The sequence below is a fragment of the Streptomyces sp. NPDC046931 genome, assembly GCF_040644655.1.
GTDB lineage: Bacteria > Actinomycetota > Actinomycetes > Streptomycetales > Streptomycetaceae > Streptomyces.
In genome coordinates this window covers 55,877-112,493 of record NZ_JBEYWX010000019.1, presented here as the reverse complement: position 1 = coordinate 112,493, position 56,617 = coordinate 55,877, and the positions used below count along the sequence as shown (strand labels likewise).

The 56,617-nt window shown below is 68.9% G+C and carries 50 protein-coding genes and 7 pseudogenes (1 of these 57 only partly in view); 29 read left to right on the top strand and 28 right to left on the bottom strand.

Going from position 1 to position 56,617, the window contains the following annotated elements:
* Positions 1-346 precede the first annotated feature (346 nt).
* The 4 genes from ABZ876_RS28210 to ABZ876_RS28195 form a co-directional block, all read right to left on the bottom strand.
* Complete coding sequence (locus tag ABZ876_RS28210; RefSeq protein ID WP_361786983.1) at positions 347-505, bottom strand: DUF6760 family protein; 159 nt, start codon at positions 503-505, stop codon at positions 347-349.
* Positions 502-1,005, bottom strand: a complete 504-nt coding sequence (locus tag ABZ876_RS28205; RefSeq protein WP_361786980.1) for a hypothetical protein — start codon at positions 1,003-1,005, stop codon at positions 502-504. The genes ABZ876_RS28210 and ABZ876_RS28205 overlap by 4 nt, the downstream gene beginning before the upstream one ends.
* Positions 1,005-1,448: a phage tail protein gene (locus ABZ876_RS28200; RefSeq protein ID WP_361786977.1), complete on the bottom strand. Its 444-nt coding sequence runs from the start codon at positions 1,446-1,448 to the stop codon at positions 1,005-1,007. Before ABZ876_RS28200 ends, ABZ876_RS28205 begins: the two co-directional genes overlap by 1 nt.
* Positions 1,449-1,538: 90 nt before the next feature.
* Positions 1,539-3,119, bottom strand: a complete 1,581-nt coding sequence (locus ABZ876_RS28195) for a phage tail sheath subtilisin-like domain-containing protein (RefSeq protein ID WP_361786974.1) — start codon at positions 3,117-3,119, stop codon at positions 1,539-1,541.
* Positions 3,120-3,640: 521 nt separating this feature from the next.
* Here ABZ876_RS28195 and ABZ876_RS28190 point away from each other — a divergent pair.
* Together ABZ876_RS28190 and ABZ876_RS28185 are read left to right on the top strand one after the other, a co-directional pair.
* The gene (locus ABZ876_RS28190) at positions 3,641-3,844 is read left to right on the top strand and encodes a hypothetical protein (protein ID WP_361786971.1); all 204 of its coding nucleotides are present in this window, start codon (positions 3,641-3,643) and stop codon (positions 3,842-3,844) included.
* Between the two features lie 102 nt (positions 3,845-3,946).
* Positions 3,947-5,368, top strand: a complete 1,422-nt coding sequence (locus tag ABZ876_RS28185) for an RICIN domain-containing protein (protein ID WP_361786968.1) — start codon at positions 3,947-3,949, stop codon at positions 5,366-5,368.
* Between the two features lie 21 nt (positions 5,369-5,389).
* On the opposite strand, the gene ABZ876_RS28180 is transcribed toward ABZ876_RS28185, so the two are convergent.
* The 3 genes from ABZ876_RS28180 to ABZ876_RS28170 form a co-directional block, all read right to left on the bottom strand.
* A complete protein-coding gene (locus tag ABZ876_RS28180) occupies positions 5,390-7,414 on the bottom strand; it encodes an ATP-binding protein (RefSeq protein ID WP_361786965.1) in 2,025 nt (674 codons plus the stop codon).
* Positions 7,411-8,094, bottom strand: a complete 684-nt coding sequence (locus ABZ876_RS28175; protein ID WP_361787084.1) for a DUF4255 domain-containing protein — start codon at positions 8,092-8,094, stop codon at positions 7,411-7,413. Before ABZ876_RS28175 ends, ABZ876_RS28180 begins: the two co-directional genes overlap by 4 nt.
* A 154-nt stretch (positions 8,095-8,248) precedes the next feature.
* Positions 8,249-8,878 (bottom strand): response regulator transcription factor, encoded by a 630-nt coding sequence (locus ABZ876_RS28170; RefSeq protein WP_361786962.1) that lies wholly within the window; start codon positions 8,876-8,878, stop codon positions 8,249-8,251.
* A 260-nt stretch (positions 8,879-9,138) separates the two neighbouring features.
* Between ABZ876_RS28170 and ABZ876_RS28165 the strand changes: the two genes are divergently transcribed.
* The 3 genes from ABZ876_RS28165 (at position 9,139) to ABZ876_RS28155 (ending at position 15,173) form a co-directional block, all read left to right on the top strand.
* Positions 9,139-11,943 carry an AAA family ATPase gene (locus ABZ876_RS28165; protein ID WP_361787081.1) on the top strand — a complete coding sequence of 935 codons (2,805 nt, stop codon included), beginning with the start codon at positions 9,139-9,141 and terminating at the stop codon, positions 11,941-11,943.
* 552 nt (positions 11,944-12,495) lie between these two features.
* The gene (locus tag ABZ876_RS28160) at positions 12,496-13,449 is read left to right on the top strand and encodes an alpha/beta fold hydrolase (protein WP_361786959.1); all 954 of its coding nucleotides are present in this window, start codon (positions 12,496-12,498) and stop codon (positions 13,447-13,449) included.
* 167 nt (positions 13,450-13,616) lie between these two features.
* Positions 13,617-15,173, top strand: a complete 1,557-nt coding sequence (locus tag ABZ876_RS28155; protein ID WP_361786956.1) for a GMC family oxidoreductase N-terminal domain-containing protein — start codon at positions 13,617-13,619, stop codon at positions 15,171-15,173.
* Positions 15,174-15,571: 398 nt separating this feature from the next.
* On the opposite strand, the gene ABZ876_RS28150 is transcribed toward ABZ876_RS28155, so the two are convergent.
* The 7 genes and pseudogenes from ABZ876_RS28150 to ABZ876_RS28120 form a co-directional block, all read right to left on the bottom strand.
* On the bottom strand, positions 15,572-16,690 hold the full coding sequence (locus tag ABZ876_RS28150) for a Ca2+-dependent phosphoinositide-specific phospholipase C (protein ID WP_361786953.1): 1,119 nt from the start codon (positions 16,688-16,690) through the stop codon (positions 15,572-15,574).
* A gap of 770 nt (positions 16,691-17,460) precedes the next feature.
* Positions 17,461-18,180 (bottom strand): class I SAM-dependent methyltransferase, encoded by a 720-nt coding sequence (locus ABZ876_RS28145; protein WP_361786950.1) that lies wholly within the window; start codon positions 18,178-18,180, stop codon positions 17,461-17,463.
* A 175-nt stretch (positions 18,181-18,355) separates the two neighbouring features.
* Positions 18,356-19,282 (bottom strand): hypothetical protein, encoded by a 927-nt coding sequence (locus ABZ876_RS28140; RefSeq protein ID WP_361786947.1) that lies wholly within the window; start codon positions 19,280-19,282, stop codon positions 18,356-18,358.
* A 354-nt stretch (positions 19,283-19,636) separates the two neighbouring features.
* On the bottom strand, positions 19,637-20,140 hold the full coding sequence (locus ABZ876_RS28135; protein ID WP_361786944.1) for a DUF4396 domain-containing protein: 504 nt from the start codon (positions 20,138-20,140) through the stop codon (positions 19,637-19,639).
* A gap of 165 nt (positions 20,141-20,305) precedes the next feature.
* Complete coding sequence (locus tag ABZ876_RS28130) at positions 20,306-21,004, bottom strand: DUF305 domain-containing protein (protein WP_361786941.1); 699 nt, start codon at positions 21,002-21,004, stop codon at positions 20,306-20,308.
* A gap of 103 nt (positions 21,005-21,107) precedes the next feature.
* On the bottom strand, positions 21,108-21,482 hold the full coding sequence (locus ABZ876_RS28125) for a DUF6153 family protein (protein ID WP_361787078.1): 375 nt from the start codon (positions 21,480-21,482) through the stop codon (positions 21,108-21,110).
* Between the two features lie 800 nt (positions 21,483-22,282).
* A pseudogene (locus ABZ876_RS28120) lies at positions 22,283-22,519 on the bottom strand (prolyl oligopeptidase family serine peptidase); the annotation flags it as partial.
* Positions 22,520-22,870: 351 nt separating this feature from the next.
* Here ABZ876_RS28120 and ABZ876_RS28115 point away from each other — a divergent pair.
* The 6 genes and pseudogenes from ABZ876_RS28115 to ABZ876_RS28090 all read left to right on the top strand — a co-directional run bounded on the left by ABZ876_RS28115 (position 22,871) and on the right by ABZ876_RS28090 (position 28,179).
* A complete protein-coding gene (locus tag ABZ876_RS28115) occupies positions 22,871-23,626 on the top strand; it encodes a helix-turn-helix domain-containing protein (RefSeq protein WP_361787075.1) in 756 nt (251 codons plus the stop codon).
* 429 nt (positions 23,627-24,055) lie between these two features.
* A complete protein-coding gene (locus tag ABZ876_RS28110) occupies positions 24,056-24,607 on the top strand; it encodes a DUF664 domain-containing protein (protein ID WP_361786938.1) in 552 nt (183 codons plus the stop codon).
* A 258-nt stretch (positions 24,608-24,865) separates the two neighbouring features.
* A complete protein-coding gene (locus tag ABZ876_RS28105; RefSeq protein WP_361786936.1) occupies positions 24,866-25,519 on the top strand; it encodes a hypothetical protein in 654 nt (217 codons plus the stop codon).
* Positions 25,520-25,656: 137 nt separating this feature from the next.
* Positions 25,657-26,349: a lysophospholipid acyltransferase family protein gene (locus ABZ876_RS28100; protein ID WP_361786934.1), complete on the top strand. Its 693-nt coding sequence runs from the start codon at positions 25,657-25,659 to the stop codon at positions 26,347-26,349.
* 306 nt (positions 26,350-26,655) lie between these two features.
* Entirely contained in the window at positions 26,656-27,015 is a 360-nt protein-coding gene (locus ABZ876_RS28095) for a low affinity iron permease family protein (protein ID WP_361786931.1), read from the top strand.
* A 231-nt stretch (positions 27,016-27,246) separates the two neighbouring features.
* Positions 27,247-28,179, top strand: a pseudogene (locus ABZ876_RS28090) (IS5 family transposase).
* A 14-nt stretch (positions 28,180-28,193) separates the two neighbouring features.
* On the opposite strand, the gene ABZ876_RS28085 reads toward ABZ876_RS28090, so the two are convergent.
* Both ABZ876_RS28085 and ABZ876_RS28080 read right to left on the bottom strand, forming a co-directional pair.
* A complete protein-coding gene (locus ABZ876_RS28085) occupies positions 28,194-28,487 on the bottom strand; it encodes a YciI family protein (RefSeq protein WP_361786928.1) in 294 nt (97 codons plus the stop codon).
* A gap of 64 nt (positions 28,488-28,551) precedes the next feature.
* On the bottom strand, positions 28,552-29,760 hold the full coding sequence (locus ABZ876_RS28080) for an erythromycin esterase family protein (protein WP_361786925.1): 1,209 nt from the start codon (positions 29,758-29,760) through the stop codon (positions 28,552-28,554).
* 58 nt (positions 29,761-29,818) lie between these two features.
* Between ABZ876_RS28080 and ABZ876_RS28075 the strand changes: the two genes are divergently transcribed.
* The 8 genes from ABZ876_RS28075 (at position 29,819) to ABZ876_RS28040 (ending at position 38,729) form a co-directional block, all read left to right on the top strand.
* A complete protein-coding gene (locus tag ABZ876_RS28075) occupies positions 29,819-30,568 on the top strand; it encodes a TioE family transcriptional regulator (RefSeq protein ID WP_361786921.1) in 750 nt (249 codons plus the stop codon).
* 70 nt (positions 30,569-30,638) lie between these two features.
* Positions 30,639-31,073 (top strand): MarR family transcriptional regulator, encoded by a 435-nt coding sequence (locus ABZ876_RS28070; RefSeq protein WP_361786918.1) that lies wholly within the window; start codon positions 30,639-30,641, stop codon positions 31,071-31,073.
* A complete protein-coding gene (locus ABZ876_RS28065; protein WP_361786915.1) occupies positions 31,073-31,504 on the top strand; it encodes a hypothetical protein in 432 nt (143 codons plus the stop codon). Before ABZ876_RS28070 ends, ABZ876_RS28065 begins: the two co-directional genes overlap by 1 nt.
* 482 nt (positions 31,505-31,986) lie before the next feature.
* Entirely contained in the window at positions 31,987-32,928 is a 942-nt protein-coding gene (locus ABZ876_RS28060; RefSeq protein WP_361786912.1) for an ABC transporter ATP-binding protein, read from the top strand.
* The gene (locus ABZ876_RS28055) at positions 32,925-34,280 is read left to right on the top strand and encodes an ABC transporter permease (RefSeq protein ID WP_361786909.1); all 1,356 of its coding nucleotides are present in this window, start codon (positions 32,925-32,927) and stop codon (positions 34,278-34,280) included. Before ABZ876_RS28060 ends, ABZ876_RS28055 begins: the two co-directional genes overlap by 4 nt.
* A gap of 4 nt (positions 34,281-34,284) precedes the next feature.
* Complete coding sequence (locus ABZ876_RS28050) at positions 34,285-37,032, top strand: alkaline phosphatase family protein (protein WP_361786906.1); 2,748 nt, start codon at positions 34,285-34,287, stop codon at positions 37,030-37,032.
* A 424-nt stretch (positions 37,033-37,456) separates the two neighbouring features.
* Positions 37,457-38,188: an NAD(P)H-binding protein gene (locus ABZ876_RS28045; protein ID WP_361786903.1), complete on the top strand. Its 732-nt coding sequence runs from the start codon at positions 37,457-37,459 to the stop codon at positions 38,186-38,188.
* Between the two features lie 100 nt (positions 38,189-38,288).
* On the top strand, positions 38,289-38,729 hold the full coding sequence (locus ABZ876_RS28040) for a cupin domain-containing protein (protein WP_361786900.1): 441 nt from the start codon (positions 38,289-38,291) through the stop codon (positions 38,727-38,729).
* 1,002 nt (positions 38,730-39,731) lie between these two features.
* Here the strand turns inward: ABZ876_RS28040 and ABZ876_RS28035 are convergent.
* A complete protein-coding gene (locus tag ABZ876_RS28035; RefSeq protein WP_361786897.1) occupies positions 39,732-40,556 on the bottom strand; it encodes a helix-turn-helix transcriptional regulator in 825 nt (274 codons plus the stop codon).
* A 218-nt stretch (positions 40,557-40,774) separates the two neighbouring features.
* On the opposite strand from ABZ876_RS28035, the gene ABZ876_RS28030 reads away from it, so the two are divergent.
* The 4 genes and pseudogenes from ABZ876_RS28030 to ABZ876_RS28015 all read left to right on the top strand — a co-directional run bounded on the left by ABZ876_RS28030 (position 40,775) and on the right by ABZ876_RS28015 (position 43,686).
* Positions 40,775-41,512: an SDR family oxidoreductase gene (locus ABZ876_RS28030; RefSeq protein WP_361786894.1), complete on the top strand. Its 738-nt coding sequence runs from the start codon at positions 40,775-40,777 to the stop codon at positions 41,510-41,512.
* Positions 41,513-41,537: 25 nt separating this feature from the next.
* Positions 41,538-41,917: pseudogene (locus tag ABZ876_RS28025) on the top strand (transposase); the annotation flags it as partial.
* 84 nt (positions 41,918-42,001) lie between these two features.
* Positions 42,002-42,251 (top strand): annotated as a pseudogene (locus tag ABZ876_RS28020) (ISAs1 family transposase); the annotation flags it as partial.
* A gap of 280 nt (positions 42,252-42,531) precedes the next feature.
* Positions 42,532-43,686 carry an NAD(P)-binding domain-containing protein gene (locus ABZ876_RS28015; protein WP_361786891.1) on the top strand — a complete coding sequence of 385 codons (1,155 nt, stop codon included), beginning with the start codon at positions 42,532-42,534 and terminating at the stop codon, positions 43,684-43,686.
* Positions 43,687-44,131: 445 nt separating this feature from the next.
* Here the strand turns inward: ABZ876_RS28015 and ABZ876_RS28010 are convergent, their stop codons facing one another.
* Positions 44,132-44,446, bottom strand: coding sequence for a DUF1877 family protein (locus ABZ876_RS28010; protein ID WP_361786888.1), 315 nt, complete (start codon positions 44,444-44,446; stop codon positions 44,132-44,134).
* A 207-nt stretch (positions 44,447-44,653) separates the two neighbouring features.
* Here ABZ876_RS28010 and ABZ876_RS28005 point away from each other — a divergent pair, with 207 nt between their 5' ends.
* Positions 44,654-44,803 carry a hypothetical protein gene (locus ABZ876_RS28005; protein WP_361786885.1) on the top strand — a complete coding sequence of 50 codons (150 nt, stop codon included), beginning with the start codon at positions 44,654-44,656 and terminating at the stop codon, positions 44,801-44,803.
* 206 nt (positions 44,804-45,009) lie between these two features.
* On the opposite strand, the gene ABZ876_RS28000 is transcribed toward ABZ876_RS28005, so the two are convergent.
* Genes ABZ876_RS28000 through ABZ876_RS27990 form a run of 3 tightly spaced genes read right to left on the bottom strand, consistent with a single transcriptional unit; the run spans position 45,010 to position 46,400 of the window.
* Positions 45,010-45,264, bottom strand: a complete 255-nt coding sequence (locus tag ABZ876_RS28000) for a hypothetical protein (protein WP_361787093.1) — start codon at positions 45,262-45,264, stop codon at positions 45,010-45,012.
* A 33-nt stretch (positions 45,265-45,297) separates the two neighbouring features.
* Positions 45,298-45,540, bottom strand: a complete 243-nt coding sequence (locus ABZ876_RS27995; protein WP_361786882.1) for a hypothetical protein — start codon at positions 45,538-45,540, stop codon at positions 45,298-45,300.
* 44 nt (positions 45,541-45,584) lie between these two features.
* Entirely contained in the window at positions 45,585-46,400 is an 816-nt protein-coding gene (locus ABZ876_RS27990; RefSeq protein ID WP_361787072.1) for a class I SAM-dependent methyltransferase, read from the bottom strand.
* A gap of 831 nt (positions 46,401-47,231) precedes the next feature.
* On the opposite strand from ABZ876_RS27990, the gene ABZ876_RS27985 reads away from it, so the two are divergent.
* Complete coding sequence (locus ABZ876_RS27985) at positions 47,232-47,684, top strand: hypothetical protein (RefSeq protein WP_361786879.1); 453 nt, start codon at positions 47,232-47,234, stop codon at positions 47,682-47,684.
* Positions 47,685-48,245: 561 nt separating this feature from the next.
* On the opposite strand, the gene ABZ876_RS27980 is transcribed toward ABZ876_RS27985, so the two are convergent.
* Positions 48,246-48,386, bottom strand: a complete 141-nt coding sequence (locus ABZ876_RS27980; RefSeq protein ID WP_361786876.1) for a hypothetical protein — start codon at positions 48,384-48,386, stop codon at positions 48,246-48,248.
* A 66-nt stretch (positions 48,387-48,452) separates the two neighbouring features.
* Positions 48,453-48,681 (bottom strand): annotated as a pseudogene (locus tag ABZ876_RS27975) (IS5/IS1182 family transposase); the annotation flags it as partial.
* A gap of 371 nt (positions 48,682-49,052) precedes the next feature.
* Here ABZ876_RS27975 and ABZ876_RS27970 point away from each other — a divergent pair.
* Positions 49,053-49,652 carry a 2'-5' RNA ligase family protein gene (locus tag ABZ876_RS27970; protein ID WP_361786874.1) on the top strand — a complete coding sequence of 200 codons (600 nt, stop codon included), beginning with the start codon at positions 49,053-49,055 and terminating at the stop codon, positions 49,650-49,652.
* Between the two features lie 757 nt (positions 49,653-50,409).
* On the opposite strand, the gene ABZ876_RS27965 is transcribed toward ABZ876_RS27970, so the two are convergent.
* Both ABZ876_RS27965 and ABZ876_RS27960 read right to left on the bottom strand, forming a co-directional pair.
* Complete coding sequence (locus ABZ876_RS27965) at positions 50,410-50,685, bottom strand: hypothetical protein (RefSeq protein ID WP_361786871.1); 276 nt, start codon at positions 50,683-50,685, stop codon at positions 50,410-50,412.
* A gap of 619 nt (positions 50,686-51,304) precedes the next feature.
* Positions 51,305-51,997, bottom strand: a complete 693-nt coding sequence (locus ABZ876_RS27960) for a hypothetical protein (protein ID WP_361786868.1) — start codon at positions 51,995-51,997, stop codon at positions 51,305-51,307.
* Positions 51,998-52,226: 229 nt separating this feature from the next.
* On the opposite strand from ABZ876_RS27960, the pseudogene ABZ876_RS27955 reads away from it, so the two are divergent.
* The 3 genes and pseudogenes from ABZ876_RS27955 to ABZ876_RS27945 all read left to right on the top strand — a co-directional run.
* Positions 52,227-52,492, top strand: a pseudogene (locus ABZ876_RS27955) (transposase); the annotation flags it as partial.
* A gap of 512 nt (positions 52,493-53,004) precedes the next feature.
* Positions 53,005-54,171 (top strand): 3-hydroxy-9,10-secoandrosta-1,3,5(10)-triene-9,17-dione monooxygenase oxygenase subunit, encoded by a 1,167-nt coding sequence (gene hsaA / locus ABZ876_RS27950; protein ID WP_361786865.1) that lies wholly within the window; start codon positions 53,005-53,007, stop codon positions 54,169-54,171.
* A 117-nt stretch (positions 54,172-54,288) separates the two neighbouring features.
* Positions 54,289-54,769 (top strand): annotated as a pseudogene (locus ABZ876_RS27945) (ATP-binding protein); the annotation flags it as partial.
* Positions 54,770-54,840: 71 nt separating this feature from the next.
* Here the strand turns inward: ABZ876_RS27945 and ABZ876_RS27940 are convergent.
* The 3 genes from ABZ876_RS27940 to ABZ876_RS27930 all read right to left on the bottom strand — a co-directional run.
* Positions 54,841-55,380 carry a GNAT family N-acetyltransferase gene (locus ABZ876_RS27940; protein WP_361786862.1) on the bottom strand — a complete coding sequence of 180 codons (540 nt, stop codon included), beginning with the start codon at positions 55,378-55,380 and terminating at the stop codon, positions 54,841-54,843.
* 279 nt (positions 55,381-55,659) lie between these two features.
* A complete protein-coding gene (locus tag ABZ876_RS27935; protein ID WP_361786859.1) occupies positions 55,660-56,592 on the bottom strand; it encodes a helix-turn-helix domain-containing protein in 933 nt (310 codons plus the stop codon).
* A protein-coding gene (locus tag ABZ876_RS27930; RefSeq protein ID WP_361786856.1) for a peptidoglycan-binding protein crosses the window boundary here: on the bottom strand, positions 56,589-56,617 show its 3' portion. 823 nt of this gene lie beyond the right edge of the window; only the last 29 of its 852 coding nucleotides appear in the window; its start codon lies off the right edge, out of view; it ends in the stop codon at positions 56,589-56,591. The genes ABZ876_RS27935 and ABZ876_RS27930 overlap by 4 nt, the downstream gene beginning before the upstream one ends.

The following is a 56,617-nucleotide window of genomic DNA, read 5'->3' as shown; positions in this document are numbered from 1 at the left end:
CGGATACGGGTCGTGCCGATGACGAGCGGGACGTGTCGCCGAGCACGGCGCTCGAGCGTCCGTCCAGCACCGCATGGGACGCCGTGCCCATGAACGACGGGTTCTGCCACGTCGGCAGCCGCCCGCCGAACCGGGCGTCGGCGACCCCGGCGGGGCCAGGGGACATGGCCCGCTGGATCGGGGCCAGACCCGGCCAGGACGCGGCCACCACCGGCCGCCCGCCCGTGCGCACGTCACCGCTCACGGACTCCGGGCCCACCGGGGCGTCGGCGACCACCCCGGCGTCGGCGACCACCCCGGCGTCGGCGGACAGCCGCTTGCGGAACCGGTTCAGGAAACCCACCGCTCAGCCCTCCGCGCCGGCCCGCGTCACCAGGGACGCGATCTGGTCCGTGTAACGGCGGCGGTCGTGGTGTTCCAGGTCCAGGATCTCCTCCAGGGTCCAGTGGAAGTGGTAGGCGACGTACGCGATCTCCTCGTGCAGCCGGTCGGTCGCGTACGTCACGATTCCCCCAGGCGGCTCCCGCCGAGTTCCACTTCGAACGGTTCCGTGCAGTGCGGGCACCGCACGGCGGCGCGGGTGTGGCCCTCCGCGTTGATCTGGCGGTAGAAGTCCTGCAGAAAAGCCAGGTCGGAGGCGAACATGTTCTCCACGATCCCGTCGTGGACCATGGGCAGGGTGCCGAGCCGGGTGATGACCCGGCCCAGCAGCACCACAGACAGGAACGCCGGGTTCTCCTGCACCCGTACATCGCGCAGCGGGACCAGTTCGTCCCGCGCCGTCGACAGGCGCATCATGCCGTCCCGGTGGACGGTGCCCGACTCGTCGACGTACCCGCGCGGCAAATGGAAGGGGAACTCGGTGCGCAGTGACTCCTGTTGCTGAGCGGGGACGGGTGCAGGTGCCGGCTCCGGCTCCGGCACCTCCCCGTCCGGCTCCGCACCCGGCGCCTGCGCGCCGGAGTGGGAGACGGTTCCGCCCGCCCTGGCAGCCGTGCGCCGCATTACTCGATGACCAGTTCTTCGAACGAGATGGTCACGGTCTCGGTGAGGGCGGACGCCTCGCCCGCCTTCACCGTGCTCGCGTCGATCTTGTTGCACCAGGCGTTGCGCAGGTGGTAGCGCTTCACCGGATTGTTCTGGAAGTCCATCATGATGATCGAGGCGTTCTTGCGAGCCGTGGTCATCTGGCCGGTGATGGAGTCGTTGATCCACTGGGTGAACGAGGCCGACTGGGTCATGCCGCGGACGACCGTGCAGGTGCCGTTCTTCTTCACGCCAGGCAGGTTCTTGACCACGTTCTGGCCGTTGGGGGTGTTCTGCTGGTAGGTGATGACGTCCTGTTCGATGCTCAGGCCGCTGACCTCGGCCAGGTACTCGACCATCACGCCGTCGATCTGCAGGCCGAAATTGTGTGAGGTGAGGGCGTCACCGGGCTGGAGACTCATGTGTTCGCTGTCCTTCTGGATCCTTCTGGGCCCTTCCCGGGCCTGCTGGGGTGGTGCGGACGGGGGCGGGGGAGCGGACGGCGGCGCGGCCTACTCCTCCAGCTCCCCGCTTCCGCTGGAGAACTGGGCCAGCCGGAAGATCACGAACTCGGCGGGCTTGACCGGCGCGATGCCGATCTCGCAGACGACCCGGCCGACGTCGACCGACTCCGGCGGGTTGGTCTCCTCGTCGCACTTGACGTAGTACGCCTCCTCGGGCCGCTGGCCGAAGAGGGCGCCGCTGCGCCACTCGTTGACCAGGAACGCCGAGATGTTGCGGCGGATACGGGCCCACAGGGCGTGGTCGTTCGGCTCGAACACGACCCACTGGGTGCCGATCAGGATCGACTCCTCCAGGTAGTTGAAGTACCGGCGGATGTTGAGGTAGCGCCAGGCCGGGTCGGAGGACAGCGTGCGCGCGCCCCACACCCGGATGCCGCGGCCCGGGAACGCGCGGATGCAGTTGACGCCGATCGGGTTGAGCAGGTCCTGCTCGCCGCGGGTGATCTGGATCTCCAGGTCGACCGCTCCGCGCACGACCTCGTTGGCGGGTGCCTTGTGGACTCCGCGCTCGGAGTCGTTGCGGGCCCAGACGCCGGCCACATGACCGCTCGGCGGGATCAGCCGGGACTGGCCGGCGGCCGGGTCGAAGGTCTTGATCCACGGGTAGTACAGGGTGGCGTACTTGGAGTCGTAGCCCGCCGTCTCCTGGCGCCAGACCCGGACCTGACGTGCGTTCAGGCCCGGCGGCGGGTCGATGATCGCGACCCGGTCGCCCATGAGCTCGCAGTGCGCGATCAGGCCGAGCTGGACCGCCTTGACGGCTTCCAGGTCGATCGCGCCGCGTTGGTGGGCGGCCATCAGGTCGGGCACCGCGACCATGGAGACCTCGTCGATCGCCTCCAGGCCGCCGAATCCGGTGCGGTCGGCGGAGTCGCCGAGGTACTGGGCCGGGCCCGGGTGCGAGGCCTCGATGGGGCTGTCCGGAGCGGCGGGGGCGGGCGGCGGAGCTGCGAGGGCGACCGTCTGGTTCTCCGGGCGGGTCAGCTGAGCGGTCGGCGCGGCCTCGGTGACGGTGATGAGCTTGGAGCGCTCCTTGACCTGGGTGACGACGTAGTTGCGACCGCCCTTCTTGGCGGTGACGTCGAATGACTCGATGGTCTTGCCGCCGTCCTTGACGATCAGCTTGAACCGCTCGGCGGGGCCCTCGCCCTCGGGGTCGGCGACCTCCACGCTCAGGTCGCCCGGCGCGACTGCCGTCACGGAGAAGGTGCCGAGCTGCCTGGGCTCGCCGGCCGGCAGCGCGGCCGGCGCTGCCGAACCGTTCACCGCGGCGGGCGCCGAACCCTCCGCCCAGGCGCCCTCGGCGGAGCCGCCCACGCGGATGACATAGGCGGCCGTGCCACCGTTGTTGAAGAAGCCGTAGACGGAGTGCGCCAGGTAGTACCCCTCAGTGAACTCACCGAAGGCCGCGACGTACTGGCTCCAATTGGTCACCAGCGTCGGTTCGTTCAGCGGACCGGTCGGCGCGAGTCCCACGAAGGCCGCGACCGACGTGCCCACTCCCTCGATGGGGCGCGAGCCGCTGGCCACCTCCTCGACGTAGACGCCGGGCGACAGGTAGGACGGCATGCTCTGCTCTCCTCGGGGTACGAGACAGGAACGGCCACCAGCCTCACGTGTGCGCGGCAGCCCGGGAAACGGCCGCAGGTTCCCTTCCGGGGGCATCGCCGTTGCCCGCGGACATGCCCGTTGGGGCAGTCCCGACCGACGGAACGCCGGTCGGCGGGCCGACTGTCGTCTCAGGTCCCCGTGGTGGCCCGGATGCACCACCGGCATCCCAGCCCGACCGGCGGAAGTGCCTCCAGGATTGGCCCGGCCGTGGCGGTGCTGCTCGCGGGAGCACGCGGGGTCACCGGGCCGGCCGGGATGCGGGAACCCGCGGTCCGGGTGGTTTGTCCAAGGTCCTTCGGTGCGTGCATGAACTACCCTTCGGCCCTGCGGCGACCTCGTTTCCTCGACCGGCAGCTCGCCTGTTTCACCGGCTGCGCGTATCGGCTCCACCTACGGTTGCGGGCCCGACTCGGGACCAGGACAGCCCCAGCGACCAGGAGTCGGAGGAGAAAAGCTACGAAGCAGGCCTCGCCGCGATCGTGCCGGACCAGGCGGCGGCACGGGACGCGGCCATGCTCGACAAGCGTGCCGTCCGCGTACCGGACGCCTACACCGGCAAGAGCGAGCCCTCCCCGCAGAAGCAGCCGAACTGGTACGCCATGGGGCAACGCGCACTGATGAACGCCGACTCCTACGCACAGTTCATCCTGACGGCCACCGGAACACAGGCGCCGCGGACCTGAGGCGCGTGAATGTCCGCAAGGGCAACACCACCGCCCTTCGCGCCGCGAAGTCTGCCCACTCGCCCGCTGCGCCCGCACCGCGCCCCGACTAGCGTCGCGGATGTGAGCCTGTGGACTTCTCTGGAACCGGCTTCCACGACGGTGGACCCGGGTGGCAGTACGCGCGTGCGGCTGAGGCTGCGGAACACCGGTGACGTGGTCGACGAGTACCGCTTCGAGCCGGTGGGACCCATCGCGCCCTGGACCACTGTCGAGCCTTCTTCGCTCCGGCTCTATCCGGGCACCACCGGGACGGTGGAGCTGACGTTCGCGCCGCCGCGCACCCCGGACGCGACCGCCGGTCCCAACCCGTACGCGGTGCGGATCACGCCGACGGAGCATCCGGAGGCGACGACCGTCCCCGAAGGGAACCTGACGATCACCCCGTTCACGGAGGTGCGGGCGGAGCTGGTGCCGCCGACGGTGAAGGGGCGGTTCCGGGGACGGCCGAGGCTCGCGATCGACAACCTCGGCAACACCGGGCTCACCGCCTCGGTCAGCGGCAGTGACAACGGTAACGAGCTGTCGTACGACATCCATCCGGGCAACGTGCAGATCGAGCCCGGCCGTGCCGCGTTCGTGAAGGCGACGCTCAGGCCGCGGAAGATCATCTGGTTCGGGGCGAAGGAGCAGCGGCCGTACACCCTCGCCGTCCGGCGCTCGGGCGCCGACGCCCTGCCCGTGGAGGGCACTTACGTCCAGCGTGGTTTCCTGCCCCGCTGGCTCGCCACCTTCCTCGGCGTGTTCACGGCTCTCGCGGTCACCCTCGTGATGCTGTGGATCGCCTACAAGCCCAACGTGAACACCGGCGCAACCGAGAAGACCACCGAAGCCGGCGCCACCCTCGCACCGTCTCCCACACCCACCCCGGCCCTCACTCCGGCCGCCCCGCCGGAGTCCGCCGACGACGACAGCGACACGGGCGGCGACGGCAGTGGTTCGGACGGCGGTGGCGGCGGCAGTTCACCGGCCGCGACCGAGAACGCCGAGGAGGATCCCGTGGTGCCGGCGACGAACATCCTGCTGCGCAACAAGACCACCGAGAAGTGCGCGGACATCCCGAACTACGGCAAGGGCGCGATCAACGGCCCCGTGGGCGAGTTCACCTGTGACGGCACCACGAACGACAACCAGCTGTGGAACCTGGAGGTGAAATACCCGGAGGACGGTCCCGGAGGCCGTGCGCTCTTCCAGATCCGCAACGTCAAGGACGGGCTGTGCATGGACCTGCCCCACTACGGGGCCGAGCCCGTCGGGACTGCCGTCACCGAGTTCACCTGCGACGGCACGACCGCCGACAACCAGCTGTGGTGGATGCAGAAGCAGCAGAGCGGCGCCTACTGGATCCGCAACTTCGCCAGCGACAACAAGTGCCTGGACGTGGCTGGTTACAGCACCGGCGGCAACGGCGCCAAGCTCACGATCTTCGACTGCTCCAACACCGACGACCAGGAATGGTTGATCGTCCATCCCGAAGAGGGCTGAACCGGACGACGCCCGGCGCCGTCACCAGGCGCCCTCGCCCGGCAGCAGCCGCCCCGCCTTGCGATACTCCCGGCGGGCGCCCTCCAGGAGGTCGGCCGCCGTGACCGCCTCGCCGCGTCCGGCGGCCAGGTACGCGGCGGTCACCACGGCGCTGCGGATGGACCCGCCGGCCAGCTCGAAGTCGGCGGCCACCGGCTCGAGGTCGATGCCGTCGGCGCAGGGCACGTGGGACAGGCTGTGCCGCCACAGGGCCAGGCGCTGCTCGGCGTCGGGGAAGGGGAAGTCGACCACCAGGTCCAGGCGCCGGGTGAACGCCTCGTCCATGTTGGCGCGCAGGTTGGTGGTGAGCAGGGCGATGCCGTTGAAGGACTCCAGCCGCTGCAGCAGGTAGGCGCTCTCCATGTTGGCGTATCGGTCGTGGGAGTCCTTCACCTCGGACCGCTTGCCGAAGACGGCGTCAGCCTCGTCGAAGAGGAGCACGGCGTCCGTGTGGTCGGCCTCGGTGAAGATGCGTTCCAGGTTCTTCTCGGTCTCGCCGACGTACTTGTCGACCACGGACGACAGCTGGACCACGTAGAGGTCGAGGCCCAGCTCGGCCGCGACGACCTCCGCGGAGAGTGTCTTGCCGGTGCCGGACTCGCCCGCGAACAGGCCGAGCACGCCCAGGCCGCGGCCGCCGCCCGCGCTCAGCCGCCAGTCGCCGAGGACACGGTCGCGGTGGCGGGCGCGCAGGGCGAGTTCCCGCAGCTGGGTCAGCGGGCGGTCGGGCAGCACGAGGTCGGTCCAGTCGACGGCTGGGCGGATCCGACGGGCGTGCTGTTCCAGGCCGGAGGCGGACTGCTGACGGGCGGCCAGGCGCAGGTGGGCGGGGGAGAGCGGGGCATCCTCGAAGCCGGCGAGGCCCTGCGCGGCGCGGGCGGCGCGGGCGATGCGGTCGTCGGGGAGGTGGTACGGGGCCACGGTGGCCGCCAGGTCGAAACCGGGCTCCCCGCCGAGCACGGCCGACCAGGTGGCCACCGCCTCCGCGCGGCGCCGGGGCACCTCCAAAACGAGAGGGTCGTGGTCGCACCACCGGGGATCGTACGGGCGCGGGCCGGTGATCAGGACAGTGATGTCGGATGCCGCCCGCAACTGCCCGAGCAGCGCGCCGGGCCTCTCCGGCAGCGCGGAGACGACGACGCCGTGCCCGCCCAGGCGCGCCTCCCGCAGCAGCTCGGGCACACGGTCCTCGGGTCCCGAGAAGCGCAGGGCGTCGACTCCCGCCGTGTCCAGGGCGGAGGTGACGCAGGCGAGCCCGTCGCCCTCGTGGCCCTCGCGGAGATAGGCGGTGAGCGGGGGACCGGCGGCGAGCCGCGCGGCCAGGCGGTGCACGAAGCGGGTGAAGTCGCCGTTGTCACCCGGGGCTTCGCCGTACGGCTCCGGGTGCGGCGGCAGCGGATGGAGATGTCCGGCGAGCGCGGCGTCAGGGGTGTCGTCGCCCAGCAGGTGCGCCACAAGCCGGTCGGGCACGCGCAACGCGCGGCCGAGAAAGGGGCGTTCGGGTTCCTCCACCATGAGCAGCCCGAGCGCGGACAGCGGGGCCGAGGGGTGCAACCGCGCCCGGGCGCCCGCCGAGTGGGCGGGGATCCCGCACAGGTCCAGGGCGAGGGCGACGGTGGCCCGCCGCCTGCCGACGTCGTCGTTGAGATAGCCGTACAGCGGCTCGAAGGCGCGGTCCAGGTCGGGGGCGAGAGCGATGAGGAGCAGGGCGGTGTCGAGTTCGGTCAGTTTCAGGCGGGCGGACAGGACCGCCAGGCGGTCGTCCGGCGGCTCGGCGAGGCCGGGAAGCCCGGGCGGCAGGGGGTCCGCCGGGCGCAACAGGTGCCGTACCGCTTCTTCCGACAGGTACAGACCGCGCAAGGGGTCCGTGGCCGTGGGATCGTCGGCCGAGCGGTGCCCGACCAGCAGGGCGACCCGGTCGCGCAGGGCGGCGAGGCGGGCGAGGAGCGGGGCGACGGGGTCGGACGCCGACGCCGTGACGTCGTATGCCGGGGTCCACGCGGTCACGTCGCCCGGCCCGCCCCACCGCCGGGTCCGGCCGCCTTCCGGGCGTCCCGGGCCGCCGCCACCTGTCGGGGCCGGTGCGCGCGCTCCTCCGCCTCGGCCGGGACGCCGTCCGTGGTGCGCACGCGGACCGCCGCGCCCTCGGTGACCGGCGGCCCGGCGTCGTACTCGGGGTAGGCGGGGAAAGGTGCGGTGACCACCACGTCGAGGGACGGCTTCAGCTCACCGCCGAGCGCGGACCAGATCTCCGCCAGGGAACGCGACTCCGTCTGGACACCGGCCACCGACAGTGGCACCGCCATGCCCAGCGCACCCAGCGCACCGGGCAGTTCGGTGGGCGGCACAAGCTCGCGGGGGATCAGGGTGGCCAGCACGGCGGACAGCAACCGGTGCTCGTCCTGGGGCTGCTTGGTCCACGCCGTCACCAGATACGACAGCCGGAACCACCGCGGCGGCTGGCGGCGCTTGACGATCACCTCGCGCTCGTCGAGTACGGGGAGGTGACCGCGCTGGCGGCGGCCCACGTCCTCCCGGATGTCGTACAGGTAGGCGTTGATCGTGGGGGTGTTGCGGCGGGCGGCCCAGTCCCGGGTCGGTGCGGCGAAGGCGACGTCGATACCGGAACCGGCCAGCGCGCCACCGCCGAGCAGGTTCTTGAGGACCTCGTCCACCTCGTGGATCACCGTCATGCTCCCGCCCTGCCGTACCCGGCCTCGCCCGTCCTCCTGCCGCCGTGACCGATCCTGCCCTCGCGGGTGGCCGTCCCCGCAGGCGCGCCGGGGACGGCCGCGGGGCACAGCGGAGTGCCCAAGGGGTCAGTATCGACTGCCCGTTCGGTCAGATGTAGCCTTCCCGCAGGGCATGCGCCACGGCATGTGCCCGGTTGCGCAGGTGCAGCCGGGTGGTCAGCCCGTGCACGACGTTCTTGACGGTCCGTTCGGAGTAGGACAGCTTGCTGGCGATCTCTCCGGTGTCGAACCCCTCGGCGACCAGCCGCAGCACGTCCACCTCGCGCGGCGTCAGGCCCGAGGCGGGTGCGCCCGGGCTGCCGGCCGCGCTGCGGTGCAGCGTGCCCACCTGGTTGATCAGCCGGCCGAGCAGGTCGGCGGGCAGATCGCCGTCGCCGCGGGCCGCCGCCAGGACGGCCTGCACCAGGCGCGTCGCGGTGGCCTCGTGGCGCCATACGATGGCGGCCACTCCGCACTCGATCACATCGAGCAGTTCGGCCTCCCGCAGCGACCTCACGACGAGCACCGCCCGCGCCCCCTCACTGCGCACCAGTCGGCGCAGCCGGGTCAGCGCGGCCTCGTCGAGCGCATCGTCGACGAGCAGCGCCACCGTGCCCGGGCCCGAGCCCTCCCTGAGGTCGATCTCCGGGTACCGGCGCAACTGGCCCACCACTCCCTCGCGCAGGATCGGGTCCGGGGCGTGCACCGCCACCGGTGTCCGCTCGGCGGAGTCGGCCATACCGGGGTGTGTGGTCCGCGATGAGCTGAGCAAGCGTTTCCCCCCATGTCCACGTGCGCGCCACCTCTGTCGAGTCGGTGGCAGGCGTGTGTTCCCCACATTCCTGGGGCGGGAGGAACCCGCACAATCGTGGAGCACCACGAGCGGCACCACGAGATCGGCCGTACGACGTCCACGAGGTCTGTGACGTGCACGACGTCTGTGACGTCCACGACGACAACGACATCTACCACGGTGACCCGTCCGAGAAGGAGGCAGGGATGTCCGGACCGCACGGTGATCAGCCGCACGAACACCGCGAGGCAGCCGCGCTGCTGGCGGCCTGGGTCGCGCGCGCCCGGGCCGGCGCGGGCGGCCTGGTGCTGCTACGCGGGGCCACCGGCACCGGCCGGACCACCGTCCTGGAGGCCGCCGCCGAGAGCGCCGCCGACCAGGGCGTGCGGGTGCTGCGCGCCCGCTGCTCACCCGGCGACGCCACCGTTCCCTTCGCCGCCGTGCTTCAACTCCTCGGTCCCGTACAGTGGTTCGGACAGCCGGAGGAAACCGGCGGCGAGCGCGAGCAGGCCGCGCTGCTGTGGCGGATACTGCGCGATTACGCCGACGAGTCCCCGCTGCTGATCGCCGTGGACGACGTCCACCTCGCCGACGCCCCCTCGTACCGCTGGCTGGTGGAGCTTGCCCGGCACGTGGACCGATTACGGCTGCCGGTCCTGCTGGCGGTCACCGAACGCAGCCAGTACGACGTGGGCCCGCCCCAACCGGGTTTCACCCACACCCTCTCGCCCGCCCTCGTGCACACCCACACCCTCGCCCCGCTGACCGCGGACTCGGCGGCGGAACTGGTGCGGACCCGGTTCCCAACGGCCACCGAGGCCTGGGTCGACGGCTGTGTACGGGCCGGTGCCGGCAACCCGATGCTGCTGCGTGCCCTGCTGGACGACCTCGGCGAGCCGGGTCGGCACCCGCACGTTCCGGTGACCTCCGCCGCGCTGTACCCGGGTGCGTACCCGGCGGCCGTGTCCTGGTGGCTGGACAGTGCGGGGCCCGGGACGGCGGAGGTGGCGCGGGCGCTCGCCGCCCTGGACGAGGGCTGGGACGGCAGGGCGGCCGGCGACCACGGATGCACCGCCGAGAGTCTGGACGGGCTGCTCGCCGAGCTGGCGGGCGCCGACCCGGCCCGGGTGACGGGCTGGCTCACCGCGATGAGCCGTCTGGGTGTGCTGCGCACCGACCCGGACGGCCGCGCCCGGTACGCCCACCCCCTGCTGCGGGACGCGGTGCTCACCGGTGTGCCCGCTGCCCGGCGCCGCGCGGCGCACCGGCAGGCCGCCGAGGCGATGCTGCACCGCGGCATCCCCACCGAGACGGTCGCCCGGCAGCTGCTGCTGTCCGGCCCGGTGGGCGACCACTGGGCGCCGGGCGTGCTCCAGGACGCCGCGTCCCTCGCCCTGCGCGACGGCCGTGCCGACACCGCCGCCGCCTTCCTGCGTCGGGCCCTCGACGAGCCGCTGCCCGACGAGCGCCGGCAGCGGCTGCTGACCGAGCTGGGTTCACTGGAGTGCGCCGCTCCGCGGACCGCGTCCGGGATCTCCCGGCTCACCGAGGCCCTGCGGCTGCCCGGCGCCCCGCAGGACCGGATCCGCGCGGCCATCGCCCTAGGTACCGCGCTGGCCGGACGCGGCAAGGCCCGCGCCGCCGTCGAAGTGCTGCGCACCATGGGCGGCCAGCTCGGTGACCACCCCGGTCTGGCGGACCTCCTGCACACCGCCTCCGTCCTGCTGTCCGACCAGGACCAGACGGTCCGCCGTGACGTGCACCGGTGGCTGTGTGAAACCGCCGAACGCTCGCCTGAGCGGGTCGGGCCGACCGCCCGTGCCCTGCTCGTCCGGCACGCGGCCACCGCCGGGCTCACCTCGGCGGACGGAGCGATGAAGCAGGTGCGCGCTCTGCTCGCCGAGCCCGCCGACCCGCTGACCGAGCCCTTCCTGCTGGGCACGGCCGCCGCGGTCGCCCAGTGGGCCGACGAACTCGACGAGGCGGACCGGCTCGTCGACCGCGGCCTGGCCGGTCAGCGACCCGACCTGCTGCACCCGATGCACGGAGCGCTGCTCAACGTACGGGCCGACATCGCCGCGGCCCGCGGCGAGTACGGGCGGCTGCCGGCCGAGCCGCCCGTGACCGCGGACACCGGACCTGCCAACGCACACGCCCACACCCTGATCGCGCTCGTGGAACTGGGCCGCACGGCCGAGGCACGGCGGCTCGCGGACGGCTTCGACCTGCGGGCGGCGCCCGACTCCTGGGAGCTGAACCGGTTCCTGTACGCGCGGGGGGTGCAGCGGGCCGCCGCGGGCGACCCGGCGGGGGCGCTGCACGACTTCCTGGAGTGCGGCCGCCGTCAGTCGGCCCGCGAAGTGGTCAGCCCGGTCGTCACCCCGTGGCGCTCGGCCGCCGCAGAGTGCCGGCTCGCCCTGGGCAACCCCCGGGAGGCGCTCGCGCTCGCCGAGGAGGAGCTGCGGCTTGCCCGGGTGTGGGGCACGCCCCGCACGGTGGGCCGCGCCGTGCGGGTGCTCGGCACGGTCACGGGAGGCCGGCGCGGTCTGGAGCTGGCCGAGGAAGCCGTACGACTGCTGCGGGACGCCGGTACCGGCACGGAGCCGGAGCTGGTCGCCGCGCTCGTCGCGCAGGGCCGGCAGCTGACCGCCGCCGGGGACCGCACCCGGGCCCGGAAAGGCCTGCGGGAGGCGGTCGAACGCGCCGAGCGGCTCGGCGCGCTGCGGCTGCACCGGCTCGCCGAGGAGGCCCTGCGCGAGGGCGGAGCCCGCCGCACGAGCGTCGCCCGCACCGGCTCCGGCGCCCTCACCGGCAGCGAGCGCCGCATTGCCCAACTGGCCGCCGACGGCCGCACGAACACGGAGATCGCCGCCCTGCTGCACCTGGCCCGGCGCACCGTGGAGACCCACCTCACCAACGTCTACAGGAAGTTGGGCATACGCCGCCGCGGTGAACTGCGCGAGGCGCTGGGCGCGGATAGGGGGCAGGCTCTGATCCGAGAATCGACATGAGCCCTGGCCTGCCAAGGTGACCGGGGCGGTGACGCCCCGGTCTGGGCGGAGCACAGTGAAGATCGCGACAGACGATCTCTCCGGACCTGAGTTCGCCGGGTTCCTCGACGAGCATGTCCAGCAGATGCGATCCATCTCGCCTCCGGAGAGAAAGCCGCAACTGGTCGGCGGGCATCGGCGTGACGCGGCCTCGGTCTCGACGCCCTCCGCAAACCCGAGACCACGTTATGGCCGGTGAGGGATGGCGAGAGCCTGGTGGGTTGCGGGGCGGTCAGGAGGCTGGACTCGGACCACGCCGAACTGAAGTCGATGCCGCCACGCCGACACGTAAGCGAAGCGGGATCGCATCCTTGCTGTTGGAACACATCATCACCGGGGCCAAGCGCATGGGGTGTTGACGCGAGATGCGCGTGCGGCGGAGGGTGGCGGAGCACGAGGCCGTCTCGTCTCAAGGGACTTGGGTGCCTGACACTCTCCGGGAGAAAGCCATCACGTTCTGCGGCGCGGCTCTGTCGCTCGCCGCGGAGGCGTCGAGGCTCGAGGGGGGAACTCATGAAGTGGAGAATTGCGTGCGGCGCCGCCGCGGTGGGCCTCGCAGTCGTCGCCGCACGGGCAGCGGCTGCCAGGGTCGAACGCCGACCGGATCCTGTTCCCTACGAGCGGCTCCGTCGTGAGCCCGAGGGCGAGGGGGTGTTTCTGCGCCGTCCCGACGGGACGGTGTTGCGCGCCGTCGTCGCGGGTGAGGGGCCACCGGTGGTGCTGGCGCACGGTTACGGCGTGTCGCTCCTGGAGTGGAATCTGGTGCAGGACGCCCTGGTGGTACGCGGCCACCGTGTCATCGTCTTCGACCAGCGCGGCCACGGGGACTCGACGGTCGGCTCGGACGGTATCGGCTCCGGCCCCATGGCGCGGGACTACCTGGCGGTACTGGAGCACTTTGACGTACAGGACGGGGTGCTGGCCGGACATTCCCTGGGCGGATTCCTCGCCATACGTGCTCTCCTCGACCACCCCGGCGTCGGCCGGAGGCTGCGCGGTCTGGTGCTGTTCGCGACGTGGGCGGGCCGCATCTACGACGGAGCGCCCTGCAACCGGCTGCAGATCCCCCTGCTGCAGGCGGGCATCCTGCAGCGGCTGGCACGCACCCGCACCGGCGGAATCCTCTTCGGCGCACTCCAGTGCGGCAAGCGCCCCTCCCCAGCGATGATCGCCGTCTTCCTTGACGTCTTCCTCCGCCAGGCTCACACCCCGCTCCTGCCCATCGTGCGAGCCTTCGCCCGCGAGGACCGTTACCCACGCCTGGGCGAGATCACGGTCCCCACCGTCGTCATGGTCGGCACAGCCGATCGCAGTACACCGCCGAACCACTCCCGGCGCCTGGCCGCAGGGATACCGGGCGCGCGGCTGGTCACCGTGCCGGACGCCGGACACATGATCAACTGGGAAGATCCCGATGCCCTGGTGGAGGCCGTGGTCTCCCTGCACGAGACCGGGGGAGCCGATTGATGCGCAGCGCTCCGTCCGTCGCCGGGCGGCGCTGCGATCGGTGGTCCGTGGCACAGCCACGGACCACAGGAGCACGGCGTCGACAATGGCCGACCGTAGGGTGTCGTCCGCTCTTCGATGCGGCTTGAGTGAGGGAGTCGAGCAGCCACGTGGAGCGAGGAGGACAGGTGTACGACTACATCATCGTGGGTGCCGGGTCGGCGGGGTGCGTCCTGGCCGGCCGTCTGACCGAGGACGAGAGGACGCGCGTTCTTCTCATAGAGGCCGGCCCGGTGGACGATGCCCCGGACATCCACGTTCCGGCCGCGTTCAGCAAACTCTTCCAGACGAAGTACGACTGGAGCTACCTCACCGAGTGCGAGCCCGGGTTGGACGGCCGCCGCCGCTATCTGCCCCGCGGCCGGATGCTCGGCGGCTGTTCGTCGATGAACGCGATGATCTACATCCGCGGCAATCGCCGCGACTACGACGCCTGGGCGGCGGCCGGCGCAGACGGGTGGAGCTGGCCGGAAGTCCTGCCGTACTTCCTTCGCGCCGAGGACTTCACGGGAGCCACGTCCCCGTGGCATTCCACCGGCGGGCCGCTCACGGTGAGCGAGGGCCGTTCCCGGCATCCCTTGGCGGACGCGTACGTGACGGCCGCTCAGGAGGCCGGACACCCCTCCACCAGCGACTTCAACGGCCTCGAACAGGACGGCGTCGGCTATTACCACCTCACTCAGCGCGACGGTCTGCGCTGCAGCACGGCGGACGCGTATCTGCGGCCGGCCCTGTCCCGGCCGAACCTCGATGTGCTGACCGGTGCTGAGTGCACCCGCGTGCTGTTCGACGGCGAGCGTGCAACCGGCGTCGAGGTGGAACGGGACGGCGAACTGCAGTGCCTGCACGCCGAAGGGGAGGTCGTGCTGTCGGCCGGTGCCTACAACTCGCCCCAGTTGCTCATGCTCTCCGGCATCGGTCCGGCCGGTGAGCTGGCGGCCCACGGCATCACGCCCCGCGTCGATCTTCCAGTGGGGGAGAATCTGCAGGATCATCCGCATGTCGGGCTGTGCTACCTCACTGACACGGAGTCGCTGTTCACCGCCGAGACACCGGACAACGTGCGCCTGCTGGAGACCGAGGGCCGCGGCCCGCTCACCTCGAACATCGGCGAGGCCGGCGGTTTCCACCGCACCCGCGAGGGACTCGACGCCCCCGACGTCCAGGTGCACGCCACGCCGGTGATGTTCTACGAGGAGGGCATCAGCCCCGTGACCGACCACGCCTTCATGTTCGGTGCGGTGCTGCTCGCCCCCACGAGCCGGGGCAAGGTCTCCCTGCGGTCGGCGCTCCCCAGCGCCAAACCGCGCATCCTGCACAACTACCTGACCACCGAAGAGGACCGCGCCACGATGATCCGGGCGCTCCGGATGCTGCTCGACATCGCCGGCCGGCCCAGCCTGCGCAAGCACCGCCGAGCCGACTTCCGCGTACCGCGTTCCACGGACGACGCCGGCCTGCTCGACTTCGCCCGGCGCGAGTTGCAGACCCTCTACCACCCGGCGGGCACTTGCTCCATCGGCCCCGTCGTGGACTCCCGGCTCGGCGTGCACGGCGTGAGGGGCCTGCGGGTGGTGGACGCCTCAGTGATGCCCACCGTGGTGCGGGGCAACACCAACGCACCCACGATCATGATCGCGGAAAAGGCGGCGGACATGATCCGCGGTCTCCCGGCTCGGGCGTGACCCTGACATCAAACCGGGGCAGCGGGCGGACTTGAGCGTGCTGCGCTCGGGCGGACACCACCGGTGTGGTGGCCGGGCCGCCAGGGCGGCCTCGTAGTCGGCGGGACTGCGGTAGCCGGGGCTGCTGTGCGGCCGGCGCACGTTGTAACAGCCTTCGCCCCACTCGAGGAGCCGTCGCCCGCATGCACAACCTCGCCCTCGCCGCATGACCGCACTGCGTCGGGACGCCGCAGCGTTGCCGGACCGGGTGAGGCACACAACTCCATGGCATTGTCCGCCTCGGCCGCCGCCCTGCGGTCGCTTGATCCCCGCGGGCGGCGCCCTTTCCGGAAAGCGGAACCCGCAACTCCCCGGAACCAGCCGCTCAACGCCCTGCCGACACGAAGGACAACGGTCTCTCAGCAGTTACGCGACCAGAGCGTGAATGCACCGGGCGTGTTCATCCAGTCGAATGTGGTGACACTGGAGTGTCCCTGCTGGGCGAGATACTGAACGCGTTGTGCGGCGGCCACCGGGTCGGGATTCGTGTCATCCAGCGCCGGGGAGAGGCTCTCGGCCGCGCTTTCGACGGTGAGGTAGTGGTTGGCGCAGTACCACGACAGGCTGAATCCGTCATCGAGCCAACGGGTCGCCTGAGTGTCGAAGATGACGAACCAGGGGCGCAGCATGGGGCTGTAGATGAGGCGGGGGTCGCCGTTGGGAGACGGTTTTGTCATGGCGGGCCACATGGATGCCCGAGCGAGCCGACCGGCTGCCGCCAAGTCGGCTACGTGCTGGGCGTATTCCTGTTCGGTGGACAGGCTGTCCAGGTCGTAGCCGGCGAGTTTGTTCTCTATGGTGCCGGTGATGGGCAAGACGATGAATTTACCTCGGAGCTCTTTCCACGCGGGCCACGCTCCGGCTTTGGCGGCGTCGTCGAGGGTGGCGTGGGCGCTGCCGAGCATGTCGGCTGGGGTGAAGAGCTTGTTGGCGCCCAGATGTTTGGCCACGAGCTGATCGAGTTGGGTGGGCCCCATGCCCGCGCCCGAGCGGAAGCCCCATTTCAGTTCCAGTTTGAGGTAGACGGGGTCGTGGTCGGGGTGCGCGTTGCTCCAGTCTCTGAGGTCGTCCAGGCAGGTTCTCAGACTGCCGTTCTCCCATGTCTTCTTGAACACGCCCGAACCAGTGGTGTAGGTGCAGTTGTTGTCGTTGGCCAGGGGGTTCGAGTGGCTCACCACCCACCCGGCGGGGTTCCCGTAGGTGCTGTAGGTGTCGATTTCCAGCAGGTGCGCACCGATGTCGAGGCCCTTGGTGAGCGACTTGGACTTGCTGCGCTCGTACGCGTTGTGCAGCCCGGACACGGAGAGCTGATTCAGCGGAACGTCGTCGAACGCCGATGTGTCGGTTCCGGCCTTCGTCGTGGCGGCATGGCCGGGTGCTGCTGAGGTCCACGGCACGGCCAGGCCGAGCAACAGGGTGGCGCCGAGAACGCAGGCTTTACGGCGCCATAGAGAGTGCTGGGGCACAACGAAAGGCATCGAAGCTCCTCGCATTCGGGAGTGGCGGAAGTGTGGCGTGCCGACGGAAACCCGGCTCCTGCGGCGTTGCGAAAGGTAGGGCTGGACAGAGCTTCGCTGCTCCGACACGCGGGGCCCGGCTCTGCGACATGCCCCTGCTGATCACGAACGACCTGGGCACCGCCAGGAGGAGATGCGGCACAGACTCGGCTGAGTACGGACGGTCTTCGGCCTCAAGCGTGACCCTCTTGCCTCGGGGTCGGGATACACGCTGAAGCCGCGCTGGGAGTCGCCGCTCAAGCCGGAGCATGCGCCGGGCCGGTTCGTACAGAAGTTGGGACCGGCGCTTCAAGTGCACTTGACGATCTCATGGGACCCCCTGAGACGAGAAGCAGGCCCTTAGTTGATAGCAAGCGGCCGCTTAGTATGGAAGTGGACATGCCAAGAAACCGTGTGTGAAGGTGAGGTCTCGGATCTGCTCGATCGCGCCGGGGGAGCGTGGCCGCCTTGTTTCACGTGCCGGGCTCACACCGAGGATCCATCTGGCAGGTGGCGGCGCCTCGTGCCCGCTTGCCGTCCTGGTCACGACAGCCCATCATGCTGCCGAGTCGGTGGCCGCTCACGGTCCACGGGTACGCCGACTCCGCCGTCACCGGCACCGGGGCTGCCCTCGATCGCGTATGGGACGCCCACCGCCTGATGGAATCCAACCGGCACACGGCAAGTTCGTTGTACGGGTCTGAGGGCGATCACCCGGTTGCCGTAGCCCCTGAGTAGCGGCCATAGCTGACTCAGAAGGCGTGGAACTCTTCGAAGGGCGGCTCGAACGACGGATCGGGCAAGCGAAGGGCCTTGCAGCGAGTCCTTGGTTCGGCCCGGCGGCTGGTGCCGGCCGTCGGCACGGTTTCGCTGGGGAAGGCGTCGGGAATCTCCGCCCACCCTAGGTTCTGCTCGTAGTAGTGCACGGCGGTTCGAACCGACGGCGCCCAGTCGTCGTCGATCACGATCAGCCCGCCAGGTCGAACGATCTTTCGTAGGAAGTAGAGATCGACGAAGACTTCGTGGAACCGGTGACTGCCGTCCACGAACGCCGCGTCGGCGACGAGACCCTCGGTGAGGAGTTGCGGCAGCGCGATCGATGAGGGGGTGAGCATGAGCGAGGCGATCGAATCCAGTCCGGCAGAGCACATCAGCTCCCAGCCGGCGTTGGACCAGTCACGTTCCTGGAACGGGTCGACGATGACATGCCGGGGACTCGGCGGATCGACGGTGATCAGCGCCTCGCCGATCGCGAGCGCGGAACTGGCGTACGCGAGACCGACCTCGACAACTGTCTGCGCGCCCTCGGAGATCAGCAGGTCGCGCAGTTGGTCGCAAACGCGTTCGGGTACCGTGACGGTCTCAAAGTCCGCCTCGAAGTTCCGGGTCCGCGGAGGTCCACCCTGCGCGAGCCGACGGCGTACCGCGCAGACACGCGCCCTGCGTTCATGCATCTTCACCGTGCCGGCCACACCCCCACGGTAGAAGAGCACGTCCCTTCAATGTGAGAGGTGCAAAGCACCTTTTCCGTCGTGGCGTTCCTCCCACGTGGATGTGGGCGGAACAGCAGAGCGGGCCGGCGGCGTCCAAGTCTTGTGGTCTGCCGGCACACGTGGTCGGCCTGCCGCAGCGCACAGCCATCTGGCTCTACTCCTGCTTGTCCTGGTACCGCCCGCGTTGGCGCGAGGCCGGCTGGTACCGGGGTCCTGCGGTCTGATCCACACGCGAGAGCAGAAGCTCGCAGGGAGGCTCGAGCCGTTCCGCGAACTCGCGTGCCGCGCGCTCACCGAGGAGCCGCCAGGGAAGGACGGTCCGCTCATCGGTGAGATCCTCGATCCGTTGGCGAAGGCGTAGACCCTCCCGAAGTACCCGTCTGTCCGCCGCCAGTCCCTTCCGCGTCAGTGACTCCCAGCCCGTGTCGATCTCGTCCTCGGTGTGCCCTCGGGATTTGCTCAGCCAGTCGTCGTCGTACCCCAGCCACTCGTTATGAAGGATGGACGCCTCCGAGGAGGTGAGGCCTGACGCCGCCACCAGAGCCCAGTGCGTGTCTCCCCGCCACTCCCGCAGCAAGTTGACGGCGTGCCAGCCGGACAGAAGAGGGGACTGCGGACGAGGCATGGACAGAGTCGCCGCAAACAGAGCACGCCCCAGCAGCGGAAGCCGGTCGATAACCGACCAAAGCGCGGGGGCCATCTCACACAGCGGATCGACGATCCCGGGCGCGTGGTGGCGCAGTCCCTCCTGAACTGCCTCGTCGCGTAAATGCCAGAAATCACGGAAGGCGTCCGGACCTTTCAGCAGGTCGAAAGTCAGCCGGATCCCTGCTGCGCTGATGCTGCCGAATGCGGCAATGAGTGCCTCGGCCCCGGCCGGGGCAAGCGGCGCGCCGCGAGACGCGATATACCCGAGTGGTCCTGCCAGAACTCCTTCCAGCCCCCGTCTTTCATAGCGGGCCACCGCACCTGGGTCCCAGAAGATCCAACCCACAGTGGTCTGCACAGACCTGGCATTCCGTCGGCTGATCTCACACCATCTGTCCTCGGTTTCCTGACCTGAGTGCAGTTCAGAGCTCATCGGCCCACGCCTCCCGCCACTTGCCCCGTCGTTGATTGATCACGGCACCACGCGATGCCCGATACCGCATGGTCTGGCTTGGCATCCCTTGCGTCCAGGTGTGCCCTCAGCCGGAGAAAGGGCCACGGCACCGGTCTCCGAATCCGGGGGTGTCCGGAGTCGGCCGATGCGGAGGCTGTGGTGGGCCGACCGGTGTGGCCGGTACCGGCCGGGTACCGGCCACGGGCCAGGAGCAGGGACGGCGCACCGGCCGGCCGTGCCTTCAACCCGGTGTCTGCCGACTCACCCACCACAACCGCGGCAAGTGGGCCCGGCCCGGGTCGCTCGCCCGGGCCGGGTGGGAACCGGTGACCGTCAGTGGTAGGCGTGTACGACGGCATGCCCCTTGCCTCGGCTGATCATCCAGCGGTTCACCGGAGTGGTCAGCACGAAGGCCAAGGCAAGGGAAAGAGCCAGCGAGACCCAGAACAGGACCTGGGACAGGCCCGCGTTCATCGCACCAGGCACGCCCACCATGACGCTGTTGTCGATCAGTTCCATCACGGCGATGGACAGCGTGTCGGCGGCTAGAGCCACCTTGAGCGCCTGGCGGACCGGCAGGCCGGCGCGCAGCACGCCCCGCATGGTCAGCGCATAGCCGAAGGCGAAGGCCAGCGCGATCGAGATGGCGACGGTGGCCGCATTGTGCAGTCCGGCGGCGGTGCCGACGACCATGCCCAGGACTTCGCCGATCGCGCAGCCCGTCAGACAGTGCAGCGTCGCCTGCGCGGCTGCGCGCCAGGAAGAGCCGAGGGCGTGATGATCGCCGTGAGCATGGTGCACGTGCTGCTGCTGGTGGTGTGCTGTGTGGTGGTTCATCCTCAGCTCCCCTTACCGGATCGAGTCACCGCCGCCTAACAACATACCCCCAGGGGGTATTCCGGAACGGTGAAAGAGTCCACACAGACGCCTGCAGTCCTGGACCGGTCGCGGGCTCAGGGACGGCGTTCGCCGGCTGCCCCGAGCCCGGACCGGCCGGGTGATCTACTGCTTGCCGAGCATCCTGATCATCGCGGTGATCTCGGCCGACTGCGAGGTGACGATCGACGTCGCCATCGTCTTGGCGGCACCGTAAGCGCCCTTGGCCTGCTCGGCCTTCGCACTCTCGATCGCGCCACGGTGATGGCCGATCATCATGTGCAGGAACGCCTTGTCGAAGGCGTCACCGGACAGGGCCTTCAGCTTGCTCATGTCGTCGCCCGACATCATGCCGGGCATCGACGAGCCGGAGTGGTCCATGCCCGGCATGCTCTCCATGCCGGACATGCCGGCGTCCGGGACGTTCTCGCCCCAGGACCTCAGCCAGCCGGACATGGTGTCGATCTCCGGATCCTGCGCCTGTTCGATCTTCGCGGCCAGGTCCTTCACCTGCGGGGACTTCGCCCGCGAGGCAGCCAGGTCCGCCATGGCCACGGCCTGTCGATGGTGCGGGATCATCCCCTGCGCGAACGACACGTCCTGCGCGTTGTGCCCGTCCTGCGCGTTGTGCCCGCCCTGCGCCATGGAACCGCCGGCCGAGGGGCTGCCGGAGGTCATGGCCCCCATGTCGTGGCCGGAGTGCCCCGACGAGGAGGACGGGGAAGAGGAGGGCTCGCTGCTGCTGCCGCAGGCGGCCAGCACCACTGCGGCGGCGGCAGCGGCCAGCGCGGCGGTGCGGCGGATGAGGGAACGGGAAAATGCCATGAAAGTACAGCTCCTTGAAGTGTCCCGCGCCGCGGCGCGGGAAGAACGGATCCAGGCAGGCCGGGGCACGCCACCCCGTCAGGAGGGTGTCGTGCGGGCGCCTCTAGATCCGCAGAAGCTGCAACTCGGAAAGATCCGGTGGTGCCCGGCCATCGACCGTCCGGGCGGCCGGTCCTCCGCAGGCGGTCGCCGCAGGCGCAACGCGAGCAGTCGGGGCGGCCGTCAAAGCGGGTGGAACGTAGGCGGTGGATGTACCGCCCGCCGCGCACGTCCCTCCGGCGTGGTCCATGACCATCCCACCGTTGCCCGCGTCCGACAGATGCCGGCATTCTCCATGGAGACCGTGGGCAAGCGTGGAGTGATGTGCCGAGGACCCCACCGGCATCATCGCGTCGTGCCGGCCCGCCGCCGGCATACCTGCGGGTGACAGGGCATGCATCCCCAGCACCCCCGCCACCAGGGCCAGGACCAGCCACATCCAGCGCGCAGAGTTCACCTCTGAGCCGGTGCGAGCGCTGGAGATCACGGGCTCATCGTACGCAGTCCCCGCACTCCCTGTAGACAACACCCGCGGGATAACTCAGCCACATCGCCCTCCTCCGCATGAGCGAGCTCAGTCCTGACGGGTCCGGTAGGTCTCCGGTATGCCGGAGACCGCAACCCGCTCATGCCCGAAACGTTCGATGATGCGGTTGTGGAGCTCCGGGCACTGTCGGCCCGGCCGGACGCCCCTTTCGGCTCGTTCTCGGCGTAGGGCACCGCCCTGTGTGTCGTCGCGGCGGGCCTTGTCGGCGGCACCCCTTGCGCGGCGCGGTTGCTTGCGCTGTCCGAACGGCTCGGCATGCCACCGGAGTTCCGGCCCACGATGTCCGCGGCCCGGCCCGGCGGACGGCCGAGGACGCCGTCGGGGCGGTGTATACCGACTCGGTGTCGGAGTACGCCGCCCTTGGGCGGGACGAGTTGCGGGAGGCGGCCCGCGCCGTCTCTTGGGCCGGCTTGGCAGGCTGGACTGGCCGGCCGGCCGGCGCGGTGGCCGTGGTCGCTGGTGGGGATTGGGTTTGCCTGGTTCCTCGTCCGTGGTGTCGCGCTCAGGCGAACAGCTCGCCGGGCAACTCGGGGCCGATGACGATGGGAGCAGAGCGGTAGACGGGCGGCTGCGTGCCCATCAGCTCGCGCACCAGGAAGTCCCAGCAGAGTTGCGGACGTAGGACAGGCAGTCGATGAACTGTGCTCGGCGCCCGGCACGACGAGGAGTTCGAAGTCCTTGTCGGCAGCGAGGAGCCGGTCGGCCAGGCGCAGCGATTGATCCGGGTGGACCTTGTCGTCCAGTTCTCCGTGGATGAGTAGCAGCCTGCCCGCCAACCGGTCCGCGATGTCCACGTTGGAGGTGCGGGCCGAGGCCCCGGGGTTGTCCGCGCCGTCGTAGGCCTCGACGAAGGCCTGGTTGGAAAAGCGGGCGTCGTGGTATCCGGAGAGGGCGACTGCGGCCTTGTACACCTCGGGGGAGTCCAGCATCGCCCGCGCCGCCGCGAACCCGCCACCGGAGTGGCCGAACGACCGGTGGGCGGCGGTGAACTGGACCCGCCCCGCGGGGATGCCGAGGACGGCGGAGATCGGGGTGGGGTGTCGAACTTCTGCATGGCGCTCTCCTTCAGCGCTTGCAGTTTCTGACACCTGAAACGCTACGTTGCGTTCGCGAGATAAGGAAAGGTTCCGTTGCGTACGTCTGGCATCTTCCCAGGTGGGCGCACGGGTATCGTTGCAACTGTTTTGATTCCAGTGCAACGGAAGTCATCCTCGTCTGTTGCGTTGGCGCGGGAGTGAACGCTATGCTGGAAGCATCAAGGAAGTATGAAGGAGATCGCGATGCCGGGAGGCAGGCTCACTCAGCAGGACCGCCAGCAGATCGCGCTGGGGCTGGCCGACGGGCTCGCCTACGCGGAGATCGCCAGACGTCTCGACCGCCCCACCTCGACGATCACGCGTGAGGTGATGCGGAACGGCGGCCCCACCGCCTACCGTGCCGACCTGGCCCACCGCGCCACCGAACGCCGCGCCCACCGGCGCAGGCAGGCCGCTCCCCGAGGGTCACAGGCGCCCTCGCAGGCCCACGGACGCGACGCCGAGGCCGTGCGCGAGTACGAGGAGATGTTCTCCACCCTCCTCGTGCAACAGGGCCTGCCCAAGATGATGTCCCGGGTGCTGACCTGCATCTACACCACCGACGCGGGCAGCCTCACCGCGTCCGAACTCGTCCAGCGCCTCCAGGTCAGCCCGGCGTCCATCTCCAAAGCGATCACGTTCCTCGAAAGCCAGGGCCTCATCCGCCGGGAACGCGACGAACGCCGACGCGAGCGCTACGTCGTCGACAACGACGTCTGGTACCAGGGGATGATCGCCAGCGCCCGATCCAACGCCCAGCTCGCCGAGACCGCACGGCAGGGCGTCGCCATCCTCGGCCCCGACACCCCGGCCGCCGCCCGCCTCGAGAACATCGCCCGCTTCGTAGACTTCGTCGGTGAGAGCATCGCCCGCGCCGCGGAGCAGGCCCGCGAGATCCTCTACACGAGAACCGAAGCGACTTCAGGCGGCACTGCAACGGAAGGTTCGGGTCGCGATTAGACAGCCGTCTTGATGGTCACGGCCAGTCGTGCCCGCGCCTGATCCTTCGACCTGAGCCGACCCCATCGCGCGCCCGCCAGGCGGTCTCGCGGCTCCCGCACGTCCACCACCACCTCGGCCACGGGAAGCAAGTACGGCTCCAAGCCGGGCCGCCCGATGACATCCAGCTCGTAGTCGAGCTGCTATGGCCCGCTCATCGGCCGGTTCCGGACACCGGCGGTCGATCGGCCGCAGCGGCGGCGACGGCATCCGGCAGGTCAGCGACTCCTCCGGCATCTCCCGCCACCGGCTCCCGGTACGGAACCGCCAGACCTCGCCACTTCACCAACGCCCGCTCGCCATCGCCCCGTTCAAGCCTCGCCACACGAATGTTCTCCCGTGCGTTGACCACGACTTTGTGCGCCGGCTGCCGGAGTCCATGATGTGGGCATGAAGATTCCCGACCGACGGATCGAACTGTTCACCGGCACCGGCAGCGAGCACCGGTTCAGCGGCCCCGCGACCGGTGACGAACGGAGCATGCTCGTGGCCATGCTGAACGCCCAACGCGCCACCCTCAGGCTGAAGTGCTCCGGACTGGGATCGGAGTTGGCACTGCGGTCCGTGTCCCCGTCCTCGCTCTCCCTGCTTGGCCTCGTTCGGCACCTCGCCGACGTGGAACGCCGCTGGTTCCGGGCCGTGCTCGCCGGGCACGACGTCGAGCTGCGCTTCTCCTCCGCAGACGTCCCCGAGGGCGACTTCGACGGCGCTGTCCCCGATCCCGAGGTCGTCGCGGCATCCTGGGCTGCCTGGCATGCCGAAGTCGCCTTCGCGGAAGCCTTCGCCGCCGAGGCCCCTCATCTCGACATCGAGGGCCTCGACCCCTGGCGGGGCGCGGTCTCCCTGCGCTGGGTGCTCATCCACATGATCGAGGAGTACGCCCGTCACAACGGGCACGCCGACCTGATCCGCGAACGAATCGACGGAGCGGTCGGGGTGTGATCCCGGGCGGCTGTGCCGATCCCGCTGCACGACTCGAACATCCGCGTCTGCAGCCTCCGACCCGCTGATTGATCACGACTCCGCACCAGCCCTGAGCGTCTGATCGGGCCCCTGCGCGGTTCAGCCGGCGCGTCTGGTCGGCTGAACCGCTTCCTACCGGAAGCGCTCATGCCGTCGCCCGCGCGAATCGATGATGTGCCACCGGGTATGGAATCGGGAGGGGCCGTCGAACAGCGCCGCCGAACGGGAGGGTGTGCCATGACGCCCGAGACGCGGACCCATGAATGGTCGCTGACCTCCCCGGCTCTCGCGGAGCAGCTGATCGAGGCGCTTTCGCATATCCAGGTGCGCGATCTGGACACGTTGCGTCGGCACTTCCCCGGCCTCGGCCCGGAGGAGATCGCCGATCACCTGGTCACCGGGGCGGTGCGGGGCACCGAGGCCGTCGGAGCGGGCGTGGGTTCTGCCGCGGCGCTGCCCACCCCTCCGGCAATGCCCATCGAACTGGCAGCAGGCATCCTCGGGACGGCGTCCGTCGAGTACAAGCTCATCGCCGAACTTCACGAGGTGTACGGTCTGCCTGCGACGGGAACCACTCGACAGCGTGCCGCCCTGTATCTCGCGGAGTGGACGGAAGGGCGCGGCCTGAACATCACCAAGCCGACGTCCGCGGTCAGTCTCATGCTCAGCGTCCGGGTGAGGAAGGAACTGCGCCGACGGCTGCTCATGCTCGCTGTCCGCAAGATCCCCATGCTGACGCCCTTCATGGTCGGCGCGGCCATCGGCGCCTTGCTGAATCACTACGACACCACAAGGCTCGCCCGGCGCATCCGTGCGGACCTGCGGGCGCGCCAGGTCCCCTGGCAGGCGCCGCCCAGGCAGGGGTCACCACCCGCGGGTACGGCCTCCTGAGCGGCCATTCGGTTCACGGACCCGGTGTCCGCCCTGTCGCACCGAACATCCGACGCGCTCGCGGATACGTGAGCACGGCCCGGACCCGCTGTGACTGGCCTCGCGAGCTGGGGCCGATCGGCAGTTGGGAGCCGCCCATGCTCTATTACGTGCTCAGGTACGTCCTCCTGGGGCCGCTGCTTCGGCTGCTGTTCCGGCCGCGGGCCGAGGGGCTCGAGCACGTTCCGGCCAAGGGTGCGGCGATCGTTGCCGGCAATCACCTGTCCTTCGTCGACCCCCTCCTCATGCCCGCGGTCCTGAAACGGCGCATCACATTCCTGGCCAAGGCGGAGTACTTCACCGCGCCGGGCCTGAGGGGCCGGCTGACCGCGCTCGTTCTCCGCGGTGCCGGGCAGATTTCGGTGGACAGGTCGGGCAGGGCCGCGGGGGAGGCGGCTATCCGGGAGGGGCTGGGGGTGCTGGCCCGACGCGAGCTGCTCGCGATCTACCCGGAGGGCACGCGTTCACCCGACGGACGGCTGTACAAGGGCAAGGTCGGGGTGGCGGTGATGGCGCTGGCCGCACAGGTTCCGGTGATTCCGTGCGCAATGGTGGGGACCTTCGGCATCCGGACCCTGGGGCAGGTCCTGCCGAGGATCCGGCCGGTCGCGATCCGTTTCGGGGAACCGCTGGACTTCTCGCGCTTTGCGGGGCTGGCGGACCACAAGGCGGTACTGCGGGCCGTCACCGACGAGATCACGTACGCGATCTTGCAGCTGTCCGGCCAGGAATACGTGGACCGGTACGCGGCCGACGTGAAGGCCGGGCAAGCGAAGGGAGGGCGGGGCTGAGGTTCCGATGCCCCTCGGCCGTGATCCGGTCCGTATGGCCGCCCATTGCGAACGAGCACCACGGTCACCCTGTCGCCCACACCGCGGGCCACCTCAAGCGCCCACCCGGGCCAACCGAAACACTCGTGGGCCAAGTGAAGCGCTCGGTCACTCCCAGGCGGGCGGCGCCGGTGGCCGCCACGGTCGTCGGCGCGACGCCTTCCCGATCGAGCGCCGGGGCCTGTCCTCGCTCTTCCTCTCCGTGTCCGTTGCGTCGTTCACGGGCACCCGGTGGGGGCTCCACTCCATCCTCGGGAGGCGCACGTCATGGTCATCCGACATCCCGCCGCAGGGGGAAAGGGGCGGTTCGAGCGGTTCTCCGAGGCCGCGTCGAACTTCACCAGCTCTCTGGCGTTCTACGTCTTGTGCCTGCTGCTGGTCGCGTTCTTCATCGCCGCGCACGCCATGAGGCTGGCAGTCACGTGGCAGTTGCTGGCCGGGGACCTGATGACGTCCGTGACCCTGCTGCTGCTCGCCCTCCTCAAGAACACGGAGAGACGGGCGGAGCACGCCATCCAGCGAAAGCTGGACGCGATAGCCGCGGCACTTCTGGAACAGGACGAGGGGCAGACCCTCAAGGCCCAGGAAGACCTGCGCCGGGCCATCCGCATGGAGGAGGAGCTCTGATGCCGTAGTCAGGAAGCATCCGATGCGAGGTCTTTCTCCAGGGATTCTCAGCCGCGGAGGGGGGCGACGCCGCCGGGGAGAGATTTGGACGGTTGCGCCGAGCGCGTTCCTGCTCGCGCCGTTGACGGACGGGACGCCTCCCGCGTAGCGGAGGCGCCCCGACAGGCCGGGCTGCTGATGCCGGTACTAGGTCGTGTCTCTTCGATCAGTTAGCTCGTTGTTCTGGTCATGATGAGTCGGGGGGATCTGACGGACGGTGAGTGGGCTGTGCTGGAGCCTCTGCTGCCAGTCAGCAACAACCGGTGGGGCCGGTGGCGGGATCACCGGCAGGTGATCAACGGGATCATTCACCGGCTGAGCACGGGCGTACAGTGGCGTGAGCTGCCCGAACGCTTCGGCCCGTGGAAGACCGTCCACAAACGGCACGCGCTGTGGTCGGCTGACGGAACCTGGGAGACGCTCCTGCGGCACGCCCAGGCCGCCGCCGACGCCGAGGGCGACATCGACTGGAACATCAACGTCGATTCCACCATCGTCCGTGCTCATCAGCACGCAGCGGGCGCGCGCAAGGATCCGCCGCCGTTGCTGCCGGACTCTTCAAAAGGGCTCCTCGAAGATCGGTTCAGCATCTGGCGGCGATGGTGAGCGCGACCTGCTGGAGGAGGCGGTGCGGCAGGCGAAGCACTCGGCCGTTCCCGCGGCGGGCTGACCTGCAAAATCCACATTGCCGCGGAAGGCCGCTGCCGCCCACTGGCTTTGCTCGTCACGCCAGGCCAGCGGGCAGACTGCACGCAGTTCGAGCCGGTCATGGACAAGATCCGCGTTCCCCGCCGGGGCCCCGGCCGTCCTCGTCGCACGCCGGACAGCGTGAGTGCCGACAAGGCATACAGCAACCGTAAGGTCCGCGGCTACCTTCGCAATCGAGGCATCCGGCATGTGATCCCGGAGAAGAAGGACCACAAGGCCGCACGCCTGCGCCGGGGTTCACGCGGGGGACGGCCCCCGGGCTTCGACAAGGCCCGGTACAAGGAGCGCAACACGGTGGAGCGGGCCATTGGGAAGTTGAAGCAGTTCAGAGCCGTCGCCACCCGTTACGACAAGCGCGGATACGTCTACCTCGGCAGCGTGACCGCAGCTGCACTCCTCATCTGGCTCCGCACGTAGCCCGGAGGATTTGCTCACTCCTGGGTCTTGAGGTCCTCCAAACCGGCCGCGACCAGCAGCGGGGTGAACTCCACAACGCTGTGCGTGGCGACGCCGTTGAGGACGTACGGATCGGTGGCGAGAAGGCGGTCAAGTTCTTCGGCGGGCATCCGGGGGGCGAGGTAGACACCACCGACCAGAGGCACCTGGCGCCCGGCAACCAGAAGCAATTTCCGGGATATGAGCTGGTTCAGCCAGTCGCCGTGGGCCGGCCTCCATGGGTCCACTTCATCCAGCGGTGCCGTGTAGGTAACTCTGACAACGAACATGCCCGGACCGTAGCGGAACACCAAGGACTGTAGCGATCACATTTCATGATCCGGGAGACAGGTTCTAGCTCTGCGGAACATCCTTGACGAACACGATCCCGTCGCTGTTCGCCAGGCTGGCCGGGTCAAGCGGGGAGTAGCCGAACCAGGGGGATACGCGGGGCGCGGGCCGCGTGTCGCCGAGGGCGGTGGCCAGCCGCGGGGCGTCGACGACGCAGCGGTCCTCCGGGAGCGCGTACAGGAGCCCCTCGACGGTGTCCGGCGACGGCGTGTCCACTCCCTGGTGCCGGATCGTGCCGAGGGCCGTGGCCACGAAGGCGTACTCCTCGCCGAGCTGGGCGCTCACCAGCGCACCGGCGCTCCACCACTCCAGCGGCATTCCGCCCATCCGCATCGTGCTCTTCTCCCGCTGGAGATGGGAGTTGTGGGCGTGGACCAGTGCCGGACCCCGAGCGGCGACGGCGAGGAGGTTGTGGGCCATCATCTGGTCCCGCACGCTCACCAGTCGGGTCATGCGGACCGGTGAGGTGTCGGCCATCCAGTGGTGGTAGCGGAGCAGGCCGGTGGCGGTACGCCCGTACAGGCGCGCCCGATCCCAGTCGTCCCGGGAGTCCGCGGTGATCAGGTGTGGCATCTGCTCGTCGAGCAGCGCCACCAGATCGTCGGCGAGTAGCCGCAGCTGACCGGCCTCGGCCGACTGCCCCACGGACTGGGCCGGGTCCATCATCGCGGCTGGATTGGTCCACCGGTCGTCGATGCCGAGCAGGCGGTCGAGTGTTTCCGCCGTGCAGGGGAGCAGGTCAGCGTCCACCCGGGTCGAGAGGTAGCCGTGGAGTGCGGTGAGGGCCTGCCGGGGGCTCGCTGCGCCGGTGATCTCCAGCGGGCCGTCGAAACCGGCGAAGCGGAGCCGCTCGGGCGCGGGCCGGCCGTCGTTGTAGGCGCGCATCCAGCGCACGAGCTCGCGGTTGGCCGCGGAGGTGCCCCAGCCATGGCTGATTCCGTGCTCCATGACTTCGTCGAGAGTGCCCGTGCCCGCGGTGACGTAGTCGTCCACGACCAGGCCCATCATGCAGTCGCTCTCGATGGCGATCGTCCGGTAGCCCTCCTGCTCGACGAGCTGCCGGAAGAGCTCGTTGCGCAGGTCGAGCAGAGTGTCCTCGCCGTGGGTGGGCTCGCCGAGGGCAAGCAGCCGAGGCCGGGCCGGGAGCAGCCTCATGACGGCGGCAGCCTCGATGGCATGGGCGGTGTCCTCGATGTCAGAAACAGTTGCCATGCCATCAACGGTATCGTTGAACCTTCGGTTGAAAGTTTTCCGCGATATCGTCGGTCCCATGGGGAGGAACCTTCAAAAGGGCGAGCGGCTCAGGCCCGTTGATCTGGCGCGCGGGCACGGTCTGTCCACGCAGGCGATCAGGAACTACGAGGAGGCCGGCATCCTTCCGGCCGCCGGTCGCACACCCCACGGCTACCGCACCTACACCTCGCTGCACGCGCGGGCCCTTCGCGCCTTTCTTGCGCTGGTGCCCGGCCACGGCCACCAGACGGCGGCGTCGATCATGCGGGCGGTGAATCAGGGCGCGATCGATGAGGCGTTCCGCCTCATCGACGAGAGCCACGCTCAGCTCCTCGACGACCGGCGGACCCTCCAGGCCGTGGAGAGTGCCCTCCGCGACCTGGAGCCCACCACGGCGCCCGAGCCCGGTGTGGGGTCCGAGCCGGCCGCGGTGTCCGGACCCGGCGGCACGTTCATCGGGCCGCTGGCGGGGAAGCTCGGAATCCGGCCCGCGACGCTGCGCAAATGGGAGCGCGCCGGGCTGGTGCGCCCGCGCCGCGACGCGCGGACCGGGTACCGCGTCTACGACGAGGCCGACGTACGGGACGCCCGGCTGGCCCACCAGCTCAGGCGGGGCGGCTACCTGCTGGAGCAGATCGCCCCGCTGATCGCCCAAGTGCGGGCGGCCGGCGGGCTGGAGCCGCTGGAGGCCGCACTGTGCGACTGGCACGGCCGACTGTCCGCCCGCGGGCGCGCGATGCTGACAGGGGCCGCAGAGCTGGAGGTGTACCTCCGCGAGCGCGGATGAGAATTCGGTCGCCGATCGGAGAGACGACACCCTTGCATCTCAATAGTTCGGTTTCGTAGTATCCGAAAACGTGAAGTACGAATCCGTACCATCGGACCGGTCGGTGCTGCTGACCTTGCAGCGCGCGACCCATGCCACCTTGCAGCTGATTGCCGGCGAACTGGTCGACCTCGACTTGACCGCCTCCGAAATCAACGCGCTGGCCAACCTTGCCGACGGCAAGGGCCGCACTGTGTCCCAGCTGGGCGCCGCCGTCGGCACCCGCCCCACCACGCTGACCGGTGTGCTGGACCGGCTGGAGCGACGCGGTCACATCACCCGCGGCACGCGCGCCGGCGACCGCCGCTCGGTACTCATCGAACTTACCGAGTCCGGGCACGCGGCAGCGGCCCTGATCAGGCAGACGCTGGCCGATCTCGAGAGCCGTGCGCTGGGCGGCCTGCCCTCCGAGGCGGTCGTCGGTTTCCACGCCGTTCTGGATGCGCTGATCAAGGAGGGAGCGTGATGGCAAACGGCGACGGCGCGAAGGAGGAGTCTTCGCCGTTCACAGAGCTGATGGAAGAGGTGATGGCCACCGCCGAGCGGTTCGGGCACCGCCAGCACGTCCACCTGACCTGGCTGGCCGTCCGGCGCTACGGAAGCGCCGCGGCGGTGGACTTGATCAGCGACGGGATCCAGCGCACCGCTCGCTACGCAGGCGTCCCGCATAAGTACAACGCGACCGTGAGTCGGGCCTGGGTCGAGCTGGTGGGCCACCACGTGGGCCAGTGGGACACCGCCGACTTCGACGTCTTCGTCGAGCAGCACCCTGTGCTGCTCGACAAGAAGCTGCTGACTCGCTTCTACCGGCCCTCGACGCTGGCCGGCGCCCCGGCCAGGACCAGCTGGGTCGAGCCCGACCTCGCGCCCTTCCCCTGGCAGGGAGACGACAGGTGAGGCGGGACTGAACTGCCGATCGATACGGCCCTCCCGCCTCGGGACCCCTCGCGTGGCCGCGGCTTCAAGCCCCAACGCCTGCAACCAGAACGCGTATCAGGAACGGCACACTCGCCGTCATCTGCCGTGACCTCGTGGCAACTTGGATCGAGGCCGACTGGTCGAGCAAGTCGTCAGCAGCCCGGAGCGCCTACACCCACGGCGATGGCCAGGGCGCGTAGGGTTCTCTCGCCACGGGCCAACCGCTCTGCCCGGCCTCGTAGCGCAACCGTTCGCGAAACCGGCGCCTCGGTACTTCGTTCGGTACTTCGTAGGGACTCGGCGCCTCACGAAGTTGCCCAAGTCTGGCTTGATGCCGACTGTTTTGTGTACCTGGACTTGCCAACGCTTTGACGATCCGTTCCAAGAGCGTTCAACCAGCCGTCCGTGCCTGCGTTGTGTGCCGTCCCTAGGGTCCCTGAAGGTTTCGAAAGAAGGGACTCATGGACACACTCCTCGCAGTCCGGGCCCGCGGGATCACCAAGTGTTTCGGCGATGTCGTCGCGCTCGACGCCGTCGATCTGGATGTGGCGCAGGGGCAGATCCACGGGTTGGTCGGACCGAACGGCGCCGGCAAGACCACATTGCTCGGTCTCCTGCTGGGCCTGGCCGTCGCCGACAGCGGGCGCCTCGAGATCCTGGGTACGCCGGTCCAGCGGGCGCTCACCGCTCCCGACGGTGTCGCCGGCTTCGTGGACGGCCCCGGCCTCTACCCCTCGCTCACCGCCAGGCAGAACCTCACCGCGCTGGCCGCTCTCCGCGGCCGCGACGCGAGGACAGCGCGGGTCGACGACGTGCTCGACCAGGTCGGCCTCACCGATGTGGCCGACGACCAGGCCCGCGGCTTCTCCCTCGGCATGCGTCAACGGCTCGGGCTCGCCGCAGCCCTGCTCACCAAGCCCCGGCTGCTCGTGCTGGACGAACCTTCCAACGGCCTCGACCCGGCCGGCAAGAGACATGTACACGGTGTCCTCACCCGGCTCGCGGCGGACGGAACCAGCGTCGTGCTCTCCAGCCACCGCATGGACGACCTCCAGGCACTGTGCTCCGAAGTCACCATCGTCGCCACCGGACGGGTCGTCTTCTCCGGACCGCTGAGCAAGCTGGCCTCCGAGAACCGTGAACTCGACTACCGGCTGCTCACCTCCGACCCGCAGGCCGCCCGGCGGCTGGCCGTCGACGCGGCCGGGATCCGGATCGTCGAGGACGCCGGGGCACGGCACGACTCCGATGCGCTCGTCGTGCGCGCGCTGGTGCCCGCCCTGGACGAACTCGTGGTGCAACTCGTGCACGCGGGCATCGCGTTGCGCGAGCTCGCACCCGTGGTGTCGCCGCTGGAAGCCGCCTTCCTCGCCCTCACCGAGCCGAAGGAGGCCGGCCGATGACCGCGACCATCGCCGGGGACGACGTTGGCACCACCCACCCCGTCTCGGTTCCGCGCGGCTACCGCTTCGAGCTGGTCAAGCTGGTCTCGCAATGGCGGATCCGCCTGCTGGTCCTCGCCTGCTGGATCGCGCCCGCGCTCTTCGTCGCCGCTGTGAGCCAGCAGAGCACGCTGCCCGTCGACACCCTCTTCGGCCGCTGGATGCACGCCACGGGATGGGCCGGACCGCTGGTGATGCTCGGTTTCGCGGGCACCTGGGCACTCCCACTGCTGACCTCGGTGGTCGCCGGCGACGTGTTCGCCTCCGAGGACCGGCTCGGCACCTGGCGCCTCCTGCTCGTGGCGGTCCGGTCGCCCAGGCGGATCTTCGCGGCGAAGGCACTGGCCGGTCTGACCGTCCTGCTGCTGCTCGTGGCCGGACTGGCCTGTTCCAGCGCGGCCGGCGGACTCGTCGCGGTCGGCAACCAGCCGCTGGCAGGCCTCGACGGCCACCTGCTGGCGCCGGCGGACGCCGCCGGCAGGGTCCTGCTCGCCTGGGTCTGTGTACTCGCCCCGACCCTGGCCCTCGCCGCGATCGGACTGCTCGGGTCCGTCACGCTGGGGCGGTCCCCGATGGGACTGCTGCTGCCCGCGGTCGTCGCGATCGCGATGCAGCTCGCCCAGATGATGCCGCTCCCCGTCGCCGTACGCCTCGCCCTGCCCGGCTACGCCTTCATCGCCTGGAACGGTCTGTTCACCAGCCCGGCACAGCTCGGGCCACTGCTGATCGGCATCGTGGTCAGCCTGGTGTGGACGGTGATCGCGACGGTGCTGGCCTACGTGCTCTTTGTGCGCCGAGACTTCACCAACGCCGACTACGACGGCTCGGGACGCCGTGCGGTCACCGCTGGAGTCCTGCCGCTGGCCGGGGTCGTCGCTGTGACGGTCGCGGTCGTCGCCGCGGCGACCGGGGCCACGGGCTCCGGGATCGAACAGGACAAAGTGCAGCGCTCGCTCGCCACAGCGTTCGCCCACCTCTATCGCATGCAGACGAAGCAGCTCAACCGCCCCGATGTCACCGAAGCGCAGCTGAAGGCCACGGCGGCGTGCAACAAGGGCAGCATCAAGGTCGCTGCCGAGGGCCCGGGCAACGACTGGCGCTGCGTCGTCTCCTGGCATCTTCCCGGCGTCGAGGCCACAGGCACGGCCATCTACCAACTCGACGTCACCCCAGACGGGCGGTTCATGGCCGACGGCGATGGACCGAAGGAAGTGAACGGCTACTTCCTGGTGCGGACCGCGACCGGTGACGCACCGAACCCCCTTTGGCAGTTCGACGGCAATGTCGAACTTCTTCGCGTCTCGAAGGACTGACTCCATGCAGGTAACACGCCACCGCCGGACGGTCGACACGAATTTCCTCGGTAGACGACGTGGTCGCCGGAGCACCCTCACGGCAGCCGCCACCGCGGTCGTCCTCGCCGTCACCGCCGGCATCGGTTACGCCCAGACACACCAGTTCGGTACCGATCAGGTGGGTCAGACCACCGACCGGGGCCAGGTCGTCTCCAGCGACCAGTACATCGCCCCGTACGGTGACCGCCTCGTCATCAACAACGGCAAGATCATGTCGTCCTCCGTCAGCCCGGATGGCACCCACCTCGCGGCCTCCGTCACCGACGGCGGGAGTGCCCTGGCCATCGTCGACGTGCAGAACTGGAAGGTGCAGCAGGTCGTCGGCACCGCCGCGTCGTCGGTGCCGCGCATCAGCAGCAACAGCGTGGGACAGGAAGGCCCCACGTACTCGCCTGACGGCAAGCAGCTGTGGCTGGGCCAGACCGACGGCTACACCAAGTTCACGGTGAACCCCGACGGCACTGTCACCAACCCGACGTCGATCAAGATTCCGGCGGACGGGTCCAAGCACGCCCTGGTGGGCGAGGCGGTCTTCTCGTCCGACGGCTCCACCGTCTACTCCGCGGTCAACGGCCAGAACAGGGTGGTCGCCATCGACGCGGCGACCGGCGCCGTCAAGCAGAGCTGGACCGTGGGCAACGCCCCGCGCGACATGGTCCAGGTCGGCGACAAGCTCTACGTCAGCAACGAGGGCGGGCGTCCGGCGAAGCCCGGCGACACCACCATGAACTCGTACGGCACCCAGGTTCCGGCCAACCCGAAGACCGGTGCCACCACCACCGGCACGGTCAGCGTCATCGACCTGGCGAACCCGGAGGCCGCCCCGTCCAGTATCGATGTCGGTCTCCACCCGACCGCCCTGTACGCCAAGGGCAAGGCGCTGTTCGTCACCAACACCGCCACCAACAACGTGTCGGTGATCGACACCGCCAAGGACAAGGTCGTGCAGACCATCGACACCCGGCCGTGGCCGGAGGCGTCGGTGGGCTACGAGCCCAACGCGGTGACGCTCACCGACGACGGACGCCTGCTGGTGACGCTCGGCCGCGCCAACGCGGTCGCCGTCTACCGGTACAAGAGCCCGCAGGAGCCGGTCAGTTACGTCGGCCTGCTCCCGACCGACTACTTCCCTGCGGAGATCACCACCGTCGGCAAGCAGGTGCTGGTCTCCAACACCCGTGGCATCGACGCCCGCCGCCCCACCAACAGCGCCGGGCACGGCACCCACGACACGACGTCGAGTGTGCAGCGCTTCACCGTGCCGGACGACAGCGTCATCAGGTCCCAGACGGCCAAGGTCTTCAAGCAGAACGGCTGGACCCCCGGCTCGGTCAAGCTGGCCAAGGGCAAGAGCCACGCCAAGCCGGTCCCGGTCCCGCACCGGCTCGGCGACCCCTCGACGATCAAGCACGTCTTCCTGATCGTCAAGGAGAACCGGACCTACGACCAGGTCTTCGGCGACATCGCGAAGGGCAACGGCAACCCCTCGGTGACACAGTTCGGCGAGAACGTGACGCCGAACCAGCACGCGCTGGCCAACCAGTTCGGGCTGTACGACAACACCTACGACATCGGTACGAACTCCGCCGAGGGCCACAACTGGCTGATGCAGGCCGACGACCCGGAGTACACCGAGTCCTCGGCCGGTGAGTACGCGCGAAGCTACGACACCGAGAACGACGCCCTCGGCCACCAGAAGTCCGGCTTCGTCTGGACGGGCGCGCAGGCGGTCGGGAAGACCGTGCGGGACTTCGGCGAGTTCCAGTCGATCGAGAGCAAGCCGTCCGGCGCGTCCTGGCAGAACCTGTACTGCGACGCCAAGAACATGGACGCGACCGGGCAGAACACCGCCTACCCCATACAGACGGGCTCGGCGATCCCGTCGCTCAACGACGTGTCGGTGCCGGGCTTCCCGATGTTCGACACCAGTGTCCCGGACATCTACAAGTACGAGATCTGGAAGCAGGACTTCGAGAAGAACGGTCCGGCGAACCTGAACATGTTCTGGCTCTCCAACGACCACACCGGTGGCCCGGCGAGCCCGGCCGCTCAGGTCGCGGACAACGACCTCGCGGTCGGCAGGATGGTCGACCAGATCTCGCACAGCAAGTACTGGAAGGACTCGGCGATCTTCGTCGTCGAGGACGACTCCCAGGCCGGCCTCGACCACGTCGACGGCCACCGTGCCCCGATCCAGATCATCAGCCCCTGGGCCCAGCACGGCACCGTCGACAGCCACTACTACTCGCAGATCACGATGATCCGCACCATCGAGCAGATCCTCGGGATCCACCCCATGAACCAGAAGGACAGCGCGGCCAGCCCGATGGCCGAGGCGTTCACCAGGAAGCCGGACTACACGCCGTTCACGGCGCTGCCCAACCGCACCTCGCTGACCGATGGGCTGAAGACCCCGCCATCCTGCGGTGTGGACACCCCCGCGCCGCAGGACCCCAAGGCGGCGGCCGTGCCGTCGTCGAAGGTGCCGGCGGACATGCATCAGCTCGCGGCGAAGTGGGAGAACTGGAAGTCCAAGCAGCGGCTGACCGGGTCCCACGCCGTGCCCGACTACGCGAATCCCGCGCAGATGAACCACCTGACGTGGTATCAGACGCACAACTGGGCCAAGCCGTACCCCGGCGAGAGCAAGATCTACGCGCCGAACGACGTCCCGGGCGCCTACATCCCGTCGTCGGAGTCCGACGGCTGACGTAGGCCGATCGTCCCAAGGGCCCCTGGCAGGCGTCACCGCCGGCCAGGGGCCCCTTCTGTCCCTTGCCTGGCGACAACCGGGAATACCGGGGCGGGAACGCTCACTGACGTGAGCGAGGCGTCCTGTGCCGGCAAGGCAGCCGTCCTGATCAGGTCGATTGGCGGAGCTGAAGGTGACTCGGTCCGCGGCGGAGGACGCGTCGCCGCCCGACTTTCCCTGCACACTTGCGGCTCCTTGCACCGAGTTCAGCACGACGCGGCAGTGCACAGCCCTCTCCACGCCACCAGACATCTTCACCCCGTCGCCCAACCCGCGGGGCCATTCACTCGGACATGCGATGTCCGAGTATGAATGCACGTAGAGTGCAGTTAAGGCCGTATAAGCTGCATATCCGGCAAAGCTCCCCAAGGGAGGCTGGAGCGTGAGGTTCGCAGTCATCGGTGGAACCGGGCTGATCGGGTCACGGGTCGTGGAGAACCTGAACGCGGCCGGACACCAAGCCGTACCGCACTCCCAGTCCACAGGCGTGGACATCATCACTGGCCAGGGCCTGGAGGCGGCCGTGGCGGGCGCCGACGTCGTCATCAACCTGACGAATTCCCCGACCTTCGACCACGCCTCGCTCGCCTTCTTCCAGACCTCGATGGACAACCTTCTTGCGGCGAGCGAGAAGGACGGGGTCAGGCACTTCGTCATCCTCTCGATCGTCGGCGTGGACCAAGTGCCCGATCTGGACTACTACCGGGCAAAGGTGCTACAGGAAAACATCCTCAAGGCCGGACCGATCCCGTATTCCATCGTCCGCGCCACGCAGTTCATGGAGTTCATGGACGCGACCCTGGCCATGAACAGCGACGGCGACACCGTCCGACTGCCACGCACGCCGATCCAGCCGATCGCCGCCGCGGACGTCTCCAGCATCGTCGCCGAAGTCGCCGCAAGCAGCCCTCTGAACGGCGTCCTCAACATCGCAGGTCCCGACGTCTACCCGCTCGACGAACTCGGCCGACTCACCCTGACCGCCAAGAGCGACGGGCGCTTTGTCGTCACCGATGACAGCGCCGGCATGTTCGCCGCAGCCCAGGGCGACGTCCTCACCGCCCCGAACGACGCCCGCATCGCCCCCACCCACTACACCGACTGGCTCTCCTGAACGGTCCCCCCTCCAGCACCCGACACGCTGCGCGGGTCCGGAGCGGTGCACACGTCTGTCCCACTCTGATTGCCTCAAGAAGAGGAGAAGAGGAAACGCCATGTCGCGCAACGCCTCCTCTGGTGGCGCCGGACAGCAGCCGCGCTCCGATGCATGGAAAACGGCCTTCACCGTGCTCCAGACGGCGAAACCACCGCACATCCCCGAGGGACCCGAGGCCATGACTCTTCACATGGAGTTTCCCCCTGGCGACCCCGGTACCCCTCCCCACCGTCACCCCCGACCGGCGTTCGGACACATGCCCGAAGGGGAGATGCGCTTCGAGATCGAAGGCGAGCCGGAACGTGTGATCCGGGCGGGGGAGACCTTCTGGGAACCGGGCGGAGATGTCATCCACTACCAGGACGGCAACAACCGCACCGACCCCTGGAGCCGCTTTACCGTCACCACGCTGTGCGTGCCGAACCAGCCAATGATCGCCCTTGTCGACGACGAGGAACTCGCACAGCGCAAAGACCGGCGAGCGCCCAGGTCTTCGTGAGGTTCTCCGCCGGGCGATGTCAGCGGCGGCTGTCGGAAGCCCCCCCCCCGTCACCCATGCGACAGCATCGACAGAGGCAGCGGGCCGATGGTGACGTGGCTGCGGCAACCAGATACCCCTTCGCCCCGCCCATGCCCACACCAACGACCCGGAAGCCCGGCGATGACGTCAAGACCGCATTTCGGCCTCATTGGTCGCATCGGCGCATCGCTCGAGGCAACCACCACGACAGCTCACCCAGCCGTCCATGGCCTTGACCTGCAACCCATCGCCAGAGAGCGGTTGCGCTCCGCAACGGACCGCTGCGGTGTTCGCCGACCATGAGCTGTACGGCCAGGCGACGGGCGAGTCCACCGCTGCCCGCGACGAGCGGGCCAAGGCCGCCGGTACCGCATGCGACCGCGAGACGGCGCAACAGATCAACCGTCTGCGCCGCCCGTCCGAGGGCGTGTGGGCATCAAACGTGCCTTGTGCGCGAGCAGCCGGACGAGGTGCAGCGGCCGCTGCGCGCTGGGCCAAGGACACCGCCGGCCGCCTGGGGTGTTCATCTTCCGGCTGGTCACGGTGCCGGTTCAGCTGTGCACCGCGACCGAGGACTACACCGTCCACCGCCACCAGCTTGAGGGCGGCACCTCCGTCCGTGTCCGCTACCAGCGGGTGAAGGAGAGAACGGGATCCGGCCCGACGCGCAGACCCCGGCAGAGGGCCTCCCGCCGCGACCTCTTCACCCCACCGAGTCAGGGCTGATGCGTTCTCAGGTGGCGAGATGAGGGCCACCGGTTCGGTGGGGCGGGGTCAGCCTGAGCCCCTGGTTCGAGACGAACCGGGCTCGTTGTGCCCCACCGGGGTCGCGCCCACCCGGGAGCCGACGGAGAAGTAACCGTGTGCGGCTCGGCATTGAAGAATGGCTGGTCCCCCGTTTCTCCAGCAGTTGCTCGGCGCGCAGCCGCTGGTCCTCCGCCGCCGTATCGTAAGCGCTGGTACTGGCGCCGGCCTCTTCCTTCATCCGCTGGTCACGGCTGCGCTCCCGTCCGGCGGTTCGCTGCTGTCGGTATAGACGACCAGTGTCTGTTCCGGCTGTTCGGCCAGGTGAAACGCGGTGTACGCATAATCGATCGCCCCCCGTTGCGGGTGTCGCAGCCGTTTGCGACCGCTGTGCCGGGCCTGCACCTCGTACTGCGGCCACCAGTCCCGCACCTCTGGGCTGCCCTCGTTCAGGTCCTCGATCAGTCGGGTGTACCGCGGGTCGCCGGAGTGGCGCGCCGCTAGCGTCCGAAGTCGGCCGAGCAGGCCGCGCGCTTCGGGTTCCCAGTCGACCAGGACGTCCCGGGCCACCGGTTCGAGGAACACCCAGCGGGCGAAGTTGGCGGGCCGGTCCGCCTCCGTGATGAGCCTCGGGAACAACTCGTGGGCTGCCTGGTTGTGACTGAGGACGTCATAGTTGCCGCCGATGATGTACGCCGGGTTCGGCTGGAGCAACAGGGGTACGGCACCCACCTCGGCCGGGAGCGGCTCGCGTTCCTCCGCTTCGGCCGCAGGCGCGTGACCGGCAAGCTGGAGGAGATGATCGCGCTCGTGCCGGTCGAGCCGCAGCGCCGCGGCGAGGGCATTGAGCACCTGTTCGGAGACGCGGATCTTTCGCCCCTGCTCCAGGTACGTGTACCAGGTGGCGCTGATCCCGGCCAGCAGTGCCAGTTCCTCTCGGCGAAGTCCCGGAGTCCGACGGCGGCCGGTCTGGGGCAGGCCCACCTCGTCAGGGGTCAGGCGCTCTCTCCGGCTGCGCAGGAATTCACTCAGCTGACGGCGCTGGCCCGGCTGCGTGGGCATGACGATGGCACCTTCAGTTCCAGAATAAATACGGTCTGGATACCAGGCTAAGTCCATCGGAGACTGGCGTGCGAGCACAGGCCGCGGCATGACCGACGGCCTCACACGGTCACACCGGCACCCGGCCTGCCACTGCGCAACGGCTTGGCGGACGCTCCTCCAGGACTCGCTGCCGCTCGGCACTCCGGCCCCGGTGCCGAAGATGGAGAGGGCAACTCATGTGCGGAATCAAGGGCAAAGTGGTGGCGATCACGGGAGCCAGCAGCGGCATCGGCGAGGCGACCGCGCTGCTGCTCGCCGAACGCGGCGCGCGACTCGTCCTCGGCGCGCGCAGGTCAGAACGCCTGGCGGAACTGGTGGCCCGGATCGAGCAGGCAGGCGGCACGGCCGTGCAGATCCGCACCGACGTGACCCTGCGGGAGGACCTGCAGGCCCTGGTCGCGCTGGCCGGTGAGTGCTTCGGCCGACTCGACGTGCTCGTCAGCAATGCCGGAGTCGGCACCATCTCGCCTCTCGACGATCTGCGCGTCGAGGAATGGGACCACATGGTCGACGTCAATGTGAAGGGCGTGCTGCACGGGATCGGCGCCGCGCTGCCGGTCTTCCGGGCGCAGGGAACCGGCCACTTCATCACCACCGCCTCCACGGCCGCTTTTCGCATCGTGCCGACCATGGCCGTCTATGCCGGCACCAAGTTCGCGGTCCGGGCCATCTGCGAAGGACTGCGCCAGGAAGCCGGCGACTCCCTGCGGGTGACCACCGTCTCACCTGGTCCGACTGCGACCGACTTCGCCGAGGCGTCAACCAACAGCCAGGTCAGAGCAGAGATCACGAAGATGCGGGACGACATCGCGATCCCGCCCGACGCGATCGCCCGGGCCATCGCTTTCGCAATCGAACAGCCTGCCGCGGTCGACGTGAACGACATCGTCGTCCGGCCAACCGCCCAGAGCTGACCTCCCCCGGCCCTTCCGGTGCGGACTGGTTCGAGCGCATGACTTCATTGCGCACGAGGATTTAAAGATCCGCACTATGGGCAAGGCCCCCGCACAGGCACCTTCCTGCCCAACGGGGCCGTAGCCAAAGCCGGGCTCAACAGGTCGATCAGCGATGCCGGATGGGGGGTGTTCCTGACGATCCCGCACGCCAAGGCTGAAAGCGCCGGACGGGAAGTGATCGCCGTCAACCCCCGCAACACCTCCCGCACCTGCCCCGAATGCGGGCACACCGCGAAGGAGAACCGGCCCACACAGGAAAAGTTCCACTGCGTCTCGTGCGGCCACCACGCGCACGCTGACACCGTGGGCGCCCTCAACGTTCTACGGGCCGGGCTGGTCCCTCGCAACGCCAACCCGGCGTAACGAGAAGCCCCCGGCTCCAGCCGGGGGAGGAGTCACACGAAGACCGTCTACGCCGTCACCAGCCTCACCCCCGAGCAGGCAGGCCCGGCACGTCTGGCCGAACTCGTCCGGGACCACTGGTCCGTGGAAGCCCTGCACCACGTGCGAGACGTCACCTACGGCGAAGACGCCTCCCGGATCCGCACCGGCACAGCACCTCGCCTCATGGCCGCCCTACGTCAACCTCGCCATCGGCCTGATGCGCCAAGCTGGCCGGCACAACATCGCCGCCGCAACCGATCACTACTGGTCACGCCCCGGGCACGCCCTCGCACTCCTCAAGATCATTTCCTGAGAACGCATTGGCCTGCCCACCGAGTACGCCCCGCATCCCGCAGTTCCCGCTGCCCGCGGGCACCACCGACGTGGTGATCTCGATTTTCGCCACAGCGCAGACAGAGGCACTTGCGGAGGTGTTACCAGCGAGTGAACCTGAAGTGGTAGCGATTACGGCGAAAAGTTGGCGTACAGCGGTTTGCACGTTCACGGGCCAGGCGCAAAAGGCCGGCCGGATTCCCGCCCCGGGTCCCGCCCTTTACCGACAATAGCCCTGTTTATCAAGGGGAGCCCCTGACATGGCAGACACCCGTTCCACCCCCGCGCTCATCGTAGGTGCTGGACCGTTCGCCCTGTCCGCGGCCGCACTCGCCCGCGAACGAGGCATTGACGTCGATGTGGTCGGCCAGCCGATGGGTTTCTGGAATGCGCACATGCCTGACGGCATGCTGCTGCGTTCAGGCACCGACTGGCACCTGGACGCCACAGGAATGCACACTCTCGAAGCCTATCTGCAGGAACACGGGCTCAAGGATGACGATGTCCTTCCGATTCCCGTCGAAGTGTTCCGCGCATACGCCGAGTGGTTCAGTCAGGCAAAGCAGCTCTCTATCCGGCAGGAGTTTGTCTCCAGCATCGCCCGGCGGGACGGCGGCTTCGAGGCCGTGCTGACCGGTGGTGGGCGCATACATGCCGACATCGTGATCGCTGTCCCCGGCATCGGGTATTTCCAGCATCTCCCGGACTGGGCGGCCGGCGTACCGGCTTCCCGGGCAGCCCACAGTTGCGAACTGGTCCGCTTCGATGCCCTGTCCGGCCAGCGTGTACTGGTCGTTGGAGGTCGGCAAAGCGCGTACGAGTGGGCGGCACTGATGAGTGAGCACGGCGCGGCGCGCATAGACATTGTGCACCGCCACCCAGCTCCCCGTTTCGAGTCGGTGAGCTGGAAATTCTTCGACGACTACGTCGATGGCACAGTGCACGTCGAAGGCTGGTGGCGCCGGCTCACGGCCAAGGAGCAAGGCGCGATCACCACGCGATGCTGGGAAGCCGGCCGGGCAGTGCTGGAACCATGGCTGCCCGCACGACTCGACCCGGCAGTGGTACACGCATGGCCCCAGACCGAAGTCGTCCAGGCGGACAGCGGCGGAAGCCAGGACTCGGTACGCGTCACCTTGTCCAACGGCGAATCCCTGACTGTCGAGCACATACTGTTCGCCACCGGATATGCACCTGACCTGGCACGCGTTCCCTACCTGTCCGACCTTCACAGCGAGATTGTCACGCGCAACGGATTCCCCATGCTGGATGATCATTTCCAGACCAGCATCCCCGGTCTCTACTTCACCGGCTTCGCAGCCACCCAGGACTTCGGCCCATTCTTCGGTTTCGTAAGGGCCGCACCGGCCTCAGCCACCATCCTCCTGCGCGCACTGCAGTCCCACGGAATGTGAAGAGGCGACGGGGCAATCCCTCGAGTTCTGGCGCGCGGGCTGCCCCCGAAATCGGTGAACCCACGGCTGGACGTCGACCTCGCCCACTGCTGAGCCGCGCACCGCCCAACCGTTGCCGTCAGCCGCGAGCTGGAGGTCGAGGGGATCGGCTCTTGCGCTCTCTACGAGCGCGACCTCGTCGGCCCGGATGACCGTGCTCGCGCAAGGCCCTGTGAGCGCGGCGCTGGCGCCGTCGGTGAGCAGGCGCCGGGTTTCCACGCGGTTTGGGGGCGGCGTCGCTTGCCTGCCGTGTGGCAGGTACCCCGGTGGACCTGTACGGGCGGGCGACCGACAGCGATCCCGAATTCGGCGATCCACTCCGCTGGCCAGGGGATTCGTGCGGCGGCCAGGCGCGCTGCGGTGCGTGGTGCAGACGGTGCACGGCGGAGACGCCTGACGCGGAAGACTAGAAGCTGAAACTCATGAACATCCGCTCCGGGGCGTAGTGGGCCGCCAACCGCTCCCACGGGGCTGCCCGCAGACGCCGTGCCACGCTCTCGATCTGCTCCGCAGACCACCCCAACAGGGTCCCTTCCTGCAGGATTTGGGACCCGTCCATCAGGAACTCGATATCCACATCCGTCTCGTCGAGCGGGAACTGGAGGCCGGCCCACGCCTTGCCCGGGCCGCCGTAGAGACGATCCGCCTGGGCAGCAACTGCCCAGCGGACCGCGGAGCAGCACCTCGGCGTGCCTGGTTGGCTCGGCGGCGGTCCCTGCATCCATGTCCTCGAAGGTCCGAGACACCACACCCAAGGGTCACTGAGCGCCCTGGCCCTGACCCTGACATGAAAGGCAACTTCCCCCGGATGACCTTAAGAACGAAGGTAGATTCGGTAAGTTGGTGATACAATCTGAAGCCGGACGCGAGACCTGGAAAGGTCCGGCATCACCGGATGCCAGAAGGTCCGCCACCAAGGGGGAGACCAATGCTGTACACCGAAACGACCCGGGTACTGATGAGCGAGCGCATGCGCGAGGCAGAGCAGGAACGCCTAGTCCGCGCGGTCCGCCTCCAGCGCCGCGCCGAACGCGTCACCCGGCGCGCCCGCCACGCCCTGAACGCTGTTACCGCATAACTGTCTATAGCATGCCCAACCCTCCGCTGGCCGTCACCGAATGACTGGTGGCGGCCCGCCCCGCACCACAAGGGGTGTCGCAGCACACGGTGCCGTGCTCAGGCCCACCAGCCGTCGCCCATATGCCAGCGCTCCACCCACGCCGCGAAGCTCGATGTCGGTGACTTTTGGCTCTGGTCCACTTCGTGTGGTCACGTGGCTCTCGGTTACGCCAACAGGACTCGTTTGCGCAGGAGATCGAATCCTGCGCGGCCGAACAACTGGCGCTTGAGCATCTTGATCCGGTTGACACGACCCTCCACGACGCCGGAGTTCCAGGGCAGTGTGAGGCCCGCGGTGACGGCGTAGAGGTCGCGTTCAAGGTGTTGGGCGGCGAAGCTCCGGAGGCTGGGCAGTTCGGTGGTGGAGGTAGCCGCTTCGATCCAGGTCGGCAACTGGTCCCCCTGGAAGTGAGCGACCATGTGCCGAAGGAGCGACGTGTTCGGCAAGTGCCGTCAGCTCGGGGCGATCGGCCAGGACGGTTTGAGCTGGAGCCGGTCGCCTTCGGGTAGGGCGTCGGGGTGGGTGAGGATCCAGCGCGTAGCGGCCCGGGCTGACGGCGGGCGGGGGCCGGCCGGTTGGGGCTTGCCGCGAAGCGTCCTGCTGACATAGGCACGGACACTGGAGTAGCCGCGGGGATAGCCCCGTTCCCTGATCTCCTCCCACAGTTCCAGGCGTGGGTGCAGCCTTGCTGCCAACGCTGATCGAGGCAGGGCGATCATCTACGGAACCGGGAGGCGCTCTACCGGCGGACCGCCGAGATCAGCCCGCCGGGCCGCTCCTCGCGCTGCGGCGGGGTGCTGATCGGACGGCCGTAGGCGGCAGCGCGCTCGCGCAGAGTGTGGCTCTCGGCCTCCCAGCCGTGCCCGGCCAGCCAGCCCACCGGATCGTCGGGCATCTCCGAGACCCACATGGACGCCGCCGATCCCGGCACGGCGTCCGCGCCGAAGCGCTCGATCACGCCGCGCGAGCCCAACGTCAGCCCCATCCGACTGCCTGCCGCCGACTGCGCGTTGATCCGGGCCAGCAGCAGCTCCACCGCGTCCTCGGGCAGATAGATCAGCAGTCCTTCGGCGATCCACACGGTCGGCACGGCCGGGTCGTGCCCTGCGGCGGCCAGCGCGCCTGGCCAGTCCTCACGCAGATCCACCGCGACGGTGATCCGCTCGCAGCGCGCGACGGCCCGCTCCTGGCGCAGCACCGAAGCCTTGAAGTCCAGTGGCGCAGCGGTGTCGACCTCGAACAGCCGGGTGCCCTCGGGCCAGTCCATCCGGAAGGCCCGGCTGTCCATGCCGGCGCCGAGCAGCACGACCTGCCGGACCCCGGCCGCGGAGGCCTGCTGCAACAGGTCGTCGAGGAACTTCGTCCTGATGACGATGGAGAACGCCACGCCCAGCCGGCGGCGTCGCGCGGCCTCGTCATCGGGCAGCGGCGGCGAGGAGGGCCACAAGCCGCCGGCGGTGGCGAAGGCCTGTGCCAGTGGGTCGCGGAACAGCGCGTTCTCCCGCTCGGTCTCCAGCGCCCGCACCCTGGCCACCCCCACCGCCGTGGCCCACACTCCCGACGGCTGCACCCGCTCCTGCTCGTCAGTCACCGTGCCAGCCTAGATGATTGATTCCAAGAGGCCTGATGAGGGGAGCCAGGTTCATGCGCGCACTGACCGCCTACGACCACTGAAACCACCATTAGGCGAAGATCAACGGTCACCCCGGTGTACGCGACCACACGAAGTGGACCAGAGCCAAAGTAGACTGACGTCGCAAACTCGGTCAGACAGTGACTCCCACAGTGATATTGCTGTCTGTTCCGGGATTCCGGCTCGCGTTCTATGGTGCGGGCACGCTGCGTAGGCGCGCATGTCGAGATGCCACGTATCGCCGGTGAGGTCGGTCCCGGCGACACCGAGTGCGGTCGGCGGGGGAGCATCCGACGCAGGGTCAAGAAGAGTCGCTGCGGAACCGATGCGAGTGCGCGGTAGGCATGCAGGATGGCGGCGGCCTCCTGCAGGGATATGCCGACGTGAATCCGTGAGTCCAGCGATTCCCGCAGTTCGGCGGCGAGCTGGTTTACCTGACGCCCCGGTGCACAGGGTCTGAGCGCGTCGAGGTGGAAGTGGGGCCGTTCACGGACGAAGTAGAGGCGGGAGTTCGACGGTAAGGGCGGCTGCGGAGATCTCGAGAGCATCCGCGGCCTCGTAAAGACCGGGCGGGAGCAGGCGGAAACGACGTACCGAAGCCGTCCATCCAGTCCGTCCGCCCCAAGCCCGCAGGAGCTCGCCCCTGCGCGGACGCCCTGGAGCGGGGCTTGAGGGGAAGTGACAGACACTGAGTTGGGGGCCTTGAGTATTCCTACTCAGGTGCCCAGCCGCCGTTTAGGAAAGTCTGTAGGCATGAACACGCCCTACACAGAGTCCCGGCCCATCGTGCCGCGCGCATCCGGAGCGGCTTTCACCGGCGCGGTGCTGGCCTACGGCGCCTGCTGGTTCTTCTCTTGGGTCAAGCATTACAGTAACCAGGCATGCGAGACGACAGACGGCCTCTGCTTCACCTGGTGGGATGTGGCCGTCCTACCCCTCACGTTCGCGACAGCACTGATCACTCTGATCGTCGTCTACAAGCAGCTGAGCATCAGGCCACGGCTCGCGGTCATCCCGCCGACGCTTCTGCTGGCGCCGATCCCTCTCGCCGCCGCGCAGTCGAGCGCCGGCTGGTGGGCTGCCACCCTCACCGGCGGAGCGTGGGCGTCCTCCCTGGCGCTGACCGCGTGGAGCCGCTACAGGGTCCTGGGGCTCTCCGCCGCAGCCGCACTTCTCCTTGCATCCCTTGTCGTTCTGTACCGTTGATCAACCGGCAGGACTCCGTGCGGCAGCGTCCTGACACTCGCGGGAAGATCTGACGGAAACACACTGGTGGGCCCGGCTTCACGGGCTCATCGCGCATCGCCTGCAGGGTCTGGGTGACGTCTCTTGGATCGTCGGCCAGGATCTGATCGGTGTGAAGTGTGCGATGGTGCGGGCGATACCCGGTGCGGCGGCGGCGAGGGCCGCCGCCCACGAGCTGCGCCGCCCGGAGTGGGAGATGGGCTCCACAGCCGTGGCGCGGCCAGTTGCGGCGCCCCGCACGTTGGCAACGTTCCGCCTCGCCTGAAGCTGGGCGTGAGGTGCGTGCTGGGCCGCCTACCTTGAATTGCCATCCGTTGATGGTGATTGTAGGCGCTGGCGGTGACGCCGATCTGGGCATGGCCGAGTGGTTCCTTGATCATGACGAGTGCGACGCCCTGTTCGAGCCGACGGCCACGGGCACATGGTAATCACGCAGCGTATCGCCGCCGTAATTGGAGATCAATACGAGGTCGAGGCGGATTCGGTTGTATCCCTGCTGAAGGAGGCCGAGCTGAGGGTATTTCACAGATCTGCCGAGCAAGTGGGCATCTCCCTCTCGGTGTAGCTCTTGCGCCGGCCTTCGGTGGTGCGCAGCTGGGTGGATTTGACATGGGCGCTGATCCTCTGGAGCGAAGGGCTGAGCTGGTAAAGCGCGGTGGACACGGAGCGGTTCCTGGGTGCGGATGAGCAGTGTGCTTGCCCTGCCGCCACGTTGCGTGATCAGATAGCCTTGAGGACCTTCCAGTTTTCGAGCCGGGACAGGGCATGCTCCACTCGCGCCCTGGTTCGGCGGTGCACGGTGATTTCCGCTCCTGCTGCCGGCTCAGAGCACGCCGGTTCCCCCGTGGCCGCCATCGGTGATGGCCGGGGCGCCGCGGCAGGCCCGATCGACACCTGACTCCGTAAATGCCCGACAGTCGTCGCGGCTGCCGGGCAGCGGAATTCCGATCGCATCTACACCCGGGCCCGGGAAGGCGTCCACGATGGTGGCTTCGGGGAGCTTCTGGAGGACCCTGCCCATCCAGCACCGCAGGTGGTGCCGGTACACCAGGTGCTTGACCTGCACGTTCGGATCACTCTTTCAGACAATCCGCTCTCGAAGTTCCTCCCCTAACCGCATGGTCCATCCCCCCGCCGCGCACCGGTTGGACACCCAGCGTCACCGGCTACCGGACCAGGCGGCTGGTGCGCCGATGGCACCGGCCGGACGTCGGACTGCTACTGCCCGGCAGACCCGGTCCGGGGGCTTCTGCGCATCCGACCGCTCGCCGAATTGATCGTCACCGCGTCTCCAGACGGGTTCCGGGCCGAATTTGGGACCATGGCCATGTGGACGGGAATCCGGTTTTCGGCGGGGCGGAGCCGGTGGATGCGCTGGAGATGGCGCCGACGCCCCGGACGGCGGTGGCGTGGCTGCCGTCGCGGGAGCTCTGGCCGGTGATTCAGGACATCCGCTGGGAGCACGATCCGCAGGTACGGCGATGGCCGCCGCATGTGAACCTGCTGTTCGGCTTCGTGCCGGAGGAGCACTTCGCCCAGGCCGTGCCGCTGCTCTCCGCAGCGGCGGCTGAGACCACGGCGTTCACGGCGCAGCTGGCCGGAGTGAGGTATTTCCGGCACCGGCACCACGCGACAGTGTGGCTCGATCCAGCCGCGGCGGGCCTGGCGCCTTGGGCGCGTCTCCACCAGGAGCTGGCGCTGCGGTTCCCGCTCTGCCGCGGGCGCGGCGGCCGCTTCACCCCGCACTTGTCCCTCGGCCGCACCCGGGATCCCAAGCTCCTGGCCGCCGAATGTGCCGTCCGGCTCGGCGCGCTGTCGGCGGTGGTCGAGGAGGTGGTCCTGCTCTCCCGGCGCGGCGAGGGGCCCATGCGGCCCCGGGCCGTGATCACCCTGGGCACGGGCGAGGTCCACCAGCTCCGCGAGTGCTAGACGATCAACGATCGGGGCCCCGCCCGGGCGACACGGGGGAACGGCGCTGGGGCGGGGCCGTCCGAGGGGTTGTGCATCACCGTGCCACGGCCGCGTGATGATCTCGCGGTACGAGTGCTGGGACGGATTGCACCCGGAGTGCTCCAGTGCCCACGTCTGCGGCGGCTCCCGTGAACCGCTGGCGCCGGAGCGCTCGCCGCGCACGGCGCACTCCATGGTGCGGGTCGCCCCTCGGCTTCCGGTACGTGAGGGGCCATCCCCCGGAGCTTCAGCCGCTCCGAAGCCTCCGACGTGACGCCGGTCTGCTCATCCATGGCGTCCTGATGCGAGCCGAGCAACACGTCAGCCCGTGCGACGTCGAGACGGTGCCTGGCCCAGTAGTTGGGGCTCGGTCGGCCGAGCCTCTTCAGCCCCTTCGCTCGCACGGGTCCGCCGAAGGCAACGTTGAGCATCCCGCGGGCGTCCCTGATCAGCGACAGGTCTTCAATCCGCTTGGTCTCGGCCGTCACGGGCCCGAAGGTGGACCAGGGTTTGGCGAAGCCGATGTGCCCGGCGTCCAGCCCTGTGGCAGCCTGCGCAGCCATGCGCCGGGCTTCCTTGCGAATCACGCATCGGCCAGCGAAAGCATCCCGTACATCGACGCCTCCGCGGGGGTGCGCCCGCCAGGGGCCCGCTCACCGGCTCCCCGACCAGAACTGGCCCCCTCGCCTTGGGCGAGGGGGCCAGTTCAGCGGATGTCGACCCGACGATCAGTGGACTACCTGCAGATGATCACGGGATCGGAGTCCTTGTAGACGAGAGTCCTGCCACCCCGAGTCACCTCGACATGAGTGGTGTACCTTCCGCAGTAGTTGTTGATCGACACCTTGACGGTTCCGGCGCTCAACTTGGAGCACTTCCCCGCGACGGGGATGTCCGGCGTGGACGGGTGCGTCTGCAGCAGCGAAACACACATCTTGGTGTCCACCGGGTTGGGGCCCTGGAGAGTGGCCTCGCCGTAGATCTTTCCGCTCTTGAGGTACGGATTCTTCACCGCCACGTACCCTGTCGCATCGGCCGATCCAGCACCGAGGGCGACGGCCAACGCGGCAACCGCCACTACCGAGAGACTGCGCTTGATTGTGATGACACACACTCCTCCCCCCCCGTAGGGGGCAGTCGATTCTTGCGATGCCTTGGTCAAGGGCACGAAGCGATCATAGTAGGAATGTGCCCACATAGGCGGGGGCGGACCTTTGAACTCGACCAAGGACTCGGAGTGTTGTCGTGGCGGCTCGCCGATCAGACACGCCCACCCCCCGGGTTGCCGTACTCCGGGGCCTGCCAGTGCTCGGCGCCGGTCTCGAGGCTGATGGGATGGTGTGCCGGCGGCACACCTTCAGGGGCGACCGGGCTGGGGGCGACCGGGCTGGACTCTGGGCCGGCCAGGGGGTGGAGTCCGTCCTTGACCGGGCCGTGGCCGGCTTCTCCAGCGACTCGCTCATGATGCTGCTGCGGGCCGCGATCGCGTCGCCAGGTTGTGCCCGATTCCCCGATCACCTGCTGCTGGCTCGGTGCGGGCCCCGGCGGTCCGTCCGGACTGCACCCAGCGCGGCAACCCGCCAGTCGGCGGGCGGCGCCGCTTCACGCGCCGAACCGGGGAGGTGGCCTCGCTATGCCTGACCGTTTGGACCCGGTTCGATTCCGGAGGTGTATCCCCCTACCGCTCCGATGCCCAGTCCCCGCTGGGGCTTCCCCCGATCGACGGTGGACTTGCGTGTGTCCTGGAGCAGCCTGAGCGCCGCGTGGAAGTCGCCGAACGGCTCTCCCACTCCGAGGTCCTCACGGAGAATCTTCCGCAGCACCCAAACTCCTTCGGACATCCCGCCGCTGAACCAACTCCTCAACTCCTCCGCCGCGCGCACGTCGTACGTCTGCTGGAGCTGTACCAGGGCGCTGTAGGCGCTGTTGACACCTCGGTTGACTTCGGAAGCGATGAGCATGGGGCGTTCGCCAAGCAGCATTTGTGCGCGGGCGTAGTGGCCTCGATAGGGCCGCAGAGCCTCCTCGACCGGTGTCAGCGGTTGGTCGGGAAGCGGATGCTCGGCCATCAGGTCTCGAAGGGAGGTCTCGGCGGCGGACGCGAACCCGCGGACGGCGGCGTTGAGATCGGCGTATGCGTCGCGCTTCTCCTCGTACGCGGCTCGGCGATCGGCATGCGCGCGCTCCTCGAGGCGCTCTTGGCGCTGGAGCTCGAATTCCAGGCGACGGGCGTGTGATGCGGAGCGCTGGGCGATCAAAGGAGCGGTGAGCGTTCCGACGATGCCGATGGCTGCCACGATGGCTGCCGTCAGGTCGCTGGTCACAGGGCCCTCCGTTCCCGTGATGCCGGTGCCGTTCTTCAGAGCACCACGCGGATCCGTCCCTGTCGAGAGGGGGCGCCGAGGGGCATCGTCAGGGCCCGTGCACCGACCCGGCACGGTGTTCCGCACATACCTGGTTCTCCGACCCTCATAGCAGCGATGGACTTCGCGCAGGGTGGGCACCGGCTGTCCGTCGATGTGGCCCCGGACCCGCTCGCCCTGCTTACCAGTATGGGCGGCGGTGCGGGAGGCGGTCCGCCTGGAACCAGGAGCCGACGTCGCCGACGTGACCACGGGTCCAGATCCGTGAGGTCGTCGGGCGCCTCCTCGCCGCCGGCCGGTGGACGCCGGGCGACCCCGAGGTCCTGGTCGTGCTGGACGCCGGATACGACGCACCCCAACATTGCTCACCTGCTCACCTGCTCACCTGCTCACCTGCTCAACGATCTGCTCGTACAGATCTTCGGCAGTCTCCGCTCCGACCACGTCATGTATCGGCGGACATCGCCGCGATCTACGACCCCCAGGGCGGCCGACTGCCCCGCGCACTTGAGCGGGCGGGTCGCTTTGGTAGTTGCCCGTCGATGTGAACCGGTTGCGAGCGGGACTGAGCAGCTGGATGCCGTCCACGATCCGGAAGCCCCGCCGCTTCTGTTGGCACGGTGGATTACCTCGCGCGCCGTGTCCTCGAAGTGTTCGACCACTCTCTTCATTTCCTACATCAACGGGAGTCGGCCGCATGTCGGGCCGGAGCACGGCGCGCCTCCTGGCCAAGGGCCTAGGCAGTCATTTTGATCGGTCTGTGCGCGCGAGCTGGAAATCAAGGAGATGGTGAGTCCCGAATTTCGGGGATGATACGGATCAACTTTGCGTTGTAGGCATTCGCTCACACCTCACCTCACCCGACTGCAAAGTGATTATTGCCTGCCAACTAGGAGTCACAAGTGTGCATTGAGCCTCCATCTTCCCACCAGAGGGCGGCACATGCATCGAAGGCGAGGAGGCCTGACGTGAACACGAAAGAGATTCTCGACGCCGCGCGTAAACTGGCACCGTCGGTACGCGCACGCGCGGCTGATGCCGAGAACATGCGGCGGCTCCCGGACGAGACCGTCAAGGAACTCACTGACGCGGGCGTCTTCCGTCTCACCCAGCCAAGTGCCCACGGCGGCTTCTCGGCAGATCCCGCAGACTTCTACGAAGTTCTCCGGCAGTTGGGTGATGCCTGCTGCTCGACGGGATGGTGTTGCGGTGTCTTCGGCGTGAGCGCCTGGTTGGTTGCTCAATACGACCCACGTGCGCAAGCAGAGGTCTGGGGCACCAACCATGACGCCCTTGTCTGTTTCGTCCAAGCGCCGATGGGCCAGGCTGAAAACGCTGAAGGAGGATTCAGGGTCAGCGGCCGCTGGAGTTACGCTTCGGGCTGCGACCATGCCGACTGGGCGTTGCTCGGCGCCAGGGTGGACGGAGGCGGCGGTCTGTTCGAATGGCGCTGCTTTCTACTGCCCCGCTCCGACTATCGGGTCCATGCGGAGTGGGACTCCGTCGGATTGCGGGGGACAGGCAGTAGCGACATCACTGTCGAGGACGCGTTCGTTCCCAACCACCGATCCCTCTCCATGGAACAGCTCAGCGCATCAGTGCGGCCGGGGCATGACGCAAACCTCGAGCCTCTATACCGATTGCCCATGGGATCGGTGCTCACCACCTCCATCTCCGCGCCGCTCGTCGGTGCGGCAGAAGCCGCCTGCCGGTGCTACCTCGCTAGTACACGTGAGCGCATCCGCGGCAGCAGTAATTCACGTACAGCAGAGGACCCTTTCGTCCATGTCCGCCTGGGACGTGCGGCCAGCGAAATCGATGCCGCCTGGCTTCAACTCATGCGAAACATCCAGGACTTGTACGAGTACGCACGGCGGGGCGAGACGCCGCCGATGGCGCTGCGAACGCGGCTGCGTCGTGACCAAGTCCGTGCCACCGAACGAGTCGTCTACGCGGTCGACCTGTTGATGGACCACGCCGGCGCCGGCGCCACACGTGCAGGCGACAACGTCTTGCAGCGCGCCTGGCGCGATATCCACACGGGTCGGGGGCACGTAGCCAATGACCCCGAGCGATCGCTGACCCTCTTCGGAAGTGAGGTGCTGGGCCTACCCGTTCACGATCCCATGCTGTGAGCCGGTCACGTCCACTGAGCCGTCCCCCAATAGGACCGTCCGCCCATAGGTCCCCGCCTCGCCGGTGAGGCCTGACCCGAGCAGGCCGCGACCACGGCTACCGACACCGCCTGCCGTCTGCTGCGGCTGCCCTCGACCCGCAACGATTTCCGCGACACCGCCGACCGGGCGGCCAAGGACTTCGCCGGCCGCGAGTGGATCTAGAAGGGACAGCCGCTTTGCCTGATCGGCGACTCGGGCACTGGCTAGTCCCACATGCTGACCGCGCGCTGGGCAGCGACACCGCGATGAAGGGCTACCGCGTCCGCTACCACCTCGCCACGAAGCTGGTGAACGAGCTGGTCAAGGCCGCCGACGAGAAGCAGCTGAACAAGACCGTCGCCCGCTACGGCCGTGTCGATCTCCTCTGCATTGACGAGCTGGGCTACATGAAGCTTGACCGGCACGGCGCTGAACTGCTGTTCCAGGTCCTGACCGAGCGCGACGAGAAGGTCAGCGTCGCCATCACCTCCACGAGTCGTTCGGCGGGTGGACGAAGACCTTCAACGGCACCGTCATCGAGACCGGCGCCGATTCCTGCCGGCTCGCCGGCACCCGGAAGCACGGGCCGAAGCCGGCCAAGACCGGAGCCGCTGCCAGCACGCTGGTCCTGCCAGCTTGGCGGCAGGATCAACGACATCGCAGCCCGTCATTCAGCAGCGAATATACGAACATGTCCCGCCGTTCGTCCCCGACCTGTTGCCACCCCCGCAGCAGCCCCTCGCGTTGGAACCCCGCCCGCTCGGCAGTTCGCACGGAGGCCGCATTCCAGGGCTCCACCCACAGCTCAAGCCGGGGAATCCGCAGATCCCGCAAGGCCCAGCTGACCACTGCGCCGACGGCGGCCACGGCGGCACCCTGACCACGCGCCGACTCGACGACCCAGTAGCCCAGCGACGCACGGCCCTGTTCCAGGTCCCTCAGCCACAACCCCACCTGGCCGACCGGCCGGCCGGCAGAGGTCACGATGACGAACGTGTACCCAGCCCTCGTGGTCGCCCGGCCCCACTGCCGTTCGATAAACGCGACGCCTGCCGACTCGGAATACGGCGAGGGCACCGTTGTGATCAACGGGATGTAGTCGTCCTCCGACGCCTCACGGACCAGCGGAAGGTCTGAAAGACGCCATGACCGAAGCGCGAATCCGGCATCAGTGGTGAGTTCAGGCACGTCAAGAGGTTGCTCCATCCACCCATCCTGCCGTGGTCCGAGCCCGGCCCGCACCGGGGTTCCACCGCTGGCGGGAGGAGTTCAAGCGCATCGCGGACGCCGCCCGCTCGGATCTGCGGAGTACGGCGCGGCGGACCCGTGAGAACCGGGAGCTGCTGCGGCGGTTCCGGGACGGTGAACTCGAGGCCGGGGAGGGCCCGCAACTGAAGCTGGAGCCTCAGCTGCTGGACTGGGCTGATCGCTTCCCGGACCTCCTCCGGACTGTCCGGGCCTCGTGCATCACCGCGGGGCGGAGCGTCCCGCAGCCCGCGACCGGGCGCCTCCGGGCCTGAACTTGCCGGCGATCGGCGTCGCCCTGCCCCAGGCAGTGCATCGGCGGCCGCCCGTGCGGGGCTCCCAGCAGGCGCGCAACTGTACCGGGGAGCCGGCGGGCAGCATCCGGGTGACGACGTACTGGTCGGTTGCGCCCCGGTTGATGACGGTTGCCGTCTCGGCGGAACCGGCGCGGTCCTCCACCCGCACTCGGTCGCCGACCGACGAATAGGAAAGCCGTGCCCAGGCAGCGTCACAGTTGCGGCTCACTCTGAGCTCCACATGGCTCAGGCCGATCCGCAGGTCGGCGTACGAAGACGAATCGATGTCACAGGCCATGGCCCCCGCCTCCCGGCCGAGGCACTGATCACCCCGGCAGCCGACGGTCAGGGGAACCGGTTTGAACGGCCCGGGGCCGGCGGACGGCGCGGTGCTCGGCAGCGGGCCGACGATCTCGGCCAAGGCCCAGGCGACGGCGGCAACGGCCGCCACCACGATCACCGCCAGACGGATCCAGTCGGTGGCCACGTAACGACGTGAAGGGTCCGAGTCGGGCGCGAACTCCGCGGGGGCCTGCCGAGTCGTGTTCTCCGCGGCAACCATGCAGGGCACGGGCTCGGCATCGCGCCCGCTCGACTGGGCCTCGGCCAGCTCCCACAGCGCCACCAGCCTCTCGGACGGTTCCCCGGCGAGTCGCGCCAGCATTTCGACGGCTTGTCGTGGAGGCAGTTTCAGCCCGCGCAGGTAGCGGTCCCATGAGGACCTGCTGTACGGCGTCCGGGCCGCCAGGGCGGTCAGGCTGAGTCCGGAGCGATCCTTCAGCTCCCGCAGTACCCCCACCAGGTAGGCGGTCTGCGGATCGAGGGACGGCGGGAGCGGACGCCGGGTGGAGTCACTCACGCCCGCAACAGGGCCCAGGTCTGCG

Excerpts from the sequence above, each read along its gene's own strand:
- ABZ876_RS28205 (WP_361786980.1), bottom strand. The coding sequence starts at position 1,005 with ATGCGGCGCACGGCTGCCAGGGCGGGCGGAACCGTCTCCCACTCCGGC.
- ABZ876_RS28200 (WP_361786977.1), bottom strand. The coding sequence starts at position 1,448 with ATGAGTCTCCAGCCCGGTGACGCCCTCACCTCACACAATTTCGGCCTG.
- ABZ876_RS28195 (WP_361786974.1), bottom strand. The coding sequence starts at position 3,119 with ATGCCGTCCTACCTGTCGCCCGGCGTCTACGTCGAGGAGGTGGCCAGC.
- ABZ876_RS28170 (WP_361786962.1), bottom strand. The coding sequence starts at position 8,878 with ATGGCCGACTCCGCCGAGCGGACACCGGTGGCGGTGCACGCCCCGGAC.
- ABZ876_RS28165 (WP_361787081.1), top strand. The coding sequence starts at position 9,139 with ATGTCCGGACCGCACGGTGATCAGCCGCACGAACACCGCGAGGCAGCC.
- ABZ876_RS28160 (WP_361786959.1), top strand. The coding sequence starts at position 12,496 with ATGAAGTGGAGAATTGCGTGCGGCGCCGCCGCGGTGGGCCTCGCAGTC.
- ABZ876_RS28150 (WP_361786953.1), bottom strand. The coding sequence starts at position 16,690 with ATGCCTTTCGTTGTGCCCCAGCACTCTCTATGGCGCCGTAAAGCCTGC.
- ABZ876_RS28140 (WP_361786947.1), bottom strand. The coding sequence starts at position 19,282 with ATGAGCTCTGAACTGCACTCAGGTCAGGAAACCGAGGACAGATGGTGT.
- ABZ876_RS28135 (WP_361786944.1), bottom strand. The coding sequence starts at position 20,140 with ATGAACCACCACACAGCACACCACCAGCAGCAGCACGTGCACCATGCT.
- ABZ876_RS28130 (WP_361786941.1), bottom strand. The coding sequence starts at position 21,004 with ATGGCATTTTCCCGTTCCCTCATCCGCCGCACCGCCGCGCTGGCCGCT.
- ABZ876_RS28125 (WP_361787078.1), bottom strand. The coding sequence starts at position 21,482 with ATGTGGCTGGTCCTGGCCCTGGTGGCGGGGGTGCTGGGGATGCATGCC.
- ABZ876_RS28115 (WP_361787075.1), top strand. The coding sequence starts at position 22,871 with ATGCCGGGAGGCAGGCTCACTCAGCAGGACCGCCAGCAGATCGCGCTG.
- ABZ876_RS28110 (WP_361786938.1), top strand. The coding sequence starts at position 24,056 with ATGAAGATTCCCGACCGACGGATCGAACTGTTCACCGGCACCGGCAGC.
- ABZ876_RS28105 (WP_361786936.1), top strand. The coding sequence starts at position 24,866 with ATGACGCCCGAGACGCGGACCCATGAATGGTCGCTGACCTCCCCGGCT.
- ABZ876_RS28100 (WP_361786934.1), top strand. The coding sequence starts at position 25,657 with ATGCTCTATTACGTGCTCAGGTACGTCCTCCTGGGGCCGCTGCTTCGG.
- ABZ876_RS28095 (WP_361786931.1), top strand. The coding sequence starts at position 26,656 with ATGGTCATCCGACATCCCGCCGCAGGGGGAAAGGGGCGGTTCGAGCGG.
- ABZ876_RS28085 (WP_361786928.1), bottom strand. The coding sequence starts at position 28,487 with ATGTTCGTTGTCAGAGTTACCTACACGGCACCGCTGGATGAAGTGGAC.
- ABZ876_RS28080 (WP_361786925.1), bottom strand. The coding sequence starts at position 29,760 with ATGGCAACTGTTTCTGACATCGAGGACACCGCCCATGCCATCGAGGCT.
- ABZ876_RS28075 (WP_361786921.1), top strand. The coding sequence starts at position 29,819 with ATGGGGAGGAACCTTCAAAAGGGCGAGCGGCTCAGGCCCGTTGATCTG.
- ABZ876_RS28065 (WP_361786915.1), top strand. The coding sequence starts at position 31,073 with ATGGCAAACGGCGACGGCGCGAAGGAGGAGTCTTCGCCGTTCACAGAG.
- ABZ876_RS28060 (WP_361786912.1), top strand. The coding sequence starts at position 31,987 with ATGGACACACTCCTCGCAGTCCGGGCCCGCGGGATCACCAAGTGTTTC.
- ABZ876_RS28055 (WP_361786909.1), top strand. The coding sequence starts at position 32,925 with ATGACCGCGACCATCGCCGGGGACGACGTTGGCACCACCCACCCCGTC.
- ABZ876_RS28050 (WP_361786906.1), top strand. The coding sequence starts at position 34,285 with ATGCAGGTAACACGCCACCGCCGGACGGTCGACACGAATTTCCTCGGT.
- ABZ876_RS28040 (WP_361786900.1), top strand. The coding sequence starts at position 38,289 with ATGTCGCGCAACGCCTCCTCTGGTGGCGCCGGACAGCAGCCGCGCTCC.
- ABZ876_RS28035 (WP_361786897.1), bottom strand. The coding sequence starts at position 40,556 with ATGCCCACGCAGCCGGGCCAGCGCCGTCAGCTGAGTGAATTCCTGCGC.
- ABZ876_RS28030 (WP_361786894.1), top strand. The coding sequence starts at position 40,775 with ATGTGCGGAATCAAGGGCAAAGTGGTGGCGATCACGGGAGCCAGCAGC.
- ABZ876_RS28015 (WP_361786891.1), top strand. The coding sequence starts at position 42,532 with ATGGCAGACACCCGTTCCACCCCCGCGCTCATCGTAGGTGCTGGACCG.
- ABZ876_RS28010 (WP_361786888.1), bottom strand. The coding sequence starts at position 44,446 with ATGCAGGGACCGCCGCCGAGCCAACCAGGCACGCCGAGGTGCTGCTCC.
- ABZ876_RS28005 (WP_361786885.1), top strand. The coding sequence starts at position 44,654 with ATGCTGTACACCGAAACGACCCGGGTACTGATGAGCGAGCGCATGCGC.
- ABZ876_RS28000 (WP_361787093.1), bottom strand. The coding sequence starts at position 45,264 with ATGGTCGCTCACTTCCAGGGGGACCAGTTGCCGACCTGGATCGAAGCG.
- ABZ876_RS27985 (WP_361786879.1), top strand. The coding sequence starts at position 47,232 with ATGAACACGCCCTACACAGAGTCCCGGCCCATCGTGCCGCGCGCATCC.